The organism is Oceaniserpentilla sp. 4NH20-0058 (assembly GCF_040371755.1).
In the GTDB taxonomy this organism is placed as follows: Bacteria; Pseudomonadota; Gammaproteobacteria; order Pseudomonadales; family Oceanobacteraceae; genus Bermanella.
Genome location: NZ_BAABWE010000002.1, coordinates 230,686 through 288,356 on the forward strand (window position 1 = coordinate 230,686; position 57,671 = coordinate 288,356).

At 42.8% G+C, this 57,671-nt stretch carries 51 protein-coding genes and 3 tRNA genes (2 of these 54 only partly in view); 22 read left to right on the forward strand and 32 right to left on the reverse strand.

Going from position 1 to position 57,671, the window contains the following annotated elements; all coding sequences use genetic code 11:
• The 14 genes from pnp to ftsH all read right to left on the reverse strand — a co-directional run.
• Positions 1–567, reverse strand: partial view of a polyribonucleotide nucleotidyltransferase gene (gene pnp / locus ABWV45_RS04250; RefSeq protein ID WP_353349018.1) — the 5' portion only. It extends 1,530 nt beyond the left edge of the window; only the first 567 of its 2,097 coding nucleotides appear in the window; the start codon lies at positions 565–567; its stop codon lies off the left edge, out of view.
• Between the two features lie 244 nt (positions 568–811).
• Positions 812–1,081, reverse strand: a complete 270-nt coding sequence (gene rpsO / locus ABWV45_RS04255; RefSeq protein WP_353349020.1) for a 30S ribosomal protein S15 — start codon at positions 1,079–1,081, stop codon at positions 812–814.
• 88 nt (positions 1,082–1,169) lie between these two features.
• On the reverse strand, positions 1,170–2,138 hold the full coding sequence (truB, locus tag ABWV45_RS04260; protein ID WP_353349022.1) for a tRNA pseudouridine(55) synthase TruB: 969 nt from the start codon (positions 2,136–2,138) through the stop codon (positions 1,170–1,172).
• Positions 2,139–2,172: 34 nt separating this feature from the next.
• The gene (rbfA, locus tag ABWV45_RS04265; RefSeq protein WP_353349024.1) at positions 2,173–2,565 is read right to left on the reverse strand and encodes a 30S ribosome-binding factor RbfA; all 393 of its coding nucleotides are present in this window, start codon (positions 2,563–2,565) and stop codon (positions 2,173–2,175) included.
• A 101-nt stretch (positions 2,566–2,666) separates the two neighbouring features.
• Positions 2,667–5,066, reverse strand: coding sequence for a translation initiation factor IF-2 (gene infB, locus ABWV45_RS04270; protein ID WP_353349026.1), 2,400 nt, complete (start codon positions 5,064–5,066; stop codon positions 2,667–2,669).
• Positions 5,067–5,095: 29 nt separating this feature from the next.
• Positions 5,096–6,589 (reverse strand): transcription termination factor NusA, encoded by a 1,494-nt coding sequence (nusA, locus tag ABWV45_RS04275; protein WP_353349028.1) that lies wholly within the window; start codon positions 6,587–6,589, stop codon positions 5,096–5,098.
• Positions 6,590–6,608: 19 nt separating this feature from the next.
• Positions 6,609–7,079 (reverse strand): ribosome maturation factor RimP, encoded by a 471-nt coding sequence (gene rimP / locus ABWV45_RS04280; protein WP_353349030.1) that lies wholly within the window; start codon positions 7,077–7,079, stop codon positions 6,609–6,611.
• Between the two features lie 665 nt (positions 7,080–7,744).
• Positions 7,745–7,821: transfer RNA gene (locus ABWV45_RS04285), tRNA-Met, on the reverse strand.
• A gap of 123 nt (positions 7,822–7,944) precedes the next feature.
• Positions 7,945–8,031 (reverse strand) — tRNA-Leu (locus tag ABWV45_RS04290).
• 8 nt (positions 8,032–8,039) lie between these two features.
• On the reverse strand, positions 8,040–8,387 hold the full coding sequence (secG, locus tag ABWV45_RS04295; protein ID WP_353349032.1) for a preprotein translocase subunit SecG: 348 nt from the start codon (positions 8,385–8,387) through the stop codon (positions 8,040–8,042).
• An 8-nt stretch (positions 8,388–8,395) separates the two neighbouring features.
• Positions 8,396–9,148, reverse strand: coding sequence for a triose-phosphate isomerase (tpiA, locus tag ABWV45_RS04300; RefSeq protein ID WP_353349034.1), 753 nt, complete (start codon positions 9,146–9,148; stop codon positions 8,396–8,398).
• A 115-nt stretch (positions 9,149–9,263) separates the two neighbouring features.
• Positions 9,264–10,592 carry a phosphoglucosamine mutase gene (glmM, locus tag ABWV45_RS04305; RefSeq protein WP_353349036.1) on the reverse strand — a complete coding sequence of 443 codons (1,329 nt, stop codon included), beginning with the start codon at positions 10,590–10,592 and terminating at the stop codon, positions 9,264–9,266.
• A 42-nt stretch (positions 10,593–10,634) separates the two neighbouring features.
• Positions 10,635–11,468, reverse strand: coding sequence for a dihydropteroate synthase (folP, locus tag ABWV45_RS04310; protein WP_353349038.1), 834 nt, complete (start codon positions 11,466–11,468; stop codon positions 10,635–10,637).
• 69 nt (positions 11,469–11,537) lie between these two features.
• Positions 11,538–13,466, reverse strand: a complete 1,929-nt coding sequence (ftsH, locus tag ABWV45_RS04315; RefSeq protein WP_353349040.1) for an ATP-dependent zinc metalloprotease FtsH — start codon at positions 13,464–13,466, stop codon at positions 11,538–11,540.
• A gap of 427 nt (positions 13,467–13,893) precedes the next feature.
• Here ftsH and ABWV45_RS04320 point away from each other — a divergent pair, with 427 nt between their 5' ends.
• Positions 13,894–14,202 carry a YhbY family RNA-binding protein gene (locus ABWV45_RS04320; protein ID WP_353349042.1) on the forward strand — a complete coding sequence of 103 codons (309 nt, stop codon included), beginning with the start codon at positions 13,894–13,896 and terminating at the stop codon, positions 14,200–14,202.
• Positions 14,203–14,552: 350 nt separating this feature from the next.
• On the opposite strand, the gene purL is transcribed toward ABWV45_RS04320, so the two are convergent.
• Entirely contained in the window at positions 14,553–18,431 is a 3,879-nt protein-coding gene (purL, locus tag ABWV45_RS04325; RefSeq protein WP_353349044.1) for a phosphoribosylformylglycinamidine synthase, read from the reverse strand.
• Positions 18,432–18,758: 327 nt separating this feature from the next.
• Between purL and mltF the strand changes: the two genes are divergently transcribed.
• The 3 genes from mltF (at position 18,759) to ABWV45_RS04340 (ending at position 21,854) form a co-directional block, all read left to right on the forward strand.
• Positions 18,759–20,234: a membrane-bound lytic murein transglycosylase MltF gene (gene mltF / locus ABWV45_RS04330; RefSeq protein WP_353349046.1), complete on the forward strand. Its 1,476-nt coding sequence runs from the start codon at positions 18,759–18,761 to the stop codon at positions 20,232–20,234.
• Between the two features lie 120 nt (positions 20,235–20,354).
• Entirely contained in the window at positions 20,355–20,561 is a 207-nt protein-coding gene (locus ABWV45_RS04335) for a hypothetical protein (RefSeq protein ID WP_353349048.1), read from the forward strand.
• A 324-nt stretch (positions 20,562–20,885) separates the two neighbouring features.
• The gene (locus ABWV45_RS04340; protein ID WP_353349050.1) at positions 20,886–21,854 is read left to right on the forward strand and encodes an NADPH:quinone oxidoreductase family protein; all 969 of its coding nucleotides are present in this window, start codon (positions 20,886–20,888) and stop codon (positions 21,852–21,854) included.
• A 93-nt stretch (positions 21,855–21,947) separates the two neighbouring features.
• Here the strand turns inward: ABWV45_RS04340 and ABWV45_RS04345 are convergent, their stop codons facing one another.
• Positions 21,948–22,262 (reverse strand): hypothetical protein, encoded by a 315-nt coding sequence (locus ABWV45_RS04345; RefSeq protein WP_353349052.1) that lies wholly within the window; start codon positions 22,260–22,262, stop codon positions 21,948–21,950.
• Between the two features lie 122 nt (positions 22,263–22,384).
• Positions 22,385–23,155, reverse strand: coding sequence for a ferredoxin--NADP reductase (locus tag ABWV45_RS04350; protein WP_353349054.1), 771 nt, complete (start codon positions 23,153–23,155; stop codon positions 22,385–22,387).
• A 127-nt stretch (positions 23,156–23,282) separates the two neighbouring features.
• Here ABWV45_RS04350 and ABWV45_RS04355 point away from each other — a divergent pair, with 127 nt between their 5' ends.
• Entirely contained in the window at positions 23,283–24,863 is a 1,581-nt protein-coding gene (locus ABWV45_RS04355; RefSeq protein WP_353349056.1) for a cation:proton antiporter domain-containing protein, read from the forward strand.
• Complete coding sequence (locus ABWV45_RS04360) at positions 24,860–25,741, forward strand: LysR family transcriptional regulator (protein WP_353349058.1); 882 nt, start codon at positions 24,860–24,862, stop codon at positions 25,739–25,741. Before ABWV45_RS04355 ends, ABWV45_RS04360 begins: the two co-directional genes overlap by 4 nt.
• On the opposite strand, the gene ABWV45_RS04365 is transcribed toward ABWV45_RS04360, so the two are convergent.
• Positions 25,738–27,036, reverse strand: coding sequence for a GAF domain-containing sensor histidine kinase (locus ABWV45_RS04365; protein WP_353349059.1), 1,299 nt, complete (start codon positions 27,034–27,036; stop codon positions 25,738–25,740). The two genes, ABWV45_RS04360 and ABWV45_RS04365, sit on opposite strands and share 4 nt — an antisense overlap.
• 141 nt (positions 27,037–27,177) lie before the next feature.
• On the opposite strand from ABWV45_RS04365, the gene ABWV45_RS04370 reads away from it, so the two are divergent.
• Together ABWV45_RS04370 and ABWV45_RS04375 are read left to right on the forward strand one after the other, a co-directional pair.
• Positions 27,178–27,723 (forward strand): DUF1415 domain-containing protein, encoded by a 546-nt coding sequence (locus ABWV45_RS04370; RefSeq protein ID WP_353349060.1) that lies wholly within the window; start codon positions 27,178–27,180, stop codon positions 27,721–27,723.
• Between the two features lie 26 nt (positions 27,724–27,749).
• Positions 27,750–28,883 (forward strand): GGDEF domain-containing protein, encoded by a 1,134-nt coding sequence (locus ABWV45_RS04375; RefSeq protein WP_353349062.1) that lies wholly within the window; start codon positions 27,750–27,752, stop codon positions 28,881–28,883.
• Here the strand turns inward: ABWV45_RS04375 and ABWV45_RS04380 are convergent.
• Positions 28,880–29,533: a Crp/Fnr family transcriptional regulator gene (locus ABWV45_RS04380; RefSeq protein ID WP_353349064.1), complete on the reverse strand. Its 654-nt coding sequence runs from the start codon at positions 29,531–29,533 to the stop codon at positions 28,880–28,882. The two genes, ABWV45_RS04375 and ABWV45_RS04380, sit on opposite strands and share 4 nt — an antisense overlap.
• Positions 29,534–29,874: 341 nt before the next feature.
• Here ABWV45_RS04380 and ABWV45_RS04385 point away from each other — a divergent pair.
• Positions 29,875–29,951 (forward strand) — tRNA-Met (locus ABWV45_RS04385).
• Positions 29,940–30,416 carry a hypothetical protein gene (locus ABWV45_RS04390; protein WP_353349066.1) on the forward strand — a complete coding sequence of 159 codons (477 nt, stop codon included), beginning with the start codon at positions 29,940–29,942 and terminating at the stop codon, positions 30,414–30,416. Before ABWV45_RS04385 ends, ABWV45_RS04390 begins: the two co-directional genes overlap by 12 nt.
• Positions 30,417–30,628: 212 nt before the next feature.
• Here the strand turns inward: ABWV45_RS04390 and ABWV45_RS04395 are convergent, their stop codons facing one another.
• The gene (locus ABWV45_RS04395) at positions 30,629–31,411 is read right to left on the reverse strand and encodes an SDR family oxidoreductase (RefSeq protein ID WP_353349068.1); all 783 of its coding nucleotides are present in this window, start codon (positions 31,409–31,411) and stop codon (positions 30,629–30,631) included.
• A 342-nt stretch (positions 31,412–31,753) separates the two neighbouring features.
• On the opposite strand from ABWV45_RS04395, the gene ABWV45_RS04400 reads away from it, so the two are divergent.
• The 7 genes from ABWV45_RS04400 (at position 31,754) to fabB (ending at position 42,658) form a co-directional block, all read left to right on the forward strand.
• Positions 31,754–32,872: a zinc-binding dehydrogenase gene (locus ABWV45_RS04400; RefSeq protein ID WP_353349070.1), complete on the forward strand. Its 1,119-nt coding sequence runs from the start codon at positions 31,754–31,756 to the stop codon at positions 32,870–32,872.
• A 448-nt stretch (positions 32,873–33,320) separates the two neighbouring features.
• On the forward strand, positions 33,321–35,450 hold the full coding sequence (locus ABWV45_RS04405) for a di-heme-cytochrome C peroxidase (protein WP_353349072.1): 2,130 nt from the start codon (positions 33,321–33,323) through the stop codon (positions 35,448–35,450).
• Between the two features lie 83 nt (positions 35,451–35,533).
• Complete coding sequence (locus ABWV45_RS04410; RefSeq protein WP_353349074.1) at positions 35,534–37,630, forward strand: di-heme-cytochrome C peroxidase; 2,097 nt, start codon at positions 35,534–35,536, stop codon at positions 37,628–37,630.
• Between the two features lie 19 nt (positions 37,631–37,649).
• Positions 37,650–38,780 carry a catalase family protein gene (locus tag ABWV45_RS04415; protein ID WP_353349076.1) on the forward strand — a complete coding sequence of 377 codons (1,131 nt, stop codon included), beginning with the start codon at positions 37,650–37,652 and terminating at the stop codon, positions 38,778–38,780.
• A gap of 54 nt (positions 38,781–38,834) precedes the next feature.
• Positions 38,835–40,640, forward strand: a complete 1,806-nt coding sequence (locus tag ABWV45_RS04420) for a c-type cytochrome (protein WP_353349078.1) — start codon at positions 38,835–38,837, stop codon at positions 40,638–40,640.
• 291 nt (positions 40,641–40,931) lie between these two features.
• Complete coding sequence (fabA, locus tag ABWV45_RS04425; RefSeq protein ID WP_353349080.1) at positions 40,932–41,447, forward strand: bifunctional 3-hydroxydecanoyl-ACP dehydratase/trans-2-decenoyl-ACP isomerase; 516 nt, start codon at positions 40,932–40,934, stop codon at positions 41,445–41,447.
• Complete coding sequence (gene fabB, locus ABWV45_RS04430) at positions 41,444–42,658, forward strand: beta-ketoacyl-ACP synthase I (RefSeq protein ID WP_353349082.1); 1,215 nt, start codon at positions 41,444–41,446, stop codon at positions 42,656–42,658. Before fabA ends, fabB begins: the two co-directional genes overlap by 4 nt.
• A 66-nt stretch (positions 42,659–42,724) precedes the next feature.
• Here the strand turns inward: fabB and ABWV45_RS04435 are convergent, their stop codons facing one another.
• From ABWV45_RS04435 to ABWV45_RS04450, 4 genes are all read right to left on the reverse strand, one after another.
• A complete protein-coding gene (locus ABWV45_RS04435) occupies positions 42,725–43,426 on the reverse strand; it encodes a DUF6962 family protein (RefSeq protein ID WP_353349084.1) in 702 nt (233 codons plus the stop codon).
• 63 nt (positions 43,427–43,489) lie between these two features.
• Positions 43,490–43,741 carry a hypothetical protein gene (locus ABWV45_RS04440; protein WP_353349086.1) on the reverse strand — a complete coding sequence of 84 codons (252 nt, stop codon included), beginning with the start codon at positions 43,739–43,741 and terminating at the stop codon, positions 43,490–43,492.
• Positions 43,734–44,156 carry a thioredoxin TrxC gene (gene trxC, locus ABWV45_RS04445; protein ID WP_353349088.1) on the reverse strand — a complete coding sequence of 141 codons (423 nt, stop codon included), beginning with the start codon at positions 44,154–44,156 and terminating at the stop codon, positions 43,734–43,736. The genes ABWV45_RS04440 and trxC overlap by 8 nt, the downstream gene beginning before the upstream one ends.
• Before the next feature lie 84 nt (positions 44,157–44,240).
• Complete coding sequence (locus ABWV45_RS04450) at positions 44,241–44,480, reverse strand: hypothetical protein (protein ID WP_353349090.1); 240 nt, start codon at positions 44,478–44,480, stop codon at positions 44,241–44,243.
• Between the two features lie 161 nt (positions 44,481–44,641).
• Between ABWV45_RS04450 and ABWV45_RS04455 the strand changes: the two genes are divergently transcribed.
• Both ABWV45_RS04455 and ABWV45_RS04460 read left to right on the forward strand, forming a co-directional pair.
• Positions 44,642–45,826, forward strand: a complete 1,185-nt coding sequence (locus ABWV45_RS04455) for a BaiN/RdsA family NAD(P)/FAD-dependent oxidoreductase (protein ID WP_353349092.1) — start codon at positions 44,642–44,644, stop codon at positions 45,824–45,826.
• Between the two features lie 308 nt (positions 45,827–46,134).
• Positions 46,135–47,175: a phospholipase A2 gene (locus tag ABWV45_RS04460; RefSeq protein ID WP_353349094.1), complete on the forward strand. Its 1,041-nt coding sequence runs from the start codon at positions 46,135–46,137 to the stop codon at positions 47,173–47,175.
• Between the two features lie 185 nt (positions 47,176–47,360).
• Here ABWV45_RS04460 and ccoM read toward each other — a convergent pair whose 3' ends face one another.
• Entirely contained in the window at positions 47,361–47,486 is a 126-nt protein-coding gene (gene ccoM / locus ABWV45_RS04465) for a cytochrome c oxidase subunit CcoM (protein WP_353349096.1), read from the reverse strand.
• 150 nt (positions 47,487–47,636) lie between these two features.
• Entirely contained in the window at positions 47,637–48,092 is a 456-nt protein-coding gene (locus tag ABWV45_RS04470; protein ID WP_353349098.1) for a cyclic nucleotide-binding domain-containing protein, read from the reverse strand.
• Between the two features lie 141 nt (positions 48,093–48,233).
• Here ABWV45_RS04470 and ABWV45_RS04475 point away from each other — a divergent pair, with 141 nt between their 5' ends.
• Both ABWV45_RS04475 and ABWV45_RS04480 read left to right on the forward strand, forming a co-directional pair.
• Positions 48,234–49,601, forward strand: a complete 1,368-nt coding sequence (locus ABWV45_RS04475) for a tetratricopeptide repeat protein (RefSeq protein ID WP_353349100.1) — start codon at positions 48,234–48,236, stop codon at positions 49,599–49,601.
• Positions 49,602–49,636: 35 nt separating this feature from the next.
• Positions 49,637–52,285: a FecR family protein gene (locus ABWV45_RS04480; protein ID WP_353349102.1), complete on the forward strand. Its 2,649-nt coding sequence runs from the start codon at positions 49,637–49,639 to the stop codon at positions 52,283–52,285.
• A 51-nt stretch (positions 52,286–52,336) separates the two neighbouring features.
• Here the strand turns inward: ABWV45_RS04480 and ABWV45_RS04485 are convergent, their stop codons facing one another.
• The 4 genes from ABWV45_RS04485 to rpe all read right to left on the reverse strand — a co-directional run bounded on the left by ABWV45_RS04485 (position 52,337) and on the right by rpe (position 55,422).
• A complete protein-coding gene (locus tag ABWV45_RS04485) occupies positions 52,337–53,176 on the reverse strand; it encodes a metallophosphoesterase family protein (RefSeq protein ID WP_353349104.1) in 840 nt (279 codons plus the stop codon).
• Complete coding sequence (locus ABWV45_RS04490) at positions 53,166–53,768, reverse strand: hypothetical protein (RefSeq protein WP_353349106.1); 603 nt, start codon at positions 53,766–53,768, stop codon at positions 53,166–53,168. The genes ABWV45_RS04485 and ABWV45_RS04490 overlap by 11 nt, the downstream gene beginning before the upstream one ends.
• A 240-nt stretch (positions 53,769–54,008) precedes the next feature.
• Positions 54,009–54,680 carry a phosphoglycolate phosphatase gene (locus ABWV45_RS04495; protein ID WP_353349108.1) on the reverse strand — a complete coding sequence of 224 codons (672 nt, stop codon included), beginning with the start codon at positions 54,678–54,680 and terminating at the stop codon, positions 54,009–54,011.
• Positions 54,681–54,732: 52 nt separating this feature from the next.
• On the reverse strand, positions 54,733–55,422 hold the full coding sequence (gene rpe / locus ABWV45_RS04500) for a ribulose-phosphate 3-epimerase (protein ID WP_353349110.1): 690 nt from the start codon (positions 55,420–55,422) through the stop codon (positions 54,733–54,735).
• A 387-nt stretch (positions 55,423–55,809) separates the two neighbouring features.
• Between rpe and ABWV45_RS04505 the strand changes: the two genes are divergently transcribed.
• A complete protein-coding gene (locus tag ABWV45_RS04505; protein ID WP_353349112.1) occupies positions 55,810–56,379 on the forward strand; it encodes a lysophospholipid acyltransferase family protein in 570 nt (189 codons plus the stop codon).
• 31 nt (positions 56,380–56,410) lie between these two features.
• Here ABWV45_RS04505 and djlA read toward each other — a convergent pair whose 3' ends face one another.
• Together djlA and murU are read right to left on the reverse strand one after the other, a co-directional pair.
• A complete protein-coding gene (gene djlA, locus ABWV45_RS04510) occupies positions 56,411–57,208 on the reverse strand; it encodes a co-chaperone DjlA (protein ID WP_353349114.1) in 798 nt (265 codons plus the stop codon).
• Positions 57,201–57,671: the 3' portion of an N-acetylmuramate alpha-1-phosphate uridylyltransferase MurU gene (gene murU, locus ABWV45_RS04515; protein WP_353349116.1), read on the reverse strand. It continues 225 nt past the right edge of the window; only the last 471 of its 696 coding nucleotides appear in the window; the start codon falls outside the window, past its right edge; it ends in the stop codon at positions 57,201–57,203. Before murU ends, djlA begins: the two co-directional genes overlap by 8 nt.

Below are 57,671 nucleotides of genomic sequence, written 5' to 3' on the forward strand. Positions count from 1 at the left end.
TACTGCGTCAGTTGTACCGGCTACTACCATGTCTAGCTCAGAGGTTTTAAGCTGTTCAAATGTAGGGTTTAGTACGTAACCGCCGTCACGAGTATAACCAACACGCGCCGCACCAATTGGGCCGTCGAATGGAATACCTGAGATAGCCAATGCCGCAGATGCACCGATCATTGCAGCGATATCTGGATCGTTTTCAGTGTCCGCAGATAATACTTGAAGTACCACTTGTACTTCGTTCATGTAACCTTCTGGGAAAAGAGGGCGAATTGGACGATCGATTAAACGGCTCGTTAGTGTCTCTTTTTCGCTTGGGCGATTTTCACGCTTGATGTAACCACCTGGGATTTTGCCCGCTGCGTAGTATTTTTCTTGATAGTTTACAGTCAACGGGAAGAAATCTTGACCCGGCTTCATGTCTTTTTTACCGGTAACCGCTGCTAATACTTGAATATCACCCATGGTGACAAGTACTGCACCGCTTGCTTGACGTGCAATGCGCTGTGTTTCTAACGTAACTTCTTGACCACCGAAGGTAAACGTTTTTGTTACTGGAGTAAGATCTAACATAAATTTCCTTTTGATTGATTTGGAAACCCGTTGCCTTCTTCTGTACTTCCAAGCATTAGCCCTTTCTCAACTTGAGTCCAAGCGAAAAGGCGAATGGGTAGAAACACAGTTTTGAACAAGTTAGGTATTCCGTTTTTCTATTGCAGTGTTAATTTACAGTGTGTTTATGACAACTTGAATTGAGTCCGCACACATAAACAAATAGCAAAAACCCCCGTGAGGGGGTTTAAGCTTTTAACTAATCTTAGCGACGTAGACCTAGACGCTTGATTAGAGAAGAGTAACGAACAATGTCTTTACCCTTTAGGTAATCCAACAATTTACGACGTTGGTTTACCATGCGAATTAAACCACGACGTGAATGGTGATCTTGCTTGTTCGCTTTGAAGTGATCTTGTAGACCGTTGATGTTGTGAGTCAACAATGCTACTTGAACTTCAGGAGAACCAGTGTCGCCTTCCGCAGTTTGGTATTCTTTAACGATGGCAGCTTTCGCTTGAACATCTAAAGCCATGATATTTTCCTCATAGGTATATGCGTTCATAAAGGTTAAGGAAGATAATCACCGTGCATATAAACAGCGGTATCCACCTGAAAGTACCTTATTGAGTCAATACAGACGCCAATTCCGGCACTTTCACTAAACGCTTAAGGGCAATGACCCCGCTAGCGTTCATTTCGCCAAATCCAACTAGGTATTCCTGCTGATTATGACAAAGGCGCAATTGTACCTGAGGCAATGGCTTGTCACCAGCGTCTAAGGTCTTAATTGTCCGTCCAAACTGTAAATCTCGAGCCTGATCCACAGTGACTTGAATGATAGGCACGCTTTCAAGGGCTGTATAGGTCGGAAGTAGCCGATTATCCATGCTTGAGTAGTCGTCCGAGCCCTCTGGTTTCAAGGCTTTCAGGGCGTCTAAGGTGATCATCATATCTTGCTGATATGGCCCTGCCGCTAAACGACGCAACACCGCAACAAAACCCAATGTCCCTAACGCTTTTGCCACATCTTCCGCCAATGAACGAATATAGGTGCCTTTAGAGCATGTCACATCTAATTCTAGGTAATCCTCGCCAAATCCCACCAGTTCAAGCTTATGAATGGTGACCTTACGTGCCTTGGATTGAATATCAAATGCCACCCCCTCACGGGCCAACTCATACAGTTTTTTGCCTTCATGCTTAAGGGCAGAATACATGGGTGGCACTTGTGTGATTTCACCACGGTATTGAGCCAATGCTTGCTCAATCATGGGTTCTGTTAAGACAGGTATGCTGGCTGTTTCTAAGATTTCGCCTTCGATGTCAGCAGTATCTCTGGACTCACCTAGCTGAACACGAGTGGTATAGCGCTTATCACTGTCCAATAGGCGCTGGCTAAACTTAGTAGCTTCACCCAAACAAATAGGCAGTACACCTGTGGCGATAGGATCTAATGCACCGGTATGTCCTGCTTTTTGCGCTTGATAAAGCCATTTTACTTTTTGCAATACGGCATTTGAAGTCATACCTGGTGGCTTATCAATCACTAGAATGCCGCTAATCTCGCGGCCTTTTTTCTTGCGGGCCAAAACTACTCTCCGCTATTAAATAAACGAGGGGCGATTATTCGCCAGGGTTGCGGTCTTTATCTTCACGAGTCGCTTTATTGATCAAGTTTGTTAATTTATGACCGCGCTCTAGAGATATATCGTAATGAAAACGTGGCAAAGGTGTGATGCGTGTTTTCATAATTTGAGATAATTCTGTACGTAAAAAGCCAGCCATATCATTTAACACTTTTTCAGTTTCTTTAATGGTTGGCTCGTCCGCTTCCACCATACCCGGTTTCATTACGGTAAAATAAATATCCGCATAACCTAGGTCGGTTGCTACCTTCACTGCATTCAGAGTGACTAAACCTAAACGAGGGTCTTTCACTTGAAATTGCAGCATTTGAGCAAGATCTCGTTTAATTTGCTCACCTAAGCGTTGAGTACGACTGTAATCTTTCGCCATTTTTAAATTCTCTTAAAACAAATAATCCCCAAGAAGCATGCTTCCTGAGGATTTAATACATTCACCCATAAAAATATGGGGGAATGGCTAAGTGTTTACCGTTAGATGGTACGAGCAAATTCTTTAACATCAAAGACTTCGATCTGATCGCCTTCTTTAACATCGTTATAGCTCTTAACCGCGATACCACATTCAGTACCGGTACGAACCTCTTGCACGTCATCTTTAAAGCGACGTAGAGACTCAAGCTCACCTTCGTAAACCACCACGTTATCACGTAGTACACGGATTTTCTTGTTACGGTGAACCGTACCTTCGATAACCATACAGCCTGCAACCGCACCAAATTTCGGTGAACGGAATACATCACGTACTTGTGCAATACCCACGATTTCTTCACGTAGCTCAGGCGCCAACATGCCAGACATAGCTTGCTTAACATCATCGATTAAATCGTAAATGATGCTGTAATAACGCATATCTAAACCAGTGTTTTCAACCACACGCTTAGCCGAAGCATCCGCACGTACGTTAAAGCCAAAGATAACGGCATTAGAAGCCGATGCTAAGTTCGCATCCGTTTCAGTAATACCACCTACACCGCTGGATACGATAGTCACTTTAACTTCATCAGTAGATAACTGCTGTAAAGCACTGATCAAGGCTTCAAGTGAACCTTTAACATCGGTCTTCACAACTAAGTTCAAGCTTGACGCTTGCGCATCGCCAGACATATTGAATAGTGCATCCAATTTGGCCGCTTGTTGTTTAGCTTGATAAACTTCTTTTTCTTTAGTGTGACGAATCTCAGCCACTTCACGAGCGCGTTTTTCACTCTCCGCGACTAAGAATGAATCACCTGCACCTGGCGGTGTATCTAGACCAAGAATCTCAACAGGAATCGATGGGCCCGCTTGATTAATCGGCTGACTGTTCTCATCAAGCAACGCACGCACACGACCAATAGAGGTACCGGCTAGTACGATATCGCCTTTTTTCAGCTGACCGTTTTGAATCAATAGAGTAGCAACTGGGCCACGACCTTTATCAAGACGAGATTCAACCACCACACCTGTGGCAGGGCCATCAGCAACTGCCGTTAACTCTAGCAATTCAGATTGCAATAGAACCGCTTCAAGTAGCGCATCAATACCTTCACCAGAGTGAGCCGAAACCGGTACAAATTGTACGTCACCGCCCCATTCTTCAGGAATCACATCTTTTGCTGCTAGTTCGTTTTTAACACGATCAGGATCAGCTGCTTCTTTGTCCATTTTGTTAATGGCAACCACAATCGGCACGCCAGCAGCGCGAGCATGCTGAACGGCTTCTTCGGTTTGAGGCATCACGCCATCATCCGCGGCAACCACAAGGATTACGATATCCGTAGACTGAGCACCACGAGCACGCATAGCGGTAAACGCGGCGTGTCCCGGTGTATCTAGAAACGTCACCATGCCTTTGTCTGTTTCTACGTGATATGCACCAATGTGCTGAGTAATACCACCGGCTTCGCCGCTGGTCACACGAGTTGAACGAATGTAATCAAGTAGTGATGTTTTACCATGGTCAACGTGACCCATTACGGTAACAACAGGCGCACGTGACACTTGCTCACCGTCGTATTTCACTTCTTCCATAAAGCTATCTTCAACCGCGTTGTCACTTACTTGCTTGTACTTGTGACCCATTTCTTCAATCACAAGAATAGCGGTATCAATATCTAGAATTTGGTTGATGGTGGCCATCACACCAAGCTTCATTAGCTCTTTAATTACTTCGCCCGCTTTAACGGCCATACCTTGAGCAAGCTCCCCCACGGTAATGGACTCGCCTTTTAGCTCAACTTCACGAATAATCGGTGCTGTTGGCTGTTTGAAAGCGTGCTCACTGTCTTCATGGCCTCGACGCTTAGGTGCTGCACCGCGACGTCGATCATCCATTGAGCCTTCACGACGGCGACCTTTGCCACCTTTGTTTTTGTCACCAAAGCGTTTGTTTTCTTTTTCTTTATCTTTGTTACGAAATTCTTTTTTCTTGCCCGAGCGATCGTCACGATCACCAGCCGGTGCTGGCGCTGGTGCAACGTAGTCATTGCCTTTAGCTGCTGGTTTACGCGCAGCTGGCTTAACTGCACCTTTAGCATTTTTCCCTTCTGCAGGTTTACGCTTAGGTGCTGATTTTGCGTCTTTTTTCTGCTCGTCTTCTTTTACGATAGTGCGCTTTTTACGTACTTCGATATTAACGGCTTTTTTACCCGCCCCCGTGTTTAACGTGGTGGTGGTTTTACGCTTTAATGTAATTTTTTTCGGGCCATCTGCATCAGACGCCTGCTCACCGTGACTCTTCTTTAAAAAGGTAAGAAGGGTTACTTTTTCTTCGTTGCTTACTTTTTCGTCACCACTTTTATGTGGTAAACCCGCTTCGTTCATTTGAGCAACTAAACGTTCAACTGGTGAGCCCACTGCTGCAGCTAACTGTTTTACCGTAATTTCTGCCATTCGAATCTTCTCCTCCCGCCTGTGGCTGCCTATTCGGTTTCTTCAAACCAGGGCTTACGCGCGGTCATAATTAGTTGGGCGGCCTTCGCTTCGTCGATGTCTTCAATACCAACAATATCGTCTACACCTTGCTCAGCAAGGTCTTCCATTGTGCAGATGCCACGGCTCGCCAACACTAAGGCCAAGTGTTGATCCATTCCTTCCATATTCAGCAAATCGTCTGCCGGTTTTGCGTCTTCTAGTTTTTCTTCACTAGCAATGGCTTGGGTTAGCAAAATATCTTTTGCGCGAGACTGTAATTCATCAACGATTTCTTCATCAAAACCATCAATTTCTAACATCTCTTCACGTGGCACATAGGCAACTTCTTCTAAACCGGTAAAGCCTTCCTCTACCAGTACCGAAGCAACATCTTCATCAAGATCCAAAGCTTCCATTAGTGTTTCGACTAATGAGCCTTGCTCTTCTTCTTGTTTTGCACCTGCTTCTTCTTCGGTCATTACGTTAATGGTCCAGCTGGTAAGCTCGGATGCCAGTTTTACGTTTTGACCACCACGACCAATGGCAATCGCCAATTGATCATCAGAAACAGCAACGTCCATGGTGTTGGTTTCTTCATCCATAACAATGGATGCTACTTCTGCTGGGGCGAGCGCATTGATAACCAGTTGCGCTGGGTTATCATCCCAAAGCACAATATCAACACGCTCATTGCCTAATTCATTTGATACCGCTTGCACACGGGCACCACGCATTCCCACACACGCTCCAATTGGATCTATGCGTTGGTCATTGGTTTTAACCGCGATTTTTGCACGGCTACCTGTATCGCGGGCGGCCGCTTTAATTTCAATCACTTCTTCGCCAATTTCTGGCACTTCAATTCGGAATAGCTCGATCAGCATTTCGTTTGAAGCTCGGCTCAACATTAGTTGTGGGCCACGATTCTCTGGGTTCACAGACATTAATACGCAGCGAACACGATCATTAATGCGGAACACTTCACGCGCAACCAGTTGGTCTCGAGGCAGCAATCCTTCTGCGTTTGCACCTAAGTCAACAATGATGTTGTCACGGGTTACTTTTTTAACAGTTCCGTTTACAAGTTCACCAACACGATCAACATACGCTGCAGTAATTTTTGCGCGCTCAGCTTCACGCACTTTCTGCATGATGATTTGTTTAGCTGCTTGTGCTGCAATACGTCCAAAATCTGGATTTTCAGCCTGCTCTTCGTATACGTCACCTTCTTTAAGGTTGGTATCGATATCAGCCGCTTCTTGCATGTTCAATTCAGAACCTAACGCCGGAACCACTTCATTACTTACAATGGTCCAACTGCGAAATGTTTCATAGTTACCAGTACGACGGTCAATAGAAACACGAATCTCAGGCTCTTCATCTTCGTAACGTTTTTTAGCCGCTGCTGCTAAAGCCAACTCAATGGCTTCAAAAATAACTTCTTGCTCTACGCCTTTCTCGTTAGAAACAGCTTCGGCAACTAGCAGTATCTCTTTGCTCATAACCTTGCCCTCGGTAATCCTATTTACCCTTGTGATCTTGGAATATTAAATTGGCTTTATCGATGGCATCAATTGGAAGTAAATATTCATGGTCATCTACATGAACCACAATATCTTCATCATCTTCGATGCCGACTAGTTTGCCTTTAAATTTACGCCTACCTTCAAAGGCATAACGCAATTTCACATCAACAAACTCACCAACGTAACGATTAAAATGCTCAAGGGTGAATAATGGACGATCCACACCCGGAGACGAAACTTCTAAGTTGTATTCTGATGTAATGGGATCTTCAACATCCATTACACCACTGACTTGCCTACTTACGAGTGCACAGTCATCTACATGGATGCCGTTTTCACTATCAATGAAAACTCGCAGCACAGAATTTTTGCCTTGGGCAATATACTCAAGCCCCCAAAACTCAAAGCCAAGAGCCTCAATTACCGGCTTTAACAGATCAATTAACTGCTGTTCTTTACTTGCCACACTCACTCCACAGATATAAAAATTGGGCTAATAGATGAGCCAGTTTTTACTACCAGTCATCCAGCCCAATCTTTAGCGTCTCAGTCATACTTCAAAAAACTGCTAAATATTGCTAGCGCTTGCTACCAACAAAAAACCCCTTATCGGAACCACTTTAAACATTGTTAAAGCAACTCCCCCAGGGGTTTTAATCATCAAGCCCTAAGGCTTGGAAATAAAAACGAGTGGCTAACCACCCAGCTAGTTGATACTAGACCAACTTCGCTCAAAATTCAGCAACATTGACTATAAATAAAGTCATGTTCTTCAACACCCTAAAGCGTTGGTTATGGCCCCAAGATTCCAAAACGAAACCGACGCCTATTACATTTTATCATACCAAGTACTACTTGGTTGCGTGGGCCCAGATCTTAAAAAGCGAACCGACGACCTCATGCACTTAACTACCAAATATTACCTGATTGCGTAGGCCCCAGATTTTAGAAAGCGAACCGACGACTTCATGCACTTAATTACCAAATATTACCTGATTGCGTGGGCCCCAGATTTTAGAAAGCGAACCGACGACTTCATGCACTTAATTACCAAATATTACCTGATTGCGTAGGCCCCAGATTTTAGAAAGCGAACCGACGACCTCATGCACTTAATTACCAAATATTAACTGGTTGCGGGGGCCGGATTTGAACCGACGACCTTCGGGTTATGAGCCCGACGAGCTACCAAACTGCTCCACCCCGCGTCAATAAGTGTGCACATTATAGAGACATCCCCTTTTTTCATCAAGGGCAGTCTGAGCTTATGGGCATTTTGCAGTAAATATTCAAACCATTAAACGAAAAAACGAGCCTATGCTCGTTTTAAATGGTGCGGATGGAGGGACTTGAACCCTCACGTGCTTTCGCACACAGCGACCTCAACGCTGCCTGTCTACCAATTCCAGCACATCCGCAAAACCGATTAATCGATTACAGGGGCTTCCGCTTCGGAACTCACTTCATTGATAACAGGTGTTTCCGACTCAATTTGCTGTACTTCTTGTAGCTCTGGTAAACCCACGTCTGCAAGACCCGTCGCTTTTTCTTTAGCAAAATAAGCCAAAGAGAAACTGGTAACAAAAAAGGCCGTTGCCAATACTGCAGTACTGCGAGTTAAGAAGTTTCCAGAACCTTCACTACCAAATACCGTCTGTGACGCACCACCACCAAAGCTTGCACCTGCATCAGCGCCTTTACCCTGCTGAAGCAATACAAGTGCGATAATCGCCACGGCAATTACAATATGAGCAATAACAATCAAGTTTTCCATAATCTTCTCTAACCTGCTGCGTTACAGATTTTAATAAAATCAGTTGGGTTTAAGGAGGCACCCCCTACTAGGGCTCCATCCACATCTGGCTGGGCAAATATCGCCTCAGCATTATCTGGTTTCACACTGCCACCATAGAGAATCTGAAGAGACTCCGCTATAACTGCATCGTGCTGAGCTAGCTGCTGACGAATAGCGCCATGTACTTCTTGTGCTTGCTCGGGTGTTGCCGTTTTACCTGTACCTATGGCCCATACAGGCTCATACGCAATCACCGCATTGGTAAAGCCAGCTATGCCAACACTTGCCAATACCGCATCAATTTGTCGATTAATCACAACCATAGTATCACCACTTTCGCGCTGATCTAACGTCTCACCTACGCATAACATAGGTTTTAAGCCTGCCTCTAGTACTACTGCAAACTTTTGCGCAGTATCTTGATCAGTCTCGTGAAATAGCTCTCGGCGCTCGCTATGACCAATTAGGGCATATTGACAACCAAAATCCGCTAACATTGCGGTGGATATTTCACCGGTGTAAGCCCCACTTGGGTGCTGGCTTACATTTTGCGCCCCCCACATAACTATAGAGTTTGCTAATAAATTCTGACATTGAAACAAGTATGGCGCTGATGGAAACACAGCCACATCACATGCATCACGGCTTTTTAACTCAAGTACTAATTGCGATAATCTGGCTTCATTTTCGGCTAAAGTGCCGTGCATTTTCCAGTTACCCGCCACTATTTTACGGCGCATTCTTGTTCCCCAATTTCAGGAAGGTGGCGATACTACCTAAGATAGGCAAATCAAGCAAGCCAATGGCGCTTGCTTGATTTCATGTTTTAGGTAAAAAGCCTTATAAATCCGAGATTTAACTCACAGCACCTACAATCTCAACCAGTTGGTCGACAATTTGATGAACAAGCACTGTATTTTCACCTTCAGCCATAACACGCACTACTGGCTCTGTACCAGACGGTCTTAGCAAAATGCGTCCTCGACCAGCAAATTCCAATTCCGCTTGCTTCACCGCCCCCTGTACTTCTGGATTTTTAACAACGGATTTATCCTTCACACGGACATTTTTCATAATTTGCGGCAGTTTAGACATGCCTGTTTTGTACTCATGTAATCGCTGACCATTTTCACTCAAGGCTTTTAAAACCTGTAAGGCTGCAACTATACCATCCCCTGTAGTAGAGACGTTTAAGCACAAAATATGGCCTGAGTTTTCACCACCGATGGCCCAATTATGCTCTTGCAACTGTTGCATCACATAGCGATCACCTACATTCGCACGCACAAAAGGAATGTTTAAATCCTTTAATGCCAATTCCATTCCCATGTTACTCATAAGCGTGCCAACTACACCCCCCTGTAGCTGATCCGTGGCCTGCTGATGACGGGCAATCATGAAAATAAGCTCATCGCCATCTACTAGCTCGCCATTTTTATCCACCATCACCACTCGATCACCATCGCCATCAAAGGCGATGCCTAGGTCCGCTTCAAGCTCCACAACTTTAGCTTGTAACGCTTTAGGGGAAGTAGAGCCGACCTGCTCATTAATATTAAGACCATCTGGCTCATTACCTATGGTAAAGACCTCTGCTCCTAACTCTGAAAAGACGGAAGGAGCGATTTGATAAGTGGCTCCATGAGCACAATCCAGCACAATCCTCATGCCCTTTAAGCTCAAGCCGAAGACAGTACTTTTACAAAATTCAATATAGCGACCAGCTGCATCTTCAATGCGCTTAGCCTTACCAAGGCGGTCTGATGCCACGATATCCATAGGGATATCTAATAACTCTTCGATGGCCGATTCAGTTTCATCATCTAGCTTAGTACCCTGAGCTGAGAAAAATTTAATGCCGTTATCATAATATGGATTATGGGAGGCACTAATTACGATACCCGCATCCGCATGAAACGTGCGGGTTAAATATGCAATACCCGGTGTCGGCATCGGTCCAAGCAAGCCAATATCCACACCCGCAGCAGAAAGCCCTGCCTCCAAGGCAGACTCGAACATATAACCAGAAATACGTGTATCCTTACCAATTAAAATATGACGCTTACCCTGACTTGCGAATACTTTACCTGCCGCAAACCCCAGTTTCATAACAAACTCAGGGGTGATTGGAGTTTCACCTACACGTCCACGTATACCATCTGTTCCGAAATATTTACGAGCCATTCATCTATCCTATTTTTAATTCTTTCATCCACAGACACTTATTTACAAATGAGTTTGTGTCGCTTTTACAACTCTCAAAGCATCAGAGGTTTCTTTTACATCATGCACACGTAAAATTTGTGCGCCGTTCATCGCCGCTATTACAGCACCAGCCACACTGCCATACAAACGCTGGTCAACTGGTGCATTGTCCAGCACCCCCGCAATCATGGATTTACGCGACAACCCAGCAAGCACTGGCACGCCAAGTTGTTTGAAGTGCGCCAATTTTGCCAATAACTGGTAATTATCTTCCAGCGATTTACCAAAACCAAAACCCGGATCTACCAAGATCTGGTTTGTTTCTATTCCTGCGTCATTACATGCCTGAATTCTACTGACTAGAAAGTCATACACCTCGTCAAGCACCTGATGGTATTCAGGTTTAAGCTGCATAGTCTCGGGCTGACCTTGCATATGCATTAAACACACAGGTAAACCTGTTTGTTTCGCTGCTTGTAACGCCCCTGCTTTTTGCAAGGCTCTAACATCATTAATTAGATGCGCGCCTGCTTTGTGCGCCTCTAGGAAAACCTCAGGGCTTGAGCTATCCACACTAATGCATACGTCCAAACGCTGAGCGATTTTTTCAACTAAAGGCACCACACGATCCAGCTCTTGCTGTAATGACACAGGGGTTGAGCCGGGCCTTGTAGATTCACCACCTACATCAATAATACTGGCGCCGTCAGACACCATTTGCATAGCATGTTGTAACCCAGATTCAATGGAATTAAATTGACCACCATCACTGAATGAATCAGGAGTTGCATTCAATATTCCCATCACATGGGGCGCAGATAGATCCAATACACGATCACCACAGAATAATTTCATGGCAAGTTCCTAAAAAACAAAAGGCAACATAAATGAATTATGTTGCCTTATAACGTTATTAAACGAAGCTTAGAGGCCGCTTGCAGGGTCCGCTGATGGTTTTACATCGGAATCCGATTCGCTAACATCGACGTCAACATTTTCAGCTGCAGGAGCAGAACCATCTTTGTCATCATCTGACCAAGATTGCGGAGGACGCGGCTTTTGACCATTCATAATATCGTCAATTTGCTTGCTATCAATGGTTTCATATTCCATCAATGCATCTTTCATCATTTCTAACTTGTCACGATGCTCATCAAGAATTTGAGCTGCGCGATCATAACAAGTGGTCAATAGACCTGTTACTTCTGAGTCGATAGTACGAGCGGTTTCATCTGAAAGATGAGACATTTGACCGCCACCACCACTGCCAAGGTAACTACCTTGTTCTTCTTCGGTATACAGCTGAGCACCTAATTTATCTGACAAGCCCCACTTGGTCACATAGTTACGTGCATATTGTGTAGCACGTTCGATGTCATTAGACGCTCCGGTTGTCACCCCGTCTTTACCAAGAGTCATCTCTTCAGCAATACGACCACCGTATAAAGAACAAATATTGCTTTCGATACCACGCTTACTAATTGAATGGCGATCTTCTTCTGGCAAGAACATGGTTACACCTAAGGCTCGACCACGAGGGATGATCGAAACCTTATACACAGGGTCATGCTCTGGCATGAGTCGACCAACAATGGCATGACCTGCTTCGTGATAAGCGGTATTTTCTTTTTCTTTATCGCTCATCACCATGGACTTACGCTCAGCACCCATCATGATTTTATCTTTTGCCTTTTCAAACTCTTCCATGGAAACCGTTGTACGGCCACCACGGGCAGCAAATAGTGCAGCTTCATTTACAAGGTTTGCTAAATCTGCACCAGAGAACCCTGGTGTACCACGGGCAATCACACGAGCATCAATATTTTCAGATACAGGCACTTTACGCATATGTACTTTGAGAATTTGTTCACGTCCGCGAATATCCGGCAGACCCACCACTACTTGACGGTCAAATCGACCTGGGCGCAATAGCGCAGGGTCCAACACATCAGGACGGTTAGTAGCGGCAATTACGATAATACCGTCATTGCCTTCAAAGCCATCCATTTCAACTAACAACTGGTTAAGGGTTTGTTCCCGTTCATCGTTACCACCACCAATACCCACACCACGGCTACGACCTACCGCATCAATCTCATCAATAAAGATGATGCATGGTGCTTGTTTTTTTGCTTGATCAAACATATCACGTACACGGGATGCACCCACACCAACAAACATTTCAACAAAGTCAGAACCTGAAATTGAGAAGAAAGGCACTTTTGCCTCACCAGCAATGGCTTTTGCCAATAAGGTTTTACCAGTACCCGGTTGACCCACCATCAAAACACCGCGAGGGATCTGGCCACCCAAGCGCTGGTATTTTGCCGGATCACGTAAGAACTCCACTAATTCCTGCACATCTTCTTTGGCTTCATCACAGCCGGCAACGTCAGCAAAAGTAGTTTTGATTTGATCTTCACCTAGCAATTTAGCCTTTGACTTACCAAACGCCATTGGCCCGCGACCACCGCCACTGCCACCTTGCATCTGACGCATGAAGAACATGAAAACAGCGATAATCACCAAAATTGGAAACGAAGCAACTAACAGCTGAGTCCAGATACTTTGCTGCTCAGCCTGCTTACCTAGCACTTCAACTTTATGCTGAAGTAAATCGTCCATCATTTTAGGGTCATGACCTGGACGTATAGTTAAGAAGCGTTGACCGTTACTAAACTCACCATCAATAGTGGCTCCTGCTATGGTAACTTTTTTAACTTGACCTTCTTGTACTAGTTCAATGAAGCGAGAGTAAGAGAGTTCTTGACTTGAAGCTGGTGTATCCAGTTTTTGGAATACCGTTAGCAATACGGCGGCAATTATGAGCCACAAAATTAAATTCTTTGCCATTTTGATGAAGGTCCAACCCCTAAAATTGTTAGATTCTTAGTATGCTTACAATACTATAAATTCATTTAATAAGTCACATGCACATTAGACAGTCTGGCAAGCGATACCAAAAAGCTCCAGTCCATATACATGAAATACGATAAACCTAGTACTTTAGATCTACCAATAAAATTCTTTAAGCTACCTAATAAACAAATTAAGCCAGCTGACTCTTGAATTGGGGCACAAACAACCAATTACAAGGCATATAAGAGCAAAAACTCAGATTTAAAGCATTTTACTCAATATCCCTAAGAATATGCACAATTTAAACCAGAATCTAGCGATAAACCGCATATATCCTAGCCTTAAACATTACACAATCCCCATAAGCAGGTATAATTGTTAACCAACATATTTATTTACGATTACAGAGACACACACTTTCATGGCCCTTTCTCAAGACCGCAAAAAAGCATTAAAAGCCATTGGTCACAAGTTGAACCCTATTGTTATCGTGGCAGGTAATGGATTAAGCGAAAACGTGGTAATGGAAATTGATCGAGCCTTAGAAGACCATGAGCTGATCAAAGTAAAATACGCAGTGGGCGACCGCGACTTAAAAAACGAATTATTAGCGCTTACTGAAAAAGTAACTCGCTCTACACTAGTGCAAAGCATTGGAAATATCGGACTATTTTATCGCCCAGCTAAAGAGCCAAATCCGAAAAAGTCGAATTTGACGCAACTGCGATAATTACGAAGAAAAACTAGAAAGGCCGCTACTTATAATAAACAGCGGCCTTTTTTATGCTCGACTCCCAGCAACCGACTTAAAACATCAGCGAAGAAGTAGGTGCGAGGCAAAAATCATTTTAAGCAAAGGCGTTTATAAATAATAAATAACTGAGCTTTGAGTTTTATTTATTTGATTTTGGTTTAGCGCGTAACTAAAGAAGCAAAGACCAAACTCCTACCCGTTAAAAGCGTCAGCGAAGCACTTTAGGCAAGGCACAAAAAACTCGAAGTACCGCAGTGTATAAATAATACATGAGGAAACTTCGAGTTTTTTTAACGCCGCATAAACAATGCAGCTAGCTTTAAAAGTTAGTTACACCAAGCACGGGCATTCCTAAACATCCTCATCCAAGCCCCATCTTCACTCCACTCATCCGGCTGATAGCTATTTTGCACCGCGCGGAATACACGTTCAGGGTGTGGCATCATAATGGTTACACGACCACCAGCTGCGGTAAGGCCTGTAATACCATCGACCGAGCCATTCGGGTTGGCGGGGTATTGCTCGGTCACTAAGCCAAAGTTATCCACATAACGCAGCGCCACTTGAGCCTGCTTAGTTACTGCTTCAATGTCACTGGCGCCTGCAAACTCAGCATGACCTTCACCATGAGCCACAGCGATTGGCATACGAGAACCTTCCATACCCGCTAGCATGATGGAATCGCTCTTTTGTACTTCTACCATGGCAACACGGGCTTCAAATTGCTCAGATTGGTTACGCACAAAGTGCGGCCAGTGCTCAGAACCTGGAATCAATTCGTGTAAGTTAGAAAGCATCTGACAGCCATTACACACCCCTAAGGTGAAGGTGTCTTCACGCTCAAAGAAAGCTTTAAATTGTTCGCGCGCAATATTATTGAACAAAATAGACTTAGCCCAGCCTTCACCCGCACCCAGTACGTCACCATAAGAGAAACCACCACAGGCAACCAATCCACGGAAACCGTCTAATTTAACGCGACCTGAAAGAATGTCACTCATGTGAACATCTTGAGTATTGAAGCCTGCTTTATCAAACGCGGCGGCCATTTCAATCTGACCATTCACACCCTGCTCACGCAGAATCGCTACATTTGGACGATTACCCGACGCGATTAAGTCCGCTGCGATATTATCATTCACATCAAATGATAGCTCAGCGTGCAGTCCAGGATTATCGGCATCCAATAAACCATCGAATTCTTGTTTCGCGCATTCTGCGTTGTCACGCATGGCTTGAATCTCAAAAGAGGTACGCGACCATAAGCGTTGTAAGTTCACACGAGAATCACTAAAAATGGCTTCACCGTTAAGCTCGACCACTACCGTGTCTTGGTCATTTAGTTGCGCCACCACAGCCGAGCAATCACCCAAACCTGCCGCGGTTAATTGCGCCAATACAAATTCAGTGTCGTCTTGACGTACTTGAATAACCGCACCTAATTCTTCGGCAAATAAAGCGGGAATCACGTCTGTCTGAGAATCCGCCAGTGCATCCATATTGACCGTTAATCCTACGTGACCTGCAAAGCTCATTTCAGTTAATGTGGCCCATAAACCGCCATCTGAACGGTCATGGTAAGCCATGATTTTATCATCTTGATTCAAACCTTGAATCACTGCAAAGAAGGCCTTTAAGTCTTCTGCTTCAACCACGTCAGGTACTTCATTACCTAACTGATCAAATACTTGAGTCAGCGCAGAGGCACCCAAGCGGTTTTGGCCACGACCAAGGTCAATCAAGATTAAATCAGTGTCTTCTTCGTCTGCACGAAGCTGCGGGGTAAGCGTTTTACGTGCATCCACAACCGGTGCAAATCCGGTTACCACTAACGACATTGGAGAGGTAACGGTTTTTTCTTCGCCGGTTTCTTCACTCCACTTGGTTTTCATGGACATGGAGTCCTTACCCACCGGAATGGTTAAATCTAACTGCGGACAAAGCTCCATACCTACCGCTTTTACGGTTTGGTATAGTTTTTCGTCTTCACCTGGGTGGCCAGCGGCACACATCCAGTTAGCTGACAGTTTAATATCACTTAGCTTGGCAATGTTAGACGCCGCGATATTGGTGATGACCTCACCCACCGCCATACGACCAGAGGCCGGCGCGTTAATTAATGCAGATGGCGTACGCTCACCCATAGCCATGGCTTCGCCAGTGTAACCATCATACGATGCAGTAGTTACCGCAACGTCAGCTACAGGTACTTGCCAAGGGCCAACAAACTGATCACGGGCAACCGTACCTGTAATAGAGCGATCACCAATGGTGATTAAAAAGCTTTTGCTCGCTACCGCAGGCAATTGTAAAACACGCTCGGCGGCGTCTTTTAATTCAATACCCGTTAAATTTACCGCCGGTAAATCAAGATCAAAACGATCAGCAGTGCGATGCATGCGTGGCGCTTTACCTAATAGAACCTGTAAAGGCAGGTCTACAGGGTTATTATCAAAGTGGCTATCAGAAACTATTAAATGCTCTTCTTCAGTGGCTTCACCGATCACCGCAAATGGGCAACGCTCACGCTGACAAATTTCTTCAAATAACGCTAGGTTTTCAGGGGCTACTGAAAGTACATAGCGCTCTTGGGATTCGTTACACCAAACTGCTAGAGGGCTCATGCCCGGCTCATCATTTGGAATATTACGCAGCTCAAATTTACCACCGCGACCGGCATCGCTAACTAGTTCAGGAAATGCATTAGACAAACCACCTGCACCCACATCGTGAATAAAGACGATTGGGTTAGCTTCACCTAATTGCCAGCAGCGGTCGATCACTTCCTGACAACGACGCTCCATTTCTGGGTTGCCACGTTGCACAGAGGCAAAATCCAAATCTTCATTTTGCTCACCACCATCAACAGAGGATGCTGCGCCACCACCTAAACCAATTTGCATGGCTGGGCCGCCAAGAGCGATTAATTTACCGCCCACTGGAATTTCTTTTTTCTGTACGTGTTCTTCACGGATATTACCGTAGCCACCGGCAATCATGATGGGTTTGTGATAACCGCGAACTTCATCACTAGCTTGCTCTTCAAATGTACGGAAGTAACCGCACAAGTTAGGGCGGCCAAATTCATTATTAAATGCCGCGCCGCCAATTGGGCCTTCTAGCATAATATCCAACGCCGATGCGATTCTGGCTGGTTTGCCGTATTGGCTTTCCCATGGCTGCTCGTAACCTGGAATTTTCAAATCAGAAACCGTAAAGCCGGTTAAACCCGCTTTTGGTTTAGAGCCGATACCTGTGGCACCTTCGTCACGGATTTCACCACCACTACCTGTTGCCGCACCGGAAAAAGGCGCAATGGCGGTTGGGTGGTTATGGGTTTCCACCTTCATCAATATAGCCATTTGCTCTTGATGGTAACGGTATTCTTTTGAACCCGCTTCTGGGAAGAAACGGCCCGCTTCACTGCCACGAATCACCGACGCGTTGTCTTTATACGCTGACAAAATGTTTTCGTTGTGATGCTCGTAGGTATTTTTGATCATTTGGAACAAAGATTTATCTTGCGCCTGACCATCAAGATCCCAACTAGCATTGAAGATTTTATGGCGACAATGCTCTGAGTTTGCTTGCGCAAACATCATTAGTTCGATGTCGTTAGGGTTGCGCCCCAACTTTTTATAGTTCTCAACTAGGTATTCGATTTCATCTTCAGCCAGTGCCAAGCCTAATTCACGGTTAGCAACTTCAAGTGCCGCTGCGCCACCCGCTAAAATATCAACTTGCGACATAGGCGCAGGTTCAGCATGACTAAACAGCGCTTGCGCTTGATTCAACTCTGTCAGTACCGTTTCAACCATGCGATCAAACAAATGGACTTTAATACCTTCAATATCATCACTACCCGCAACCCAATAGGCCACGCCACGCTCTAAGCGCTTAACCGCAGACAATCCACAGCTTTTAGCTATATCGGTTGCCTTTGAAGACCAAGGGCTAATCGTACCGATACGAGGCACCACCAAAATCATCTGGCCATTGGGTTGTTCAGCCTTTGCTTTAGGGCCGTAGCGTAAAATTTGTTCAAGCACAGAATGCTCTTGTTCATCGAGATCACGGTTAGTCTCAGCAAAATGAACAAACTCCCCATAAACAGACGTTACATCTGGATGAGTGGTTTGGATTTTTGCTAGTAGCTTTTCACGACGAAAGGCAGAAAGTGCAGGAGCACCAGACAGATTGAGCATTGCTGTTCAGCCTACTGTAAGTAAGAGGTGGAATTTAAGAGCGCGTATTTTAAAGGAAAGCAGTGCATGCCACCAGCACTTAACGAGGGTTTATTTTACTTCTGCTGTGTTTAATTTTGCCGCCGTAGCAGACAAAATCAATACTTTAGTACCATATAGCAAAATATTCTAAAAGAAAGAAAATCAACAACCACGGGGGCTAGAAAGGAATTGAGTTGATTTTGGCCTGCATTGTCCGATAGTACCATTTGGCGCTAGCGACCTCTGCCAGTAAAATATGACACAGATCACACTTTACGTTCATTCACAATTAATGGGGAGGCACATATGCAGCATGAATTTGCCTGTAAGCATCAATGGCTTTTAAAAGCCAGTTTTGCCCTATGCCTATTGTGTATTGTAAGTGTATTAGCGCTAAGCTCTGGTAGCCGACACGACTATGATGACATCATTGAATCCGGTGTTCTTAAAATTGTCACACGTAACAGTCCTACCACCTACTACCAAGATAAAGACCAAATATCAGGTTTTGAATATGAACTCGCCTCTATGTTTGCTGATTTCCTAGGCGTAAAACTTGATGTCACTGTAGCCGACAACCTAGATGACTTAATTGCAGAAGTAGAAACAGGCAATGTGGCCTTTGCCGCAGCTGGCTTGACCGTTACCCCTGAACGCGCAGAACGTGTACTGTTCTCATCTAGCTACTTAAATGTGACTCAAAAACTTGTATATCGTATTAGCCAAAAACGCCCAAAAGATTTATCTGCATTAATCAACAAAACCATGGTCGTCACTGCACATTCAAGTCACGCCCAATATCTACATGATTTACAGCAAAACACCATGCCAGAACTTACTTGGATTGAGCGTGAAGATGCTGAAGTTTCCGAATTAGTACAAATGGTTGAAAACGGCGAAATTGATTTCACCATCGTCGACAGTAACGAATTTGAAGCCCTTGCTGGGTTCTACCCAAATGTAGCTGGTGCGCTAGACCTTGGAGACGCACAAGAATTAGCATGGGCGTTTTCGCAATACACAGATAACAGCTTGGTGAACAAATCTCGAGAATTTTTCCAATTGATTCGTGAAACGGGCCTACTTTCACAACTTGAAGAACGTTATTACGGCCACCTTCGTCAAATTGACAACGTGGGCACCCTCACTTTCTTAGCACAAGCAGATAAACGCCTACACAAATACCAAGAACTATTTGAGCAAGAAGCCATCACCAACGACGTTGACTGGCGACTACTTGCCGCTATTGGCTACCAAGAAAGCCACTGGAAAGAGCTCGCCCGCTCACGTACTGGGGTACGTGGACTAATGATGCTGACTCGAACCACGGCCAAAGAAATGGGCGTTAAAAACCGCTTAAACGCAGAACAAAGCATTAAAGGTGGCAGCGCATACTTCGCAAAACTGAAACGTCGCTTTAAAAACATTGCAGAACCGGATCGCACATGGATTGCACTAGCCGCTTACAATGTGGGATATGGCCACGTAAAAGATGCTCAGTTACTAACGAAAGAACACGGTGGCAACCCAGATCGCTGGATGGACATTAAAGAAAGCTTACCGCTTTTAACTCAGAAGAAATTCTACAAAAAAACCAAACATGGTTATGCCCGAGGCTACGAGCCAGTTGAATACGTACAAAATATTCGTCGCTTTTATGACTTACTCGTATGGCGCGAGCAACCAGACCCAACTTATACGGTGGTTGATGCCAATGACGAAAGTTTCTTTACCGCAGACAGTGGTTATCGGAACATCCCTCCATTAGTCGTGACTCACTAAAATAAACGATCTTAGATAGATTGACCTTTTACCGGCATTAGCCGGTATTTTTTTATGTGAAGGATTAAGTATACCGAGATGCCATGAATGCCAAAGTGCGGTGAATTTGAAAGGAACATCATGCAAATTACAATAACTCTATCTATGCTACTACTTCTGATGTCTTGCTCATCAAGTAGCAATAACAACAACGATAGAGACTTATCCAATGCAATTTCTTACTCTGAAATAATTGAACGACGCTTAAATAATGACGCCAGCTTAAACGGCTCGACAGTTCTTATCAGTAATGAAGTTCATACTTCCTTCAAAATGGTTGTGCAATAGATATTCAACCCTGCGCAGAAGAGAACTACAATACAGATGTATCTGAACCAATCTAACAAGGCATTACTGTGGGTGCTGAACGTCCCCCGATAATGCGACAACTTTAAATAACTTAAAGCTGTCGCAATACCTAAGTACAATAACCCACGAAAAACATGGTTTTACTCAACGAAGCTTAAAATCAAAGCTGTTTAATAACGCTCTTCGACAAATGGCACCTGTTATCTACATAAATACGAGTAATTCCCCCGTATTAAATAAATTCACTTCATTTATAGCAGATTTGCTTCTAGTATCTGTCAATTAAACATAGGAAGCTAAACCATGAAACAAGTTATTTGCGAAGAATTCGCACCCGTTGAAGCCCTAAAAGTGGTTGAAGTACCTAGCCCAGAGATCACAGAGACTCAAGTATTAGTCACTAACGAAGCGGTAGGTGTTAACTTTCCTGACGGTCTGCTAGTACAGGGCTTATATCAAGCTCGCCCACCGCGCCCATTTACCCCTGGTATTGAAGTAGCTGGCGTGGTTAAAGCCATCGGTGCTGACGTTAAAAACGTAAAAGTAGGTGACCGAGTGGCTGCTGTTATGCCTATCGGCGGTTACGCGGAAGAAGTGGTGATTGAAGCCGTGATGGCTATGCCATTACCTGATGGCGTACCAGCCGTTGATGCTACAGCCCTACTATGTGCTTACGGCACATCTCACCACGGCCTAAAGCAACGTGCAAACTTGCAAGCTGGTGAAAGCGTATTAGTTTTAGGTGCTGCTGGCAGTACTGGTATTGCAGCCATTGAGATTGCAAAAGCCATGGGCGCAACAGTGACAGCCGTTGCCTCTACTCAAGAAAAATTAGACATCGCAAAAGCTCACGGTGCTGATGTATTAATTTTGAATGATGACAAACTGGCAGAGAATGTAAAAGAAGCGGCCGGTAAAGGGTTTGATGTAATTTACGACCCTATCGGTGGTGATGCGTTTGATATTTGCGTGCGCCGTTTAGCGTGGAATGGTCGTTACTTAGTGGTTGGTTTTGCCGCCGGTCGTATTCCTGAGCTACCTGTTAATCTTATTCTGGTAAAAGGATGCAGTGTAATGGGCGTATTCTGGGGAACCTTTACTCAGAAACAACCTCAAGATTACCTCGATAACCAAACTGAATTATTCCAATGGTACCTAGAAGGTAAAGTTAAGCCACATATTCATAAAGTGTATTCTATGGATAATGTGCATGACGCCCTAAATGATGTGCTACAGCGCAAAGTGGCAGGTAAAGTAGTACTGAAACCTTAGTATTTACGCTTTTCCAAACCTGAAAAAGCCATTCATTTTCATGAATGGCTTTTTTGTTTTTATTATTATTTACACTAAATTCGCACTATAAAATTAATCAGCGTATAAGTCTTGGTTTACCACGTCCCAATCGTAAGTGGCTTCATAACCTTCTTTTGTTTTTACAAACAGCTTGTAAATTTCAAGCTGAGTGCCTGATACTTCACCAGCCACTTTAACGGTGCGACCTTCATAATGACGCAACTGCTGCAAACTTAGGCCTTGCAATTGATGCTTGCCTTTCGCAGATGTTAAAAAGTATTCGCCTTTTTCAAACGCGACTTTACCTTCTACTGTTTCTAGGTTTGATGCAAATACTTGGCTGCCAAAAGCCACCAGTAATACACATACACTCATGAATGCTTTCATAGCTTACTCCTTGGTTAAAAGTGTGACTATTCAAACCAATTTTTATGACAGCACCATGACCATCCCATTACAGCAAAATGACGACGATATGACAGACGTATAATTACTCATGTTGAAAATAGCTATTCGACAAAAGCACGCTCAATAACGTATTGGGCTAACTCACCATGACGAGTTTCATCAAAACCTTGCTCGTCTAAAATAGCGGTTAAATCTTTTAACATGCTTGGACTGCCACACAGCATGAAGCGGTCGTCTTGTTCGTTTGGTTTTGGCAAACCTATGTCAGCGTACAACTTGCCGCTGGTCATAAGGTCGGTTAACCGCCCTTGGTTTTCATATTCTTCACGGGTAACCGTTGGATAATACACCAGCTTTTCACGCACCAATTCGCCAAGATATTCGTCATTTGGTAGCTCGTTCATAATGTAATCTTGATACGCCAATTCTGACTTGTAGCGCACTCCATGGGTTAAAATCACTTTATCGAATTTTTCATAGGTATACGGATCACGGATGATGCTCAAAAAAGGCGCTAAACCCGTGCCCGTACTCAGTAGATATAAGTTCTTCCCCGGCAGCACATCATCCACCAGCAAAGTCCCTGTTGGCTTTTTACTAATGAGTATTTCATCCCCTGGCTGAATTTTTTGTAAGCGAGAAGTCAAAGGGCCATCTTCAACCTTGATGCTAAAAAACTCCATTTCTTCTTCGTAATTCGCACTGGCGATACTGTAGGCTCGCATCAAAGGTTTATCTTCAAGTTGTAAACCAATCATAATGAAGTGACCATTTTTAAAGCGAAGCCCCGCATCGCGGGTCACTTTGAAGCTAAACAAGCTATCATTCCAATGGTGGACACTGGTGACGATTTCTTTATTGAACCCTTTCATGTGCTACTCCTGATGAATCGTTATCTGTTAAGTAGCATAAAAACTAACCTTATATTTGAAAAATGGGTAATTCATCTATATATTATCGATTCTTAGGATATAGTATTTCCAACCCATAAGGTAAGCCATGGATATTATTTGGATTCTAATCGCTTTTGCCTGCGGCTTTGCAGCCAAGCAATTGAACCTTCCCCCATTAGTGGGTTACTTGTTAGCCGGTTTTGGTATGCACGGTTTAGGGGTTACACCGCTGGACAACCTACAATCATTAGCAGATTTGGGTATCACCCTAATGCTGTTCACCATTGGCTTAAAGATCAATTTCTCTAGTTTATTCAAACCCACCATCTGGGCCGGGGCCAGCTTACATATGGCCTCTTGGGTATTGGTAGGTGCCATTTTATTAAAAGGGTTTGCCCTACTAGGCATTCAATATTTAGAAGGGTTAAGTTGGCCCGCCCTTGCGCTGATTGCCTTTGCACTGAGTTTCTCCAGCACTGTATGTGTGGTGAAACTGCTTGAAGAAAAGTCTGAAATGAAAAACCTTCACGGCAAATTAGCCGTGGGAATATTAGTTATGCAGGATATTGTTGCCGTGATATTTTTGGTGGCAGCAACAGGTAAAATCCCAAGTATTTATGCGTTTGGCCTTGTGCTGCTTTGGCCTGCCAAATGGGTATTGGGACATATCATCAATAAGGCTGGCCACGGTGAGTTACTTCCACTGGTGGGTATTGCACTGGCATTTGGTGGTTATGAGTTATTTAATGCGGTAAACCTGAAAGGAGACTTGGGTGCCTTGGTCTTTGGCTTATTACTGAGTCAGCACAACAAAGGGGCCGAACTTGCGAAATCCCTTTATACGTTTAAAGATTTATTCCTCATAGGCTTCTTTTTATCCATCGGTTTCACTGCCCTGCCAACTCTTGAAATGATTACGCCATTGGCAGTCATCAGTTTTATTCTCATTATTAAAGGGATTATGTTATTCCATGTTTTGGCCGCTTTAAAAGCCCCTGGACGCAGTATGTTCTTAGGCAGCATGATTCTGACCAACTATAGTGAGTTTGGCCTCATAGTGGCTGCTCTATGCGTAGGCAATGGCTGGTTAGCCAAAGAGTGGCTTGTGATTATAGCGCTAGCTGTGAGCATCTCTTTTATTTTTACCAGTATCTTTTATGAGCACGCCCACACCGCTTACGCCTATATGCGTACATGGGTAAAATATTTCGAACGCACCCAACCTACCCCTGAATACCAAGAGCAACTCAAATACGCCGAGGTACTGATCATTGGTATGGGGCGAGTGGGACGCAGCTCTTACGATATACTCCACGAGCGCCTAGGGAATAAAGTTTGGGGGGTAGAGTCAGACTCCATAAAAGCTCAAAAGCATCGTGATTTAGGTCGTCATGTGATCATCGGCGACGCAGAAGACGCCGACTTCTGGGAAACCCGCGAGCTACACCACATTAAACTCATCATGCTGGCCATGCCCTCTGTCACAGACATTAAAGACATCACCACCCAGCTTAAAATGAGTGGTTATGAAGGACATATTGCCGCCATTGCTCGCTATGAAGATGAACGCACCGACTTGCTTGAATTTGGCGTGGATAACGTATTTAACTACTTTGTAGAAGCCGGTACAGGCTTTGCCGAAGAAAGCCTACACCTTTTGGAAAATGACAAAGAGGTGTTGCTATGAAGTTCAGTTTAAGGCAGCTGGAGGTGTTCCTTGCCACTGCTCACTTTCAAAACATATCCAAAGCAGCTGACAGTTTAGCCATGAGCCAAAGTGCTGCCAGCTCTGCATTAAAAGAGTTAGAACAGCAGTTTGATATTTTGTTATTTGATCGTGTTGGTAAGCGCCTTCAACTTAACGAGCAAGGCCGTTTGATCCGCTCTCGAACGGAAGCCCTGTTAGAACAAGCAAAAGAATTAGAACAAGCCTTATTGCAACACCAAGATGCCGGCCCTGTTACCGTTGGTGCCACATTGACCATTGGTAATTATCTGGCAGTCAGTATTTTAAGTGACCTACTGCGTGAACACCCAGATGCCGAAGTCAACCTGACAGTAGCCAATACTCAAAACATCATGAATCAGGTGCTTAACTACGACATAGACGTGGGTATGATTGAAGGTGAAATACAACACCCTGAGCTAGATATCATCCCTTGGCGCACCGATGACCTATGCGTATTTTGCAGCCCGTCTCACCCACTGGCAAATGCTGGTGAGCTTTCAGATGAGCAAATTCAGCAACACAGATGGGTATTAAGGGAAAGTGGCTCAGGTACACGCCAAGCGTTTGATCGAGCGATGCATGGGATACTTTCACAAATTCCCATCGCAGTTGAACTACAACACACAGAGGCCATAAAACGAGCCGTAAGCAGCGGCCTTGGTCTTGGCTGTCTTTCGCGTATTTCAGTTGAAGATACTATAAAACGAGGTGATGTTATCGAACTGGCGGTACCACAACGGGATTTTGAAAGAACTCTGTATTTCATCTTGCACAAAAAGAAACACAAAAGTGCTGGTATTCAGCGCTGGCTAAAATACTGTGAAGCGATGCATTAAGCCTGTAACAATTGTGGCAGTATAATCTGCCACGTTGTACCTGAAGGGGTAGGCTTTAAATTGATAGAGCCTTGTAAATGATTGGTCACAATATTATGCACGATGTTCATGCCTAACCCAGTGCTGCCCGCTCCACGCTTGGTGGTGATAAATGGCTCAAATACCTTGTCACGAATAGTAGGTTCAACCCCTACACCGTTATCTTGTATTTCGATTACAATTTTTTCATCCTGAACAGATACGCTCAGTGTTAAATTCGGACTTTCAATCCCTTCAAAGGCGTGAACACTGGCATTAATAATGAGATTATGAATCACCTGCGATAGCTCACTTCCAAACGTCACAATGGTTAACCCAACCGGTACATCAACTTGAATTGCAATATTATTTCGCTCTAGCTCTCCACTTAAAGGCACCAATAAGTGCTGCATAAAATCTGTTAGAATATACTCATTTTTACTACCATCAATACGCTCAACTGCCGCGTATTTGAAGTTCTGCACCAGATCAATAGCTCGCTCTAAGTTTAACCCTACCGCCGTTAATGCCTCTTCAGCGCAATTTAGATAGTGCGTCATGTCCGTCGCTTTCAGTTCTTTTTTATCAAAACCAATTTTAAGCTTCTTCAATTCATCTTGATGAAAACTATTGCCTGTTTTTGCAATACCCAAGGGCGTATTAATCTCATGAGCCACACCTGCCACAACCCCTCCTAACGAAGCCAATTTCTCTTGTTGGATTAATTGATTTTGGGTTTGTTTTAACGAGCGCAGCGCATCCTCTAAATGCTGAGTGCGTAACTGAACCTTTTCCTCCAATGACTGTGCGTATTCCATGCGCTCTATTTCAGCGGCAATTCTGCCGCTAAATATTTGGAAAATGGTTTCGATGGTGTCGGCGTTTTCAATTTTCTGTTGAAATAACGCAACGGTTAAACCCATAACCTTTCCTTGTGAGTCATGCAATGGGGCGCCTATGTACCCCTGAATCCCCATATCAATAAGCAATTGATCCTTAGGAAACAGCTGAACTATATGGTTAGGATATAAACAAACACTGTCATCGGCCACATTAGCGCATGGGGTATCGCTTAGGCTGTATTCAAAGTTTTCTTGAAGGCCATCTTTACCAACTAAGGCAATGGTACGACTGACATTAGCATCTACATCCAAACGGGCTATAAAGGTAAAATCAGCGTGTATTGCCTCATGCATTCGCTCAGTAATAGTATCAAAGAAGGCTTTGCCATAATTATTCGACACCCCTTCTATAATGTCCCTCAATATTATTTCCACACCCACCCATCCAATTCTGGCTGTTGAACACTAAGTATAGTAACTCAACATCCAAATAATTCAGTCTGTAATAACAGTTAGTAACTAACAACCAAAAAGCTATAATATAATGAAATACTCACCGCAAATTAAAGACGTATCATGTCGCACACCCAAATTACCCAACACATCAACCAATGGCTTGATGATGTTGTCATTGGCTTAAACCTGTGTCCGTTTGCGGCCAAGCCACAAAGACTCAAACAAATTCACATTACTGTCTTTAATGGCTCAGACGAAGCCGAATTAGATAAAGCCCTATTATCGGCTTTAGATGAACTACAAACCTTACCAGCCCAAGAAAGGGAAACCACCCTACTGGTTACCCCTAACTTGCTAAAAACCTTCGAAGAGTACATGCTGTACCTGCAACAGGCGCAATGGCTATTACAACGGGCGGGGCTTGAAGGCATCATTCAAATTGCGAGCTTTCACCCTGATTATCAATTTGACGGAACCGAGCCAAACGACAACGAAAACCTAACCAATAGCTCGCCTTACCCCATGTTGCACTTAATACGCGAAGATTCACTGGAACAGGTATTAAGTAAATACCCAGATCCAGAATCCATACCTGAAAATAACATAAAATTAATGGATTCATTGAGTGACGAAGAGATCAAGCGGCTCTTCCCACATAAAAAATAACAACGTAACACGCATATTAGGTTTATATGCGAAAAGTACTTTGGAATCACATGGACAGTTATTTAATCAAACGTACAGATATGGACTTTTTAAACCGGTCATTTCCCGGCTTATTTGTGTACGCCAGCGTTTGGCCAACCCTTGCTTGGGGGTCTGGTTATTTTCAAGTTAATTTCATGGTTGCCGCTACCTTTAGCGCCCTGTTCATTATTATTAGCATTTTAAGAATCATACACGTCTATTCAACCCCTTATTTTTACCAAACATCTACATCGTTATGGCGCGCATTACTTTTGATACTCGCTTTTAGCCATGCTTTAACCCTGTCGTCACTGCAAGTATATTTAGTAATTGAAAACACACATCACGACATGATTGTATTAAGTGCCATCATACTAGTAGGACTACTTAGTGGCGCAGTGCCAAGCCTTGCCCCAAAAAAATGGTTTACTCAAATATATGTAGGTGTTGTACTCGCCCCCACAATTATTGCCTGCTCCTTCACTTCTGAATATCGATTTTTAGCCCCGTTATTTATAGTCATGTGGATATATTATATTTACATGTGTAATCGCTATCATAATGAATACGCCCGTGCTTTTTACATCGAAATGGAACTCAAAGAAAATCAAAAAAAATTAGAAAGACTCAACCAAACAGACACCCTCACCGGCATTTATAACCGACAATATTTTGATAATGCACTCGACCTACAATGGAATTTAGCCCACCGCTCACAATCTTACATAGCCATTTTATTTTTAGATTTAGACTTTTTCAAAAAGATAAACGATGAGTACGGCCACTTAATTGGTGACAAAGCTTTATGCCATGCAGCAACCATATTAAAAGAAACCGCTAAACGAAAAACCGACATGGTAGCCAGATACGGCGGCGAAGAATTTGCCATCATCTTGCCTAGTACACATCACCAGACAGCCAAAGAGTTAGCGCAAACTATCCGCCAAAAAATAGAGCAAACCCCACTAGTACACGGAAGTCTGACCATTCACTTAACAGCCAGTGTAGGGGTTAACTGCATGCTGCCGAATAACCAAACAAGTTGCATGGTATTTTTAGATCAAGCGGACCGCGCCTTGTATGAGGCCAAACACTCGGGGCGCAATCGCGTGGTGAGTTTTCTTGATATTAACAACTAATAAGAGTTAGCCGTTAACTGATTTGAGCGAAACACGTGTAACTCGTCATTCCATTCGCACAACAAATTAGCCAGCAGGCCTGCTTGTTCATGCAAAGCCATAAGCTCATCACGGGAACCCTTTTCACCATTATAAGGCTTAATTTTAAGCAGTTTTTTATTTAATGGGTGCTCGGGATGCTGCATTTTATTTAACTCTAAATTCCAGCGAATATTGTGCAACATCATACGATAAGCAACTAATTTAGTTTGAATAGAAAACAAACTAAAATCTTCGACATCTTTAAAGTACTTAAAATCAAGCCCCAGCAAAATCACCTCAGATTCTGCCTTAACCGTTGCAGAACGTCCGCGCCCCGTCACCATAGACAAGGCACCGAACACCTCACCTGGATTAATTAAATTCAGACTATTACCATCCTCGGCAGAATAGACCGACATCTGCCCCTTCAATAGAAAGTACAGGATTTGGTCTTGATTACCTTTTTCAAGAACAACTTCACCCGCGCCAGCCCTGACAAACTCACTAACACTAATAAGTAAATCAAACTGCTCGTCATCAATACGAGCGATATCTTTGAAAAACGTCACGCTGCGCACCATACGCTGCAAAGACTGGGTATTGATTTCTATTCTGCTAAGCTTTTGCATAACAAGGACCTGACAACAAGCTGTTTTTATAATGGTTGTGCTTCATTCGATAGTACCAGTAATCTTCAACGATTCGCAAAAGAAATATCCAAGATGTGAACCCTTAGTAATTTTTCCTTAGTTATCAAGTAGATAACACTAAAAGAGGGCTTAAAGTGGCGATATTTAGCACCCATTTAGAAGCAAAATATCGTAAATATATGAACTCGTACTTATTACCTATAAAAGTGACAAGCCAGCATTCATAGGATTTATGGCTTGACGGGCTAAGTCATTGAAAAAAATCACAAATCTAGCTTGACACTACCGCCTCAAATGGCAATAATGCGCGCCGTTTCAAAGGCAACATAGCTCAGTTGGTTAGAGCACATCACTCATAATGATGGGGTCCCAGGTTCAAATCCCGGTGTTGCCACCAAACATAGAAAACCCGCTTAATTTAATTATTAAGCGGGTTTTTGCTTTTATGGGACGGGTCCCAGCTTCACTGTTTCAAGATCTGGCGGTGTTGCCACCAAATTTTAAAAACCTGCTTAGTCGAAAAATTAAGCGGGCTTTTGCTTTTATGGGGCGGGTCCCAGCTTCACTGTTTCAAGATCTGGCGGTGTTGCCACCAAATTTTAAAAACCTGCTTAGTCGAAAAATTAAGCGGGCTTTTGCTTTTATGGGACGGGTCCCAGCTTCACTGCTTCAAGATCTGGCGGTGTTGCCACCAAATTTTAAAAACCTGCTTAGTCGAAAGATTAAGCAGGTTTTTGCCTTTATGGGACGGGTCCCAGACCGTTTTTTTCTCCATGCAAAAACGGCACTTCCGCCATCCTTGGCGGTCGTTCGCTGTTTCAAGATCTGGCGGTGTTGCCACCAAATTAAAACCAAGGTTTAAGCGGGACTTGCTGTTTGGTTGGTAGGATGGCGTTAGCTGTGAGATCAACGAACAGCGTAACCCATCGAAACCATTACTGAATTCAATAGATGGGTTACGAACTCGCTACACTCGCTCTAACACCACCCTACTAGAAATAATAAATCATAAAAAAGCCGCAATTCATTTCTAAATTGCGGCTTTGATTTTTATATAACTAACTAGATTTAACGTTAGTTAATTAATGTGGTACCACCATCAACGGCTATCACTTGGCCAGTGATGAAACCACCAGCGCGTGAAGCGAGCATTAACGCAACACCTGCGATGTCTTCTGGCTCACCCCAACGGTGCAGCGGAATGGTTTTGCATTCTTCTTCAAAGGCTTCTTTGTCTTGGCTTAAGAACTCAGTCAGTTTTGAATAAAAGCGCCCCGGTGCGATGGCGTTTACGCGAATATGATCTTCAGCAAGTTCAGTCGCCATTACACGAGTTAGCTGGTGAATCGCCGCTTTAGAAGATGCGTAGCTGAAGTTGTCATAAGCTCGACCAACTTGTCCAGCAACTGATCCGACATTAATTACCACCGAGTTCACTTGGGCAGTGGCGTTTTTCTTCAACATTGGCGCTAATGCTTGCATCAAAAAGAATGGTGATTTGACGTTGATGTCCATAACCTTGTCCCAACCTTTCTCCCCTACTTCACCAAATTTAGCACCCCAACCTGTACCTGCGTTGTTAACTAATACATCTAAGCTATCTTCATTTTTTTGCAGTTCCGCCACAAGGTGTTCGATACCTTCTGCGCTTGCCACATCAGATGGAATAGCAACGCAATCACCAAATTGACTAAGCTCTTCAGCCGCCTTGATGCAGGCTTCGGCTTTACGAGCGGTAATGTAAACACGCTTAGCACCCGCTTCTAAAAATGCTTGAGCCATGAAAGACCCTAGTCCGCGAGAGCCACCTGTGACCAAACACACCTTGCCTTCTAGTGAAAATAGTTTTTCAAACATTACCGTCTCCTTTATGCTGTTAAATTCTTATGAGGTTACTCACCTACATATACCCTATTAACGCAAGAATCACCCCTATGGGCTATGACCTTTTGAATCAATTTAATCCGGTTTTAGGGGTATTTTTTAATGTTTCCACCCAATCAATAGTATTACTTATATTTATGCATTAATTTGATTTATGGGGGCATTATTAACTGGCTTATAAAACAGTGTTTTGCGCCGTTTTAGTTTTGACAGGGTGAATTTTGATAGCCAACACACGTTTTACGTAATACTGTTCTAGCATTAATTTTTAACCTAGTTCTAGGTTTTTGTTTCACTCTATTATTGGATACAAGCATGACAACGTCTAAGCAGTTATTTACCCACATATCATCTGAAGGCCAGTTGAGCATTTCTTTAAACGAAGTTGAAGTAGCACAGCCGAAACCCCATCAAGTAGTTGTACGCATTGAAGCTGCGCCAATCAACCCTTCTGACATGTGGCCTATGTTTGGCCCAGCGAACCTAGCTGAAGCCAAGCTGAATGATGATAAGGCTCAATTAACAGCGCCGGTTCATGAACGTTTGTTACAGAGCGTGCGCACCCGTTTAGACCAAACCTTACCAATTGGTAATGAAGGTGCAGGTATCGTAGTGGCAGCTGGCGATAGCCCTGAAGCTCAAGCCTTATTAGGTAAAACCGTTGGTGTATTAAGTGGTGCTATGTATGCTGAGTATATTTGTGTTCCAGTACAAGCATGTATTGCTCATAATGAAGGGGTTACACCTAAACAAGCGGCGTCGTCTTTTGTTAACCCTCTTACTGCTCTAAGCATGGTAGAAAACATGCGCTTAGAAGGTCACAAAGCCATTGTTCACACTGCTGCCGCCTCTAGCCTTGGTCAAATGCTACAACGTATCTGTAATGACGAAGACATTCCGTTAATCAACATTGTGCGTAATAAAGAACAAGAAGACATACTAAAGGCAATTGGAGCTAAATACATTTGCAACTCTTCTGATGAAAATTTCCGCGCTGATCTTTACAAAGCCATCGACGAAACTGGCGCCACTTTATGCTTTGATGCCATTGGCGGCGGCGAGATTGCCAGCCATGTATTAACCGCCATGGAGCTTTCAGGTACTAAAGAAATCACTGGCTTTAACACTTACGGCTCAGAAGCCAACAAACAGGTTTATGTGTATGGTGGCTTGGATATGTCTCCAACCACGTTAAACCGTGCATATGGTATGACTTGGAGCGTCAGCGGTTGGTTATTAAACCGCTTCTTAGCCCGTTTAGAACCTAAGCGTGTTGGTGAGCTTTACCAGAAAATTGCCAATGAAATTAACACAACATTTACCTCAACCTATACTGATGAAATCAGTCTGGCTGATGTTATGGACCCAGCTACAATCCTGAAATATAACGCGAAGAAAACCGGTTCGAAGTTCTTGGTTAACCCAACTAAATAAAAAAACGGCTTATTCGCTAAAAGCAGCTCACTTTATAAAAAGTGGGCTGCGTTTTTATATAAATGCATTAATTGATGATCTCATTAAAGTGTCCGTTCTTAATCTACATCACCTTTATGATGAATAATCACCCATTAAGCGTGATAAGACTAATTACTTAGTATTATTTTTTAAAATTTATATAAAATCTTCTGAACTTTTTTTTATTCCCCTTAGCTTGATTAATACCTTCATCTTCCAATACCAATTCATTAAATTTGATTAATAAGTGACTTATTTTTAACTAATTATTCATCTATTTTTCATAAAAAAACCACCTCTTTTCGTTCAACTTAATAAAACCTCTTGGTGAGTCCTGCTTCACCCTTTCTAACCCCATAGACATATTATTTATACAGGAATAGTCTTTGAGGTTTTTTATAACTATAAAAATGATAGAGGGTAGAAAATGCGTGCAATATTGTCGCTCATTAAGGGGCTGTGGGGCCTTCTTAAACAGTTCAAATCAATCATCTTAAAGCTGGTCGGACTGGGTGTAACATTTTCAGTCTTAGCGTTAATTGTTGGCAAAATATACCAACACTGGGACAACGATCCTGACCGTGGTGCCGTCGCCATCAGCAACGGTGAGTTTGGCGAAGATTACAGTACGCCTGTGTATCTAAACCAAGGTTGGTCAGCATCTGATAGCTTGTGGTTTTATAACATCACTCAAGGTTCTGGTTTACTGCCTTACGACTTCTATTTAAACCTTGAACTAAAAGGCTCTGAAACATTAATCCGTGACAACAGCGTAATTGATAAATACCGCTATTTACCGCAAAAACCCACCTTTTTTAACCCTGACGGTCTAGCAGTTGGTTTTGCTAAAGAAACCTATCAAGGCAGAGACTACATGGGCTTTACCTGTGCAGCATGCCATACCGGTCAGGTAAACTATCAAGGCCAAGCCATTCGTATCGATGGTGCACCTACCATGGCCAACATGATCGAATACTTACATCAGTTAGAATGGTCCATGGAAGAAACCCTAACAAACGAAGCAAAAAACAAGCGTTTTGTTGAGGGTGTTTTAGCATTGAATAACGATTACGACAATGCCGAGCAAATCAATCAAGATTTAGAAAAATGGGCCAACACGGTTGAACTATACAACACAGTAAACCACAGTCATGTGAAGTACGGTTATGGCCGCTTAGATGCATTTGGTCGTATTTATAACCGCGTACTGCAATACGTTCCTAATAAGAGTCAGATTTACGACGTATTAACCCAAGCAACCACTCCAACTGGTCGGTTTATTGTGACCACGCAAGAAGCCGAAAACGTCTTGCAGGGCATAAATGAAACCATTATCGGTGAAGAGCAATTTGTTTTAATTTTAGACCGCTTGCAATCAAAAGATGCTGGCTTCCCAGGACTTGGTCAAAAAGATATGTTGCGTATTCGTAATGCCATCTTTAACGAGCCTGACGCTCCTGTAAGCTACCCATTTCTTTGGGATATTGCTCAATCAGATTACGTTCAGTGGAACGGTGTTGCCAGTAACGCAGACCTTGGACCAATTGGCCGAAATACTGGTGAAGTCATTGGTGTATTCGGTATTTTAGACTGGACAGCCAGTGATCCTAGCTGGAGCCTTTCAACCTTAATCACCAAACAGAATCACAAAAGTAAAGTAATCGACTTTAAGTCATCCATTGATTTAACCAACCTAGAACGTATTGAAAATCATCTTGCGTCTTTAACATCGCCAGCTTGGCCAGAAGATATTCTTGGTAAAATTGATCAAACAAAAGCAAAAGAAGGCCGCAAACTTTATGGTGAATACTGTCAGGGTTGTCACGAATTAGTAGACCCAACCGATGCAGATCGAATTATTGTGGCGAACTTTAGCGCCATTGAAAACATCGGCACTGACCCAGCCATGGCTGAAAACAGTGTTTTCTACAAAGGTAAATCCGGTAACTTTAAACACACTTACCAATCTACTGGTGTTGGTAATGTTGTCATTGCTGAAGATGCGCCTGTGGTGCAAATATTAACCTCAGCCACCAAAGGTGTTGTTGCCACCCCAGATGCCGACAAGTGGTTCTTCCGTCGCTGGGCCGATTGGGTATACACAGTAGCCGCCTCTGTATTTTATAACCCAGTAAAAGCCAGCAGTGTTAAAGCGGGTAACTACAACCCTGATACTACCGCCAGCCCTTACAGTTCGTTATTAGCTTATAAGGCACGTTCATTAAATGGTATTTGGGCAACGGCCCCTTACCTTCACAACGGTTCCGTCCCAACACTTTACGATTTATTACTACCAGAGAAAAAAGAAGGCGACCCAGAAGCAGGTGAATACCGTCCTAATGAATTTATGGTGGGTAGTCGTGAATTTGATCCGGTAAAAGTGGGCTTTAGAAGTGAAGGCTATGAAGGTTCGGTATACCGCACTAACCGTCGTGCTAACTTTAACACCGGCCACGAATATGCAGCCGGTAACACCGCACAACTAAACGGTACTGTATTACCTGCTCTTAGCAAAGAAGAGCGTATGCAGCTACTGGAATTCTTGAAAACGTTATAAATCCTTTCGTGATTAAGGCACACATTGGTGTGCCTTAATCAACCAGCTATATAAACAAAACTATAAAACATAAGAGAGGGACCGTGATTAACTTATCCACATTAAAATTATGTGCGGTAGCAGGTATAACCTTGCTCAGCACAGGCTGTGCGTATATGTCGCAAGGCTTTGCCGAAAAAGAAGCTGTGGCAGTTGTCGCACCAGATGACTTTTTTAATGACTCTGCTAATCGCATCATTTACCCAGAACAAAACTGGGACTCAGCCGACAGCCTTTGGTTTTACAATACCACCCAAGGCTCCAACTTATTACCGTACGACATTCTGCTCAACTTAGAACAAGCACAAAGCTCTGAGCGCTTTTTAGATACAAAAAATGTTGAGAAATATCGCTACCTGCCGCAAAAAGCCAGTTACGACAACAAAGACGCATTACCTGTTGGCTGGGTGAAAGACACACACAATGGTAAAGACTACATAGGTTTTACCTGTGCTGCCTGTCATACCACACAAATTAACTACAAGGGCACAGGCATGCGTATTGATGGCGGCCCAACCCTTGGAGATATGGAATCTCTGTTAGGTGCCATTGAAAACTCGTTAGCTGCCTCACAAGAAAATACCAATCCAGAAAAATTCGAACGTCTTTTCAACAAGATAAACCCACAAGGAAGCAGTGCGGACAAGCAAGCATTCAGCTCTGAGATAGCTAAAGCCTACAAAGACATTCGCTTTTATAACTGCTCTAACCAACCTGTTCACCCAGGGGTATATAAAGATCGTCAAGACAAAGATCCGCACAACAATGCCTGCTTCGATGACAAAGACGAAATCAATTACGGTTATGGTCGCTTAGATGCCATTGGCCGTATTTATAATCGTACCTTGCTGCACATAGGCGGTAAGGATAAAAACGGCAGCTTAATTGAAACTACTCGTACTTTAAGCCCAACCTCGCCTGTGAGCTATCCATTTTTATGGGATACACCACAGCACGACTTCGTACAATGGAATGGTTTACTTGAGAACAACTTTGGTTATGTAGGCCCTCTAGGGCGCAATACAGGCGAAGTTGTTGGTGTATTTGCCACCATTGATATCGAAGACAAAGGCACAAAAGTTGAATACGATTCATCTGTTGAAGTGCGTAACTTAATCCGCCTTGAAGATCACCTGAAATCACTTTGGTCGCCAAGCTGGGAAGACATGGCCATCAATAACATGGAACGTAAGCCTGAACATCGCGGCAGCTTACCTCCTATTAAAAAGACCTGTGATGACGGCAGTATCATCTGCGCAGAAGAAGGCGAGAAAATTTTTAAAGAATACGCCTGTGCTGCTTGTCACCAAGCCATTGATCGCACCAGCTCATCTCGTGTTGTGACTGCGCAAATGTCCAGCCTAGAGGTAATCAAAACAGACCCTAACATGGTGCGCCAAGCCTTAGAGGCTTGCGGTGATAGCGGCTTACTTGAGCCGGTAGTGGTTAATAAAGGTTTAGATATATGCCCTGGCGATCAAAAAGCCGGCGGTTCATTTGATCCGAAATCAGCAATCCCTGCCCTTACTGCCGTTAGCGAAGTAACAGCAGGTGTATTACAAGCAGGTATTTTCAATAGCTTGTATCTGACATTCCAATCCGCAATTCAAGTAATTAAGGGCTTAATTGACGAAGACACAAATCAACGCCATGTTGACTTTGAAGCGGTTAATAAGAACTTCTTAAACGCCTATAAAGGTCGCCCATTAAATGGTATTTGGGCTACAGCCCCATATCTTCATAATGGCTCAGTACCCAACCTTTACGATTTATTATTACCAACTTGTGAAAACGGTCAAAGTGGCATTGGTGAAAACAACACCTGTCGTCCAGAAGCCTTTACGGTTGGTCAGCGTGAATTTGATCCGGTAAAAGTGGGTTTGAAAACTGAAAACCTAATGACATACAAAGCCAAAGCTGGTGAGCCAAGTCTATTCATTTATGACACATCACTTTATGGCAATCACAACTATGGTCATGAGTACGCAGCCGGTAAAGACCCTATTCCTTTGTTAGATGAGAATGGGCAGCCACGCCGTGATGCCACTGGCAAGCCATTAGGAATTGATACTTGGGAAGTTAAACCTGCGCTTAATCATGAACAGCGTATGGCCTTAATTGAATACATCAAAACACTATAATTAAAAAATGGACTTATACATGAAACTCAATAAAACCTTACTAGCCACAATCACTGCAACCGTATTTTTACACGGTTGTAGTAATGTTGAAGTCGCACCACTTGGCACTGAACTTGTCATTCCAGGTGAAGAAAAAGTCATCAAAGATATTAGCGACCTACTAACCAATAAACTTGACGAGCAATATAAGGGGGAGAAATTTCTACGTGATACTCACCCTAAAGCTAATGCCTGCTTGCACGGCACATTTAAAGTACAAAGCGACATAGCTCCTGAATTTCAACACGGTGTATTTCAACCGGGAGCTGAGCACCCTGTTTGGATGCGTTTATCTAACGCAGTTGAAGAAGTAACATCAGATTACGCAAAAGACTTCCGTGGTTTAGCGATGAAACTTACAAAAGTTGACGGTGATCGTGTTTCCATGAGCGAGCGTCCATATGGCCCAAATTACGAGCGTGTTTTATTGCCTCACGGTGATGAAAAGCACACGCAAGATTTTCTATTCTTAGGTCATGATGCTTTCTTTGCTGCCGGCCCTGATGACTTCTTTGATTTCTTCAGTAGTTCATTCCTATCGTTTGCTTTAACTCACCCTCGTGGTGTTTACAACATTATTAAAGGGGAAGCACGTCGTGTTAATCCGCTAAATATCAGCTGGAACAGTGTAACTGGTTATGCACTGGGCGGAAAAAATGAAAAAGGGGTTTATCAAAATGTTGTACGTTATGCCCTTGAGAACTGCGGTACAAACTATGGCGACAAGCCAGAGAAAAACAATCCAGATTACATGGAACAAAATATTGCTAAGCAATTAGAAAGTGGAACTGCGTGTTTGGATTTCTACATTCAACGTCAAGTGAATGCAGAAGATATGCCAGTAGAAAATGCGTTAGTGCCTTGGGATCAGAAAGAATCACCATTCATTAAAATCGCACGTATTGATATTCCTTCACAAACATTCACCAGCGAAGCACAAAAAGAATTTTGTGAAAATATATCTTTCAACCCGTGGCACTCACTTGAAGAGCACCGTCCTTTAGGTGGTATTAACCGTGCCCGCCGAATTGTAATGAAAGACATTTCTGACGAACGCTTAAAAGCCAATAACGTTGAACGCTTTGAACCAACTGGTGAAGAACGCTTTTAATCCCCTTTAATCGAATGCGGCCCCATTTCAATGAGGCCGCTTTGGAGAAATTTCATGAAATTCCCAATATTATGTGCTGGTCTCGCCGGTGCATTATTACTACAAGCATGTGGTAATCCGCCTTTAGAAGCTCCTAAAGGCACGCCGTTTGTAAATTCTACGCCAAGCAACTGGCAACAAAACCAAGCTGATCGTCAAAAAGCAAAAGCAGACTACCTAACTGAACACCAAGTTGCCTACGATTGGTTTAAAGATTTTGCCTTCAGTGAAACCGACGGCATTCCGATGATCATTTTCAAATTACTTCCCGTTATTGCACCTGAATACTGGGGAGATGAGAATAACTTCTTAAGCACCGTTGGTTTATTTGAACACTACGAAAAACCTGGCTACCCATTACCAATGGGTATTGGTATTAGTGCGTTAACTCAAGCAGACCCTGCTAACAAATTGGATTACACCTCATTCACTTGTGCTGCTTGTCATATTGGTCGCGTACGCGATAACGATGGGAAACTGCATTATATTGAAGGCGGTGTGAATACAGAGTTTAATATTGTTCAGTACCGTGTGCGTGCTTACAAAACCATTAGCAAAATCATTGGTAGCGAAACCAATCAAAAGAAAATCGACAAACTTGTTATAGATGCATTTAGTAGCGCACTGGATAAAACCCATGCGAGCAACCCAAACTATTTCTATAACAACTACAAAGATGCCACACTAAACTTCGATACGGCTTACGAGCAAGCACAAATCGAGTTTTTCAAAACAACCATGGATAAGACCGTACCTCAATTTGCAACTACTGTTGTTGATCAGTACACCTCCTATGCTGCTTTGTTAAATAAAAACTATGACGGTATTCAAGAATTATCACTTGAGGGCTTTCCAGGTATGGCTGATGCCACGGGGATTAGTACCACTAATGCTTACTCGGCCTTACAAGATAACTTCTTTACTCGTTTATTTTCTAGCTTGATTTTACCCCCTGCTCCGGGCATTACTGATTTCATGAGTGTTTGGGAACAAGATAAACGCAAAGCAAACTGGGATAAAAGCCACGAACGTTTAATCAATGGTGGTGGTCAATGGAATGGTAATATTCCTATTCCTATGTACCGTAATCTTGCAGCACAATTAACCCTAGGCTTATCTGACAATGATATTCGTGTATCCGCGTTTTCAGTTGAGTTGCTAGATGGCTTACCAGCCTCTGTTTATCCGTTTGATGTGGATGTTGCACTTGCTAAAAAAGGTGAAAAATTATTTGCTGAAAATTGTGCTCAGTGCCATCAACCTCATAACGGCAAGGTATATGATTCGTTAGGTACTAACTTAGATCGAAGCTATGTAGTGAACTGGTTGGTTCGTAAAGGCGGTGTAGACAGCTTCTATAGTGCTTGTGACACAGAAACAACCGTAACCATGTACAATCAGCCAACTAAACCTTGTGCTGAGTTTGATGGCGTTTCATTAAAAGGCAAAAAAGATTTAATCATGTCTCCAAATGATGAACACCATGGTTACAATGCCCGCCCACTTTCTGGTATTTGGGCGCAAGCTCCATACATGCATAATGGCTCTGTTCCTACCCTTTATCACTTATTGGTGCCTGAATCCCGTCCCGTTAAATTTGTAAAAAGTCGTTTAGACTACGACACACAAAACGTAGGCTACGCTTGGCAGCCAAGCAGTAATCAAACAGAAGGCTACATGTTTGATACGTCTAGTTTTAAAACCTTTAGCAACAAAGGTCACGACACAGACATACTAGAAGACGCCAAAATCTATAAGCTAAACTGGAACGACGATAAACCTGGGGCAATGGCCTTGGTGGAATATCTTAAAACCCTTTAAGCTTTCGTATAAAAAACCTAGCGCACATGCTAGGTTTTTTATATTCCCATCTAGCATTAGTTATCACTACTTACTGAGTATTAGTGGGTTTTAGAGGCCCTTCTCCCCTGCTTTTCACAGCCAAATCACCCCTGTTTTTTTATTTTATAGCCGCATGATCTGCATCAATTCTGTCACTGATTTGTCCATGAAGTTTAACCTTATGTAAAGCCTTACAGATTCCTGATGATATGAGTCAATTACTCAAATTGGTTTAAAGGTATTCTGTCAGCATGAGAATTAGGAGTCGCCATGACCATTAAAGACCAATACACAAAAGACGAACTTATCCGCGCAGGCCACGGCGAGTTATTTGAACACAACCAAGTGATTCGCTTACCCCGCGATAACATGTTGATGCTAGATCGTATTACCCATATTTCCAATGAAGGTGGTGAATACGGAAAAGGTGAGGTAATTGCAGAATTAGATGTCACCCCCGACTTATGGTTTTTTGATTGCCACTTTCAAAGTGACCCAGTAATGCCCGGCTGTTTAGGCTTAGATGCCCTATGGCAAATGGTAGGTTTCTGGCTTGGCTGGGGTGGCCGTCAAGGCAAGGGGCGCGCACTGGGGGCCGGCGCTATTAAATTCACTGGGGAAATTTTACCAACCAATAAATTAGTTAAATATCATATTCACATTAGACGCGTCATTGAGCGTGGAACAGCCATGGCCATTGCTGACGGTTATGTGTATGTAGATGATAAAAAAATCTACGAAGGTAAAGATTTACGTGTTGGCTTATTCCCAGGAGAGCAAAAATGAGACGCGTCGTAGTCACAGGCTTGGGCATTGTTTCAAGCCTTGGAAATAACCAAACTGAAGTATTAGAGTCACTTAAAACACAAAAATCAGGTATTGGTTTTAACGAATCTTTTAAAGAGCTTGGTTTTCGCTCCCATGTTTCTGGGATTGTGGATATTAAATTAGACGAACTCATTGACCGTAAACTGATGCGCTTTATGGGTGAAGCGGCAGCGTTTAGTTATATCGCTATGGATGAGGCCGTTAAAGACTCAGGCTTAACCCCTGAACAAATTAGTGATGTGAATACAGGCATTATTATGGGTTCTGGTGGCGCATCATCAGAGAACATTGTAGAGAGTGTCGACATACTGCGTGAAAAAGGCATCAAGCGCGTTGGCCCTTATCGTGTACCGCGTATTATGGCCAGTTCAATTGTTGCCTCCCTTTCAACGGCGTTTAAAATTAAAGGTTTAAACTACGGTATTACCTCTGCCTGTGCCACCAGTGCCCACAGTATTGGTGCGGCTTGCGAACAAATACAAATGGGCAAACAAAACATCATGTTTGCTGGTGGGGGAGATGAAAGCCATTGGACCTTTGCCATGAGCTTTGATGCCATGGGTGCACTATCTAGTAAATACAACGACAATCCAGAAACCGCCTCTCGTGCATACGACGCCAATCGCGATGGCTTTGTTATTTCATCAGGAGCCGGAGTGCTTGTACTTGAAGAGTTAGAACACGCGCTGGCTCGCGGGGCAAAAATCTACGGTGAATTAGAGGGTTACGCTGCCACATCTGATGGTGCTGACATGGTAGCACCAAGTGGTGAAGGCGCTGAGCGTTGCATGCAGTTAGCCCTTAAAACCTGTGCAGGCCCAGTGGATTACATCAATGCCCATGGTACCAGCACCCCAGCGGGTGATATCACTGAACTTAATGCCATGCGAAATGTATTTAAAGACAATGTGCCGCTGATTAGTTCGACAAAATCTTTATCTGGTCACAGCTTGGGTGGTGCAGGCGTACATGAAGCCATCTTTAGTCTACTAATGATGGAGCATAACTTTTTAACTGGTTCGGCCAATATTGAAACCCTAGACCCAGGGGCTGAAGAAATGCCAATTTTACGTAAAAACGTAAATCATGATGTTAAACGAGTAATGAGCAATAGTTTTGGCTTTGGCGGCACAAACGCCAGTTTGGTATTTGCTAAATACCCAAGCTAATTCATCAACAACAATAACGTAATGCAAAAAATATAACGCCATTCTGTTTAACAGATTGGCGTTTTTTTATGCTTGCTTGAGTTTTTCAAGTGTCTGTATCAATCCCCCTTTGGTCAAGGCCCAATGCAGGGCCACAATAAACAGCATAATAATTAAATGATACCAATCATTATAATGCAGCAGCCCACTTGGAATACTTCCATTGGCCATTAGCGCCCAAATTCCACCCGCTAACAAATTCACACATACCATGGCAATCAATAACCAAAAAATCTTCAAATCTTTTTTGAAAATCAAATACAGAGAAAAACCTATGACCAGTAAGTGAGTAAAAACATGATAAACCACCACAATGGAATACGAGCTAAATAGCAAACTGCATAGCATAAATACGATTAGCGAGATCATAAGAGACTTTTTTAACCAGTTAAAGCTAAAACGCTCTGCCACTGGATACAAAAAAACTTTCATAAAATAATATTCAGTTAGGCCTATTAACATGAACGTCACTAGCCATACGCGAATATAAACATACTTAAAACTACTCATATGAAACTCACGATTTAGCTCCAAGTTAATGTGGCGAATAAATTGTATGACCTCAGGTTTTTCTAATTGCATATGATGAGCTATCCCACCAAACAAAGCGGCAAGGGAGAACAGTAAAAAATGAATTGCGCCGCTTTTAAAGCGAGCATCGCGACGGAATAAATCGAAACTAGCCACTAAAGCCATGGCAAAAATCGCGTAATTTAAAGAAATCAACATGAGAATTACTTAGCGTAAAAGACACCATCCTAAGTAATCCTATCAAACGAGTCTATGAATGAATTAATCTGAAATTGCTTTTGGTGATAAGTACCATTTTAAGGCCATCAACAATACTGGCAGCATATGCCAAAGCACATCAAACACATCAATAGGTTTAAACGACAAGCCTTGAATTAACCATTGAAATTTTTGCACCAAGTGAGGTTCAGGCTGAAAAGGGGCAAGAGCCATAAAAATAGCCAAAATCCCTAACAAGCTGTAAGGCAACCCTACGATCCAGCCTTTTAAGCCCTGCAATAACCCATTAGGCATGTTGGCTCACCCAAGCTTGTAATTGCCCTTCTGGTAGTGCTCCGGCCATTTCAGCCACTATTTTCCCTTGTTTGAAAATCTTCAATGAAGGAATACTGCGAATACTGTATTGCGCCGCCAATTGCTGCTCATTTTCGGTATTTACTTTCAACAACACCGCTTTGCCTGATAGGTTTTCAGCCACTTTAGAAAATGCAGGCGCCATCATTTTACACGGCCCACACCAATTGGCCCAAAAGTCCACTACCACAGGTAACTCACTCTTTTGTATAAAGCGATTAAATTGGGCCGCACTTACATCCAAAGGCCTATTTGGAATAACAGATTGCGAACATTTTCCGCATTTTGGCTGGTCTTGAAGTTTTTCATCTGGCACACGATTTAAGCCAGAACAAGCTGGACAGACGATGATCATAAGGGCACCTTAAATTAGTTTTTACTAATATTGCGATTATAACCCTAAATTTCAAGTATTTATTGTGAAAATCCCAAATTAGATTTAACCAAACAATTCGACACCGTCGTCATCATTGTACTGTCTACTATTAAGCTCAATAGTAATCATCTCTTTAAATTCATTTAAATCCTCAAGTGGCAGCGACGACAAAGCAACCCCTTGGAATATCCGGCGACTCAACAGCGTCTGTTCAAAGCAGCGGCTATGTACTGGGCCTTTGCCCGCGATAATCACTACCTCTTTATCTCCAACCACACTTTTCTCACAATATTCACAACGCATAATACTGCTCTCTGAATCTACTTAATAAGAACTATTGTATATTGATATGATTTCTCATCATGAGGTTTTTTGTATCGCAATGTTTACAGTTGTAAAGAAAATATCCGAATTTAGAACAGGCTGTTCTGGTATCATGGAATTTTTCTAAAATATCTAAATATATGTCTGACAATCTAGCCATTATCATAGGTGCCGGAGCTGCTGGCTTAATGTGCGCCATTAGTGCGGCCGAAAACGGCAAAAACGTATTGGTACTTGATCATGCCAATAAAGCCGGTAAAAAAATCCTCATAAGTGGCGGTGGCCGCTGTAATTTCACCAACATGTACACAGAGCCCAGTAATTACCTAAGTGCCAACCCGCACTTTTGTAAGTCGGCGTTAAAACGGTACACACAGTGGGATTTCATCGCCGAAGTCGATAAAGCTGGGCTACCTTGGCATGAGAAGAAGCTTGGGCAGCTATTCAGCGATAATAAAAGCGAAGCCATATTAAACCTATTACTTGATCGCTGTGACGCACTCGGTGTAGAAATTAAATTAAACTGCGCCATTAGCAGTATTAAAAAGCACAGTGACGAATCCTTTGAACTAAATAGTAACAATGGCAAATATCACTGCACATCATTAATAATTGCCACCGGTGCCATGAGCTTCCCCACCATGGGAGCCACAGACTTTGGCCACCGCATTGCCCGTCAATTTGGTTTAAGCGTTACGCACACTAATCCTGGTTTAGTGCCGTTCACCTTTGATGCAAAAGAAAAACAGCAATTTGAAGGGCTTAGTGGTGTCAGCTTAGACAGTGAAATATCATGCGCTAATCAAAGCTTTCGAGAAAACATACTCTTCACCCACAAGGGATTATCAGGCCCTGCGGTATTACAGATTAGCTCTTATTGGCAAGCGGGCAACACCATTACCGTGAAGTGTTTGCCAGACATAGATTTATGTGAAGACTTAAAGCAACATCAACAAGTCAGTCCGAATAAGCATGTAATAAATATTTTAAAACTGCACTTCCCTGAACGTGTTATTGAAAGATTCTGTATAAATATGGATCTAAATAAACCGCTACAACAATATAAACACAGTGATTTAGAAACCATCGCAAATGCGTTTCAAAAATGGCAATTTATTCCAAGTGGCACTGAAGGTTACAAAAAGGCCGAGGTCACACTAGGTGGTGTTGACACTGATGAAATTAGTTCCAAAACTTTTGAGGCTAAAAAAGTAAAAGGCTTATATTTTATAGGCGAAGTTCTTGATGTCACAGGCCACTTAGGAGGGTTTAATTTCCAATGGGCTTGGGCCAGTGGTCATTGTTGTGGCAAAGCGATTCAGTAAATTGCTTTCTCAGTGATCAAAATTTAATTAGTTGAGAGATGGCTTGAGGGGCTTATTTACCTAGCTAGCTCTCATCTAGTACTAAATCATGTATTTTTACGTTATTTTGTACAGAAAACCATTAAAAATGACAAACCTCCTTATAATCACCTCATAAAAATATTGTGCGCCAACTGCTGTTGGCTACTACCTCTTTTTTAAGTAGCTTCAAACAACATTCTGTCAAAGCATTCAACAGCAGTAACAGTTACTTAAAAATGAAAGACCACTTCTGAACGTTATTTAAAATTAAAAGAACGGTACTAAAAATGAATAGATTAATTCTAGTTCCCTTAATACTTATGTGTGCATGGGCCAACCTAGCTTATGCTGACAGTTATACTCATACATCTAATGCAGCTATCTCTGGGCACAATAAAAAGAAAATTACAGGAGGGTTGGATGCTTGCAAAAACGCCTGCGTAGCAGAAACAACGTTCTTATGTCGATCATTTGATTACGACAAAAAAAATGAAAGCTGCGATCTAAGCGATATGACTGAAAGCGATGTTGGCGGCCTAAAAAGCGATTATGCGAATGATCCTTACGACCACTACGCTAGAGACTTTTCATCCGATACCGACGCAGGGCTACAAGATCACTCTGCATCGCTGCGCAAAGAGTTCAGCTGCTCAACACCTAATGACGACGGTTGCAGTAACCCATTAAATGGAAAAGTCACCAAGTCTTGGAAGCGTCTTTTCAAACCGGCTTGTCAAGTACATGATTGGTGTTATAGCTCGCCATGGAGAATATCAGGAGTAACCGGATATAAAGGGCAAAAAAAATGCGATGATGAATTCCAGAAAAATATGGAAGCGATCTGCAGTAATCGCCCCAATGTTGAACGACTAGATTGCTGGACACAAAAAACTACGTATCACTTAACAGTCAGAGACTGGGGGCATAAAGCCTTCGACCAGGGTCAGCGTAATGCAAATCGAAACTGTAAATTTGAAGAATCTCAAAAAGTAAAAAACGGTGCTATTACCTTTTTTAACAGCGGCGGTTATGTCGCCAAGTTTGTTCTCACATACGTTAAACCAAAGATTATCGAGGGTATCGAAATCTTTATTCCCGTAATAAAAAGTAAAACACTGCCTATTGGAAAGTATATAGAATGGGAAATCCCCACAGGAAGCAAATCGATCAGTGTAGCTGCCTTTAGTAAAACAGGACTGGCATGGGAACCAGAAAGGCTCATTGTCGAGGAAAGCTGGGGAGACGTTCCGCGAAATCAATGTATCAAAGTCTTTGGTACAACTCTTCATCCAAAACACAATCGAGTGTGCGATTTATTTGACATTTAATAGCGGAAGCCGCAGCGAGCAAGGGATTGTGTCGCATCGCGGTTTTAATGATTCAAAATCTTCAAGCTTAGAAACAAAAAGGCCCGATAATATCGGGCTTGAAAGGTTCACTATCCTGTGAGGGTTGCATCCTGCATCGAGGGATTTACAATTCTTAAACCACCCATTTGATCCAAAAGGATCAATTAAGCGTGTTTGTCATCTTTGTGCTTAGCAATGTCATTTTTAATGAAGCGGTAAACGCCCACAAAAAATCCACACGTTAAACCAACAATTAATAGTCCTGCTAATACATATTCATCAACGTACATGGCCTGTCACCTCATATGTTTGTTTAAATTTTCAATGATTTTAGGATAGTCCTCATTGAGAATTTAAAATTGATGTGAGTCAATTTGGCTTAGTAAGAGTATGCTTGGTGATAAAGAAACTGACACAGGTCAATTTTGAATTTACCGAGATTAAGCCTTACTGGACTGGTTATTCTTTGCAGCTACCATACCCGCTAACTTTATAATTATTTGATCTTTAAACTTCTCTCGAATCTCCGCATTTAGTGCCCCCAATAAGCGTCTATCTACTTTTAACAAGATACAGACCTCATTAGCAATCACATTAGTGGTGCGCGGTGTATTTTGAATAAATGAAATTTCGCCAAAGAAATCACCAGGTTCAACTCCCGCTAATGGGTCATCCACGCCGTTTAATACTACTCTCGCGGTCCCACTTAATAATATGTAAAAAGCTGTATCAAGTGTGTCCTGCTCTATAATATATTCATCTTCTTGTGCCACAAAAAATGCCGCTTGCGTATCGACGATTTTTTCTTTTTCAAACGAGGTAAACTCCTTAAAAAAAGGCACTTTATTTAAGATAATCAATATCCTACCGCGCCCTAGAGTCGTAATCCTTTTCATATGCTTGTCCTGGTCATATACCTAGAAACATCCATCATTATGTAATCTTAGCCTAGATTGCACAAAGAGCAGCGAATCTTGGATTCGCTGCTAGACTGAATTTAACAGGATGTTTCCGCGGATCTTACTGGTTCTAATATCATGAAGAAATTAACCCGTTTATTGTTAGTCTCTATCAGTATATACATGGCTAACTTTACGTATGCAGAGGAATCGGCGGTGCCAGCAGCTCCCGCTGTCACCCCTGAGCAAACAGAAAAGGCTCGTATGGATGCCCTAAAGGTACTTATAAAGAGACAGCAATATAGCCAAGCTTACGAACTGGCCAACCGCATGTTAAGTGAGCATGAGGGCCTGCCTGATTTTGACTTCCTTTATGGTATGGCCTCGGTTGAAAGCCAGCATTATGATCAAGCGCTTTTTGCATTTGAACGCTTGGTTCTGACCTTTCCCAAACAGCCTAGATACCGTTTAGAACTCGCCCGTACCCACTTCTATCTTCGTAACCTGACACGTGCCGAAGTGGAATTTAATAATGTGCTTAAACAAAATCCACCTGAGCCTGTTCAAAAAAATGTAAAACGCTTTATGGAGCGCATTACGGATCTAAAACGCAGCGTCGAATCTAAATTTATGTTTGTTGTTGATGTGGGTGGCGGCTATGACACAAACATCAATAGTGCCACCAGTGAAAAAGAACTACCAAAGGAAGAACTTATATTCCCTGTTGATATTGCACTTGATGACGCCAGCCGCGAGACTGGCAGTGCCTATTGGAGCGCCCTAGCCCACATGATGTACATTGCACCATTAACAAAAACCAGTGCCTTTGATGGACGCATGGTGGTATCCAATCGCAGCAATTCAGAAACTCCAATCTACGACCTAACCACCGCCATGGGTGAATTGGGCTACAGCTTTTATACCGGACCAATTAAGTGGCGCGGCGCAGGTCGCTATCAGTTTGTACAACTAGACGGTGAAGAGCTCCTAAACAGCCAGTCTTTGCTAGGACAAGCCAATTGGCTGTTAAAAAAAGGCGCTAATATTGGGTTTGGTTTAAATTATGGCATGTCCAGCTATCCAGACAATTCAGACGGCGATATAACTCAACAACAATTCAACCTTTCTTATGCCAGCGCGCCAGAAAAGGACAGTTGGAAATTAACCCTTATATTCGGTACCGATAGCACCGATGAAGCCTCCAACAAACATAGTGGCAAAACCTACCAAGGATTTACTTACCAAAGTACATCTCTTACCGGGCAACGCTCAAGTCGTTACTGGACATTTAGCATTTTAAGTAATGAATACGATGCAATTAACACTGCGTTGTATACAAAAATCCGTAAAGATCAAAATGCGACATTTGGTATTGGCTGGCGCTACAACTTTAGTTCTCACTTTAGCTTTAGAAACGATTACAGCGTCAACTACAACGACAGTACGCTGCAAGCTAATACCTACACACGGGCTAAAGCTGAAATCGGACTTACATATAATTTTTAATCCAATGTTCTATGCGTAACGTTGGGGGAGGTAATATGAAACTCATTAAAATAATCGGTGTTGTAATAACACTAATGTGCGTATTTACATTCCCAACATGGGCCGCACCGTTAGCTGGCCATGTAATATTAAGTAAAGGTCAGGTTACTGCCACATCAGATCAAGGTACTGACCGGATATTAAAACGACGCAGTGAAATTTTTAATGGCGATGTCATAAAAACAGGGGCCACTGGTTCAGTGCAAATACGCTTTGTAGATAAAGCCCTTATGACCATTAAAGCCAATAGTGAAATGAATATAGAATCCTACCTAATGGCCCAAAAAGGTGCTGATAAAAAAGACGAAAAAGTATTAATGAGTTTAGTAAAAGGTGGCTTTAGAACCATCACCGGCACCATTGGTAAAGGGGATAAAAGCGCTTATAAGGTCAACACCCCTGCCGCATCCATTGGTATCCGCGGCACTAATTATGAAGTCCAACAAGAAGCGGATGGCAGCTTTGTAATGGGTGTGTACAGTGGTGGTATACAAGTTGAAAATGAATCCGGAAGTTTAGATTTAGGGGACGGTGCAGATTTTAACTTCACCCGTGTTAAACCAAAATCATCACCTAAAGGTTTATTAGCACCACCTGTAACATTGGCTGAAAATAATGCCACGGAAGAGTCCGATGAAGAAAGCGAATCTTCAGATGGCGAAGCCGATAAAGAACAAGTAGCCAGCGAAGAAACCACTGAAGAGGGTGACGAAAATCAAGAGGACAGCAGCGGCGAAAGTAACGATAAAGATGACGCTCAAGGCAAAACCATTATTGCACAAGTCGGTGGTGACAATGACAGTTCAAACGATAGCACGACAAATGCTGACTTAGGTGGTACAGAATCTAACGCAGATAGCAGCAACACTTTAGATGCCTTAGCCAGCCTTAATGTGAATGTGGATGAAAATGTATCTGATGCCCTAGACACTGCACTTACCGACAAAATAGAAGATGTCAAAGATGAGTTTGTAGAAACCGGAGGCACTGACCAATTGTTGGAGGATGCGTTAATTGAAGCTGGTATATTGAGTGAAGGTCAAACCGTAGACGACTTAGACCCAGAGCTATTAGTCTTAGTTGAATTATGGGAGTTAAATCCAACCAGCATCGAAGCTTTAATCGCCAGTATTCAAGCACAGCTTGATGTTGTGGCCGCACAACCATTTGATTTTACCGACCCATACGCCAATATTGATGCCACTGGGATTACCAACCCTTTCACTCAAAGTATTATCAGTGATGAAGCGTTAGCACTTGGCGAAAGCGGAGACATTGCAGTTTTAGCTATGCCCATTAATTCTAGCAATAATTATTCAGGAGACTCACCTGCTATAAGTACTCTAGAAGCCCAGTTAATGTCACCCGATATCGTCAACTTCACCCCGTTTGATTACTCCACAGAGAACGTACATTTCCGAATCAGTTACGATGTTATTAATATTGGCACAGGGGAAAAGACTCGATATGAAATTGAGATCTCAATGAATGAAGACATTGTCGCCTTTGCGGACTTTAACACTTTCTTATTTAACTCTGTTGTCGAAAATGATGTTTTTGTCGAAGTAGACGGTCAGTTTGTGCAACAAACTAATCCCGGTCACATTACCGTTTCTTTTAATGCTGAAACTCAAAAATTCGACTTTATACCAACAACTGGCAGCGACGAATTTATTTTAGAAATGGAGCTGAATTATGATAATAGCAACACATCAACCGCTGCCATCGCTCTTCAGCAATCATTAGGTTCAGGAAGTTCAACCACCCAAGACCATTGGTATGCTGAATCAGGGTTAGACTTATTTATTGGTAATGGCTCTTGGGAAGGCAGTACTGATCGCCCCATTTTAGTAATGAAAGATTCACACTCACATCAAGATGCCGACGGCACAGTGGTAACTGATGACAGGCTAGAAGTAGTTATGAAACCGCTAGAAGCCGATAACACCGTTTCATCGTTAGCCGGTTTTGCCAGTTGCATCGACTCGCAACAAACCTGTGACATACAAGTGAACAGCGTCAGTGCCGCTGACAATATTCGTTGGGGCGCTTGGCTTGCCGAGCCCGGTGAAGGCATTGAAATTACTAAATTCGAAGTGAATGAAAATGTTATTGAAACCCAGCAAGAAGAAAATATTTTAGCATTTTGGTTAGCAGCTGAGCGTGCGGACATCAATCAATTAACCGGTTCGGCAAACTTTACTACGGATAGCGACTGCGCGCGCTTTGGTCAATGCATTGGCTTTGCTGATGACGGCATCGTGCAAAGTCTGACGGCCAACTTTGATGTAGACTTTAATAGCGGTGCCATTACCAATGGCAACCTAGTCATTGAAACCACTGAAGATCCAGATTTAGGTTTACTTGGTGGCTCTGGAGCAGTGGAGTCAACATGGAACGTAAATTTCTCCGGCCAAATGAGTGCAGATCAAAACAATAACCGCTTACCTGAGTTCCAAACCCATACTCTCAACGGAACGGTGGTGGATTCTGGTAATGCGGCAGACTCTTCTACGAGTGTTATCGGAAACATTGGCGGTATCTTTGTTAAACCTGGGGATGTATTTGCCGGAGGCTACAACCTTGGCACCGCAGATACTAACAAACACGCTGCAGGTGTGTTTACCATGGAAAAAACGCCTTAATTGAATTTTGCGAACACATGCCAAAGCCGCTTAATAAAGCGGCTTTTGTATTTAACGGCTACGGTTTCGTATCTGCGCCACTTCACACTTATCAAGTGTACAATTCTCTAAGGTGAACCCAGCAGGATTAATACTTAACAAACCAAAGCTTTCTTCTTTAGTAAATGTTGTGGCGTAATGGGGTAACTGAACATCCGTTAATTGCCAATAATCAAACTTATGCACATGTCCGTGTACACCAAGATCCACACCTAGATTTTTGAGTTCTTCGCTTAATGCTAAGTCCGTATCCCAAGGTGCTATGTGACTAAATACCATAGTGTAGTCTCTGGTTTCATACCCTTGAGCTTCTTGTTCTAGCCAATCCCTATCAGGCACATTGGAAAATTCATATTTATTGTCGTTATAAGCAATAAATTTACTGTTTTGGTAAGTAAAACTATAATCTTCAGGGCCAAAGTATTTATGCCAGATATCTGTACCAAATGCCAAAGCATCGTGATTACCAATCACAGATAAAATAGGCTGCTTTGCTTTTTCCATGGCTTCACACACCCATTCAAATTCTGCTTTGATACCTGTTTCTGTCAAGTCACCCGTTAACAGAATAAAATCCACCTCCGGTAAGGTATTCACATATTTAATGACTTTCTCGAATGCCCCTGGATACATTTGCGGATCACTCAATACCGCCACTTGATAGGTATTTTTAGTGCCCACTTGTGCTTCATAATTGGCTAAGCGATTGATGTTATATTCAATGGAAACTTTTTCAGAGCAATTCGCATCGGTTGCCCATGGGCTGATTTCATAATCACAAGCACTTAATACAAACAACATAATGCTAACAACGCTGATTAAACGAATACTCTTCTTGGTTTTAAAATGCATAACGAACTCCAAAACCCCAATTAGTTATCCCTTCTAGCCCAAGATAATCGTAATTATCATAGAAAAAATCAGGTTCACGCACATACGAAGCTAAACCAACATCTAATATTGAAACATCCAAATACACGTCAATTACGGGTGTAATTTCTAGGGTTGCTTGATAATTAAAAATGATCCTCAATGCCGAAGGAGCGTAATACCCTTTTGGATATTGTTCTGGCAACTCTAAAAATAAGTCGTCATGGTTAGCCATTAAAAAACCAGCACCTAAGCTTAACGGCTTTAGCTTCATTTCTTTTATGTTTACCACATACGGGTTGTCGTAACGATAACGAAACGAGAACAACATCAATTCTTTATGATTGGATAATTTCGGTACGTAACCAACGCCAACTAACACACTGTGATTAGGTTCAAACTTATTACCAATTGATACGTGACCTAAACCCAGTAGAGAACCGGATTGAACATCAACATACTCACGATCTAGGAAGCTAATAAACCCATGAGCTTGAGCAATGCTAAGTGCATTCAAGAAGATAAACGTAAAATATAAATACAGAGGTTTTAAACGCTGCTGATTAAAAAACACTGGTGTATTTCATCCTTATTAAATATTGGTTCAAAGTATAATTGTTTTCGATACCATCAAACTAGCGGTATTTTTAGAACAATTAAATTTGAATTTTGAATGTTTTCTTTTACACAAGCTGAGTAGAAAATAATTTCTTCTATTCAGCAAACAGACTCTTTAGTAATATGAATTAACCACTTAGATAAGATAAATATAATCTACTAAATTGATCATTAGATATAAAATCTAAAACAAGTATTATGACCTGAGTTGTGAAAATAACTGCCCCATATCTTCAAACAAATAACTGGGAGATAAGACTGAAAGGTCTAGCCCCTGATTATAACCTTGCTGTAAAGCCACACATGCCACACCGGCTTGTTGTGCGCATTCAATGTCTGCCCGACTATCGCCTATCATCAAACATTTATCCGCTTGAGTTGAGCACTCTTTCATTACATGCAACAAAGGTAGCGGGTCTGGCTTCTTGCTTTGCAAACTATCACCGCCTAATACCAAACTAAAAAAATCCGAAATACCAAGTTTCTCAAGTAACTCAGGTACAAATTGGATTGGTTTATTAGTTAATAGCACCAAGGTTTTTTCACTTTCTTTTAAAAGCTCTAAAGTCGGCTTTACTTTCGGATACAATACGCTTTTCTCGCACAGAGTATTTTGATAGCTCACTAGAAATTGCGAATGCAATTTTTTGATATTATTTGACGTGCACTCAGCGATAAAATCCAAAGCTCGCTCAATCAGTTTTAAACTGCCATTGCCTACCCACTGGCGAACATTACTCTCGCCTACGGGTATAAAGTTTAAAGTGTTAAGAGCATGATTTAACGCCAAGGTTAAGTCAGGCACGCTATCCACTAGCGTGCCATCAAGATCAAAAACAAACACATCGTACTGATTGATATCCAGCATATAAAACGCCCTGTTTAATCATACTTAAACGGGCTTCCTTTCCTAATAAAATTTAAGCCGTGGCTTTGGCGATTTCCGCTTTCATAGCTGCAATGGTGGTTTGATAATCCGGCGCGTTAAAAATTGCAGAACCCGCCACAAAAGTATCCGCACCCGCGGCAGCAATCTCGCCGATGTTATCGACTTTCACACCGCCATCAATTTCTAAGCGGATATCTAAGCCGGACTCATCAATTTTTTTACGAGCTGCACTGAGTTTTTCTAAGGTATTTGGAATAAAACTTTGCCCACCAAACCCAGGGTTCACAGACATAAGCAAGACCATATCTAATTTATCCATAACATAATCAAGGTAATGCAATGGTGTTGCAGGGTTAAACACTAAACCTGCTTTACAACCCGCGGCTTTAATCAGTTGCAATGAACGGTCGATATGCTCTGAGGCTTCAGGGTGGAACGTAATGTAAGTGGCGCCCGCTTCAGCAAAATCACCAATCATACGATCCACAGGGCTAACCATTAAATGTACATCTATCGGCGCTGTTACCCCATGCTTGCGTAGCGCCTTACACACCATTGGGCCTATGGTTAAATTCGGCACATAGTGGTTGTCCATCACATCAAAATGAACAATGTCCGCTCCGGCTGCCAATACGTTGTCCACTTCTTCACCTAAACGGGCAAAGTCAGCCGATAATATGGATGGGGCAATCAAAGGTGTTTTCGTTGATGGCGTACTCATGGGTGCTCTCAAGTTCATCAGATTAATCTGGTCGCTATTGTACCTAAATTTTCACCAAATGGCCCTCTAGTCTTTATGCTAGCGTGTAGCACTAATCTACATGTCTGGCACTATGGTTTTGCTTTTAATGGGCGTTTTGATTAACCTTGATGAACTAGCCAGAGGATTGGTGCCTGAAACCCTGCCAAGTGGATATGACAGGTACACTATAATAATAAAAAGACACCTTGGTATTGACTGTTTTTAGGCCTCTATATGTACTTAATTCGTATTTCTTTCGCTTTTGTTTTGTTGTGCCTATTAGCAGCATTCCTCACCCCACTCGCACTTTTTAGAGCCAAACATCGCAACAACATGGGTGATGTTTCGCAAATCTGCGGAAAAGTCATGTTATGGTATTGGGGTGCCGATATTAAAATCGAAAACCCTGAGCGTTTAAGTCCACAGCAACCCACTGTTTTAGTGGCAAATCACCAAGACACCCATGACATTTTTTTTGCCATCAGTATTATTCGCCGAGGCACCGTTGTCCTAGGTAAGTGGGAGGTTTTATACATCCCTTTCATTGGCGCCTTATTCTATCTAGCGGGTAACATTTTAATAAAACGCAAACAAAAACAAAAAGCACAAAAAGCCTTAGGGCAAGCGGCTGATAAAATGAAAAAGAAAAATTTGTCGGTGCTAATATTTCCCGAGGGCACCCGTAATTGGGGCAAGCCCTTACCCTTTAAATTAGGCGCATTCAAATTAGCCATTGAAGCGCAAGCGCCAATTCAGCCTGTATGTTTTTCTCTACGACATAGCACAATGGACTTTAGGAGATGGTGTTCTGGTACGGTAAAAGTGAAGTGCCTCGAACCCATCAGCACAAAAGGTTTAAGCGAAGACGACGCGGTTGAACTAGCGGTAAGATGCCGAAAACTAATTGAGGCCGAATGCATTAAAATCAGCCAATAAATTTCAATAGTCACTACAAACTGATGCAGGCTTATTTGCGGGATTTTTTGATTTTATCGTAGGCAGTTTGAATCTCTTGGGCTTTTTCTTTGGCTAGGCGCATCATTTCTTCTGGCAAGCCTTTGGCCACCAGTTTATCGGGGTGATGCTGGCTCATTAAACGTCGATAAGCCTTTTTTAAATCCGCATCGCTGACGTTTTCGCTCACCCCTAACACACCATAAGCGGTTTTAAGCTCGTCTGCACTGTGTCGAAACTGATCATTAAAGCGTCCACGAAACTGCTCTTGGCTGGCTCGAATACGGTTGTGAATTAACTCGAACTGCAACGCACTGATTCCTAATGTGCGGCAAACCCTATCAAGCATGTATTTTTCTTGCAGGCTCAATTGGCCGTCGGCATAAGCCATACTGAGTAATATTTCTAAGAATATTTGAATTAACGAACCTCTGTGGCCCACTGCCCGCATAAAGGTTTCTAACTCTTTTTGTAAGTCTAGATGCGGGCTTTTACCTTCGTTAAAATACTCAATGGCTTCTTTGCGCTGCACACTGTTTAAACCCATTTGGTCCATGATAAAACGGGCCTGTTCAATTTCAGACTCGCTAACGCGACCATCGCTTTTGGCCAATTGCCCCATGACTAAAAACGTAACACGGAAAAACGCATTTTGACTGGCGCCGCGAGCACCACTAGGCGATTCTTGGCGAGCATACATTTGGTCAAAGGCATTACCCACCAATACCCCCAGCAATAACCCTAGAGGTCCACCGGATAACAATCCGATAAACGCGCCGATAAGTTTGCCCGCCCAAGGTTGTTTAATCATGCTCAACTCCTAACTGCAAGTGATGCTCTAGATCATTTAAACGCTGCACAGTTCCCACATCCAGCCAATAGCCTTGGTAATGTTCACCACCCACTTTGCCTTCGCTCATGGCTTGTTTTAGTAACGGAGCCAGTTTAAAGGCTCCTGAGTGACTATCTTTAAATAGGTCTTTATGTAAAACGCTCACACCACTAAAAGTAAGTTTATTTTGTCCCTGCCCGCTGGCTGTGCTCACCTTCGAGTTACACAAATAAAAATCCCCTTCAGGGTGGTGTTCAGGGTTATCCACCAGCCACAAATGAGCCAAATTATGCGACTCATGCTGATATAACTGCTTGTAGTCCATATCAATCCACACATCCCCATTCACCACACAAAACGCATCTTGGTATTGGGTTAGTAAAGGTAATGCTTTAAAGATACCACCACCGGTTTCTAAGGGTTCCGATTCTTGACTGTATTG

What these genes read in the sequence shown, in the direction of transcription:
- rpsO (WP_353349020.1), bottom strand. Translation starts at nt 1,081, where the DNA reads ATGGCTTTAGATGTTCAAGCGAAAGCTGCCATCGTTAAAGAATACCAA.
- rbfA (WP_353349024.1), bottom strand. Translation starts at nt 2,565, where the DNA reads ATGGCGAAAGATTACAGTCGTACTCAACGCTTAGGTGAGCAAATTAAA.
- infB (WP_353349026.1), bottom strand. Translation starts at nt 5,066, where the DNA reads ATGGCAGAAATTACGGTAAAACAGTTAGCTGCAGCAGTGGGCTCACCA.
- nusA (WP_353349028.1), bottom strand. Translation starts at nt 6,589, where the DNA reads ATGAGCAAAGAGATACTGCTAGTTGCCGAAGCTGTTTCTAACGAGAAA.
- secG (WP_353349032.1), bottom strand. Translation starts at nt 8,387, where the DNA reads ATGGAAAACTTGATTGTTATTGCTCATATTGTAATTGCCGTGGCGATT.
- tpiA (WP_353349034.1), bottom strand. Translation starts at nt 9,148, where the DNA reads ATGCGCCGTAAAATAGTGGCGGGTAACTGGAAAATGCACGGCACTTTA.
- glmM (WP_353349036.1), bottom strand. Translation starts at nt 10,592, where the DNA reads ATGGCTCGTAAATATTTCGGAACAGATGGTATACGTGGACGTGTAGGT.
- folP (WP_353349038.1), bottom strand. Translation starts at nt 11,468, where the DNA reads ATGAAATTATTCTGTGGTGATCGTGTATTGGATCTATCTGCGCCCCAT.
- ftsH (WP_353349040.1), bottom strand. Translation starts at nt 13,466, where the DNA reads ATGGCAAAGAATTTAATTTTGTGGCTCATAATTGCCGCCGTATTGCTA.
- ABWV45_RS04320 (WP_353349042.1), top strand. Translation starts at nt 13,894, where the DNA reads ATGGCCCTTTCTCAAGACCGCAAAAAAGCATTAAAAGCCATTGGTCAC.
- purL (WP_353349044.1), bottom strand. Translation starts at nt 18,431, where the DNA reads ATGCTCAATCTGTCTGGTGCTCCTGCACTTTCTGCCTTTCGTCGTGAA.
- mltF (WP_353349046.1), top strand. Translation starts at nt 18,759, where the DNA reads ATGCAGCATGAATTTGCCTGTAAGCATCAATGGCTTTTAAAAGCCAGT.
- ABWV45_RS04335 (WP_353349048.1), top strand. Translation starts at nt 20,355, where the DNA reads ATGCAAATTACAATAACTCTATCTATGCTACTACTTCTGATGTCTTGC.
- ABWV45_RS04340 (WP_353349050.1), top strand. Translation starts at nt 20,886, where the DNA reads ATGAAACAAGTTATTTGCGAAGAATTCGCACCCGTTGAAGCCCTAAAA.
- ABWV45_RS04345 (WP_353349052.1), bottom strand. Translation starts at nt 22,262, where the DNA reads ATGAAAGCATTCATGAGTGTATGTGTATTACTGGTGGCTTTTGGCAGC.
- ABWV45_RS04350 (WP_353349054.1), bottom strand. Translation starts at nt 23,155, where the DNA reads ATGAAAGGGTTCAATAAAGAAATCGTCACCAGTGTCCACCATTGGAAT.
- ABWV45_RS04355 (WP_353349056.1), top strand. Translation starts at nt 23,283, where the DNA reads ATGGATATTATTTGGATTCTAATCGCTTTTGCCTGCGGCTTTGCAGCC.
- ABWV45_RS04360 (WP_353349058.1), top strand. Translation starts at nt 24,860, where the DNA reads ATGAAGTTCAGTTTAAGGCAGCTGGAGGTGTTCCTTGCCACTGCTCAC.
- ABWV45_RS04370 (WP_353349060.1), top strand. Translation starts at nt 27,178, where the DNA reads ATGTCGCACACCCAAATTACCCAACACATCAACCAATGGCTTGATGAT.
- ABWV45_RS04375 (WP_353349062.1), top strand. Translation starts at nt 27,750, where the DNA reads ATGCGAAAAGTACTTTGGAATCACATGGACAGTTATTTAATCAAACGT.
- ABWV45_RS04380 (WP_353349064.1), bottom strand. Translation starts at nt 29,533, where the DNA reads ATGCAAAAGCTTAGCAGAATAGAAATCAATACCCAGTCTTTGCAGCGT.
- ABWV45_RS04395 (WP_353349068.1), bottom strand. Translation starts at nt 31,411, where the DNA reads ATGTTTGAAAAACTATTTTCACTAGAAGGCAAGGTGTGTTTGGTCACA.
- ABWV45_RS04400 (WP_353349070.1), top strand. Translation starts at nt 31,754, where the DNA reads ATGACAACGTCTAAGCAGTTATTTACCCACATATCATCTGAAGGCCAG.
- ABWV45_RS04405 (WP_353349072.1), top strand. Translation starts at nt 33,321, where the DNA reads ATGCGTGCAATATTGTCGCTCATTAAGGGGCTGTGGGGCCTTCTTAAA.
- ABWV45_RS04415 (WP_353349076.1), top strand. Translation starts at nt 37,650, where the DNA reads ATGAAACTCAATAAAACCTTACTAGCCACAATCACTGCAACCGTATTT.
- ABWV45_RS04420 (WP_353349078.1), top strand. Translation starts at nt 38,835, where the DNA reads ATGAAATTCCCAATATTATGTGCTGGTCTCGCCGGTGCATTATTACTA.
- fabA (WP_353349080.1), top strand. Translation starts at nt 40,932, where the DNA reads ATGACCATTAAAGACCAATACACAAAAGACGAACTTATCCGCGCAGGC.
- fabB (WP_353349082.1), top strand. Translation starts at nt 41,444, where the DNA reads ATGAGACGCGTCGTAGTCACAGGCTTGGGCATTGTTTCAAGCCTTGGA.
- ABWV45_RS04435 (WP_353349084.1), bottom strand. Translation starts at nt 43,426, where the DNA reads ATGTTGATTTCTTTAAATTACGCGATTTTTGCCATGGCTTTAGTGGCT.
- ABWV45_RS04440 (WP_353349086.1), bottom strand. Translation starts at nt 43,741, where the DNA reads ATGCCTAATGGGTTATTGCAGGGCTTAAAAGGCTGGATCGTAGGGTTG.
- trxC (WP_353349088.1), bottom strand. Translation starts at nt 44,156, where the DNA reads ATGATCATCGTCTGTCCAGCTTGTTCTGGCTTAAATCGTGTGCCAGAT.
- ABWV45_RS04450 (WP_353349090.1), bottom strand. Translation starts at nt 44,480, where the DNA reads ATGCGTTGTGAATATTGTGAGAAAAGTGTGGTTGGAGATAAAGAGGTA.
- ABWV45_RS04455 (WP_353349092.1), top strand. Translation starts at nt 44,642, where the DNA reads ATGTCTGACAATCTAGCCATTATCATAGGTGCCGGAGCTGCTGGCTTA.
- ABWV45_RS04460 (WP_353349094.1), top strand. Translation starts at nt 46,135, where the DNA reads ATGAATAGATTAATTCTAGTTCCCTTAATACTTATGTGTGCATGGGCC.
- ccoM (WP_353349096.1), bottom strand. Translation starts at nt 47,486, where the DNA reads ATGTACGTTGATGAATATGTATTAGCAGGACTATTAATTGTTGGTTTA.
- ABWV45_RS04470 (WP_353349098.1), bottom strand. Translation starts at nt 48,092, where the DNA reads ATGAAAAGGATTACGACTCTAGGGCGCGGTAGGATATTGATTATCTTA.
- ABWV45_RS04475 (WP_353349100.1), top strand. Translation starts at nt 48,234, where the DNA reads ATGAAGAAATTAACCCGTTTATTGTTAGTCTCTATCAGTATATACATG.
- ABWV45_RS04480 (WP_353349102.1), top strand. Translation starts at nt 49,637, where the DNA reads ATGAAACTCATTAAAATAATCGGTGTTGTAATAACACTAATGTGCGTA.
- ABWV45_RS04485 (WP_353349104.1), bottom strand. Translation starts at nt 53,176, where the DNA reads ATGCATTTTAAAACCAAGAAGAGTATTCGTTTAATCAGCGTTGTTAGC.
- ABWV45_RS04495 (WP_353349108.1), bottom strand. Translation starts at nt 54,680, where the DNA reads ATGCTGGATATCAATCAGTACGATGTGTTTGTTTTTGATCTTGATGGC.
- rpe (WP_353349110.1), bottom strand. Translation starts at nt 55,422, where the DNA reads ATGAGTACGCCATCAACGAAAACACCTTTGATTGCCCCATCCATATTA.
- ABWV45_RS04505 (WP_353349112.1), top strand. Translation starts at nt 55,810, where the DNA reads ATGTTATGGTATTGGGGTGCCGATATTAAAATCGAAAACCCTGAGCGT.
- djlA (WP_353349114.1), bottom strand. Translation starts at nt 57,208, where the DNA reads ATGATTAAACAACCTTGGGCGGGCAAACTTATCGGCGCGTTTATCGGA.